Origin of the sequence: Metabacillus fastidiosus NBRC 101226, from assembly GCF_001591625.1 — a bacterium.
GTDB classification, from domain to species: domain Bacteria; phylum Bacillota; class Bacilli; order Bacillales; family Bacillaceae; genus Metabacillus; species Metabacillus fastidiosus.
Window position 1 is genome coordinate 1 of record NZ_BCVG01000022.1, and the last position, 45,885, is coordinate 45,885.

Here is a 45,885-nt window from a genome sequence, read left to right on the forward strand (position 1 = left end):
TTACTGCCCGTTAAGGCTGGGATAAATGTTCTTTTAATACATATTGACCTTTCATATTTAACTCATCCTACCTTGTGTTTCCTAAAAATTATTTTTAATATATTCACGTATGTATAATAGTTTTAATATTCTTGTTAGCATTACTACAGCTTCGTACGCATTTCCCACTTTAGTGATATATATTTATTTCTCCAAATCTTTTTCTAAACATATCGAGTAAAAAATAATCTCTTCCAGGTTTTCCATTCTTCCTTACCTTAGGTATAAAATCTTTACTGCATACTTTGTTATGATAAGTTTCAATACGTTCATATATCCCGTTTTTATTCGTGGCTTTATCTACATATAAAATATATCCTTCAGCGCTTCATATATATATAAACCTTTTTTAAATCCTAATTTTTCATGAATTAGACTATTTTCTATTTCTAATTCAGCACCTGATTTAAATTGATAATTTATTTTTAAAAGGGTCTATTTCTTACTATTTTGTATACATTACTATCATTTTGTTTGTTAACTTTTTTTGGAATTTTTGTAATTCTTAATTCACTTCAAATTTCGGATGACTTTCTCATCAAAAATATTTATAATTAAGTGCAATTTATAACTTACTTTAGGGAGAAAACATCATGAAAACTTCAACACCATGCCCTGGCTGTCATAAGCCGCTTACTATCCAGCATTTTGAGGACTTTCCAACACCTTTTAATATGAAATGTCCACACTGTCGAGCAAAACTTAAAGAGACTAAGATGACTCCCTTGTTACTTGTAGTAGCAATAATCATCATTCTTTTATTAATTTTGTTAGGTATTAAAGTGCAGAATTTCCTAGCTGGTTATTTTCCTATTGTAGAGAAAATCCCTACAGGAATTGTCTTTCTAGCTTTCTGTTATCCTATTTATGCTTTATATGAATCTTTCAATGCTACTGTTATATTTAATAAAGGTAATTTGCAATTAAAAAAACGTCAGTAATTTTCAAAGTGTGGATTATTCACGTTTTTTTATTTTTTTGATATAAAGAACAGTTTCTTTAACATAGAAGTACTACTGATAATTAAATACTTTTAATTTTGAAACCTTTTCCTCCAATAAACGTATAAATTACCATACACTTTTCGGAGGAGATCGTTTATGACACAGCAAGAATTAGTTTGTAAATCATGCGGAAGTGAATCCTTTACTAAAGGTGAAATGAGCGGATATGCAAACATCAGGCCAATTGATAAAATATTCACTAATGGTTCACCCGTTATTTTTACATTTTGTAAAAACTGTGGCGAGGTAGCTTCTATAAAAATTAAAAATACTAAGAAATTTTGAGCCATTAATAGTGGCTCTTTTTTAATAAACTGGCTGCTTAAAATGTTTCATTAGTAACAAATTCGGGTATGTTAACTACATGTGCAAGGATAAATAATCTTCTGCCTTTACTGAAACTGCCAATTTCTTGCACTCCTCCCAAATATACTTTTAAATTTTCTTACATAATCCCCATCACATTTGTTTAAACTATCCCTTATCAGATTCAATAAAAAGATGAGTTAATATTAATCGGAGTTGATTCAAAGTGCTAACAGCTTTACCATTTATCCTAATGTTTCTTCCTCTTTCCTTGTTAACTTTTAAAAAGGTTCATTATGGAATAGCTCTTGCAATCTTTTATATAAATATTTTTGTACAAATGTTTATACTTCAAGTCTTAGCTCAAATATAATAAACATCTTTACTTTTTTGTTTCCTTAATTAAATTCCTCTTTTAAGTCATCTTCTTCTACTTCACCTAATACCACTGCTATTGTCCATTCAATATCTTCAATATAATCATTATCTAAAACTTGTTTCTGAAATTTTGTAACCCGATCTCGTACTGCTTATTTTGCCATTTCAATCATCCATTTTCTGGACACTTACTAATGTTCAGTAATAAATAGCTGCTATGTACACTTTTAAAAATTGAACAATGAGATAGTTAACATAAAGCATATTTTAAGAAAGAAAAAAGGATCTCTTAATAGAAAATCCTTTTAATTGTTTATTCTTTTTACTAAAAAGAACATTTTGATCTTAAGCAGGTGGTCCCATGAAATATTTCACAAATATTAATATAAATAAAACTAAAAAACACAGACCTAAACTGATTATATTACCTACAATTGAAATTATAGGGAGATAAATCTTCTTTTTTCTAGAACGATATGTTCTCAATGACATAATCGAAAAAACTAATCCAACAGTAAAAAAGATTACCCAACAAATATACGAATAAATGGGAAATTCAAAAAAATTGAAACTAAAAATAGTATTTAATAATAAAATCACAATAAATATAAGATTATAAAGTTTCATTTTTCCCCCTTAATATGTCATATAGACCACCACTACAATATCATTCTGTTAGTTTACATAAATGACATTTTAAACATCTGAAAAAAAAGATCCTTTTAATTATTTATTAAATTAAAGTTTCTCTTTACTTTAAGTGTATTTATTCACAACTTTTGTAATTTTAAAGTGAGTGCCTGCTTATACACATATTCAAATTAATAATACCTAAGATATATATTCGACTTCAAAATCATGAGAAATTAAATCCATTTTGTCTAAATCCCAATCAAAAGTTAGAATGGCAGATTGTTTGGATTTATGTGAAAGAAGACATTTACCATTCTTAATAATCTGACTCTCCGCTTCCCAAAAAGTAACGGTTTCATCTTCCCCCGTACGATTACAAACAAATAAGCATAGTCCCGTATCTAGAGATCTTTGCTCCCACTCACCTTTTGGCCCACATACTCCTGGACCCCAAGCCGACGGGGCAACTAGAATCTCTGCTCCTTTAGAATATAATGTATCTGCAATATTTTTATTGTAAGCATCTGCACATATCAAAACACCGATTTTAACATTCTCTATATCTATTGGCTCAATAAAATCACCAGATGTAGACCAATCATCTATAATATTTGTGATCTTTCTTTGTTTTCCTATTAATTTCCCGTTCCTGTTTATCACAAATACCGAATTATAAAGTTCTCCATCTTCTGATCTTTCAGGACAACCAAGGAATACATTAGTATTTATAGACTTAACTAGAGAAAAAAAGTTAATCATCCATTCATCTGGTTGGTGATTAATCCATTTTGTCCCGATCTTTTGAGAAAATTGTAATCCACTAACAGCTAATTCAGGAGTTATAATCCAATCAACATGTTTATCAGCTGCTAGTTTGACTCCTTTTTCAATCAACTTTTGATTTCTATTAATATCACCCGCAATGGGTAATAAATGCAATAAAGCTATTCTTAATTTTTTCAATATTAATCTCCTCTTTGTTAAATATTTAAAGGATCTTTGATTGAAGATCCTTTAAATTGTTTATTGAGTTAAAGTACCTGTTCGTATCATAAAATGGTTTAGTTTTGTACATAAATTTTTTAAAATTAATTATTTGCTATATAAAGAATTATCGAAAGGAGTATAACAGGAATACCTACTATTGAAGATAAGATGGTAATGACTGTTTTAGTTTTATTTAAGCCTTTTAGTATTTTCAATAGTGCTTGAAAAATTAGTATCCCTATAAAACCACCAAAAGTATTAAGAATAATATCATCGATATCTGAAATACCCAATACAAATATATATTGACTAACTTCAATAAAAAGGCTAAATAATACTACTATTCCTAAATTTCTTAACATCAGCTTCTTTTTCGTAAAGAACATTATATAAATTCCTAAAGGTATAAACATTAATATATTAGCCCAAATATTCATATCCACTAATTTTATTCTTCCACTATTATCAATATTAATATATCGATGTATTGAATCAAATGGAACTAAATTCAAACTTCTAAAGTTGGAACCAAATCGAGAAAAAAAGACAGTATCTAATAGAATTAAAAGATACCCTATCAAGATTGTATAAAATAAAAAATTAATAATCTTTTTCATAACTGTTTCAGTCCTCTGTAGTAATCTCTTAAAATTCTACTTTACCTTTAAAGTCTTAAGAATAATCTTATTAATATATTAAAACTTTCTTAATATATGGTGTTAGGAGCGGATTTATAGTGCAACCAATCCCCAAAATACCAACAAAAAATTATTATCCTTATTTAATTAACCTGTTTCATTAGTTAAATAAGAGTTTCAATCAGCTAAATAAATACTTATATAAGTGACCTTTTCTCTGTCATAACAAGAGGTCTCACCTATATCATTTATAAATAAAATTCTTTCACTGATTTATCGATATCATCACAATATTCGTTCGTAATTTTATAAAATAAGTCTATAGTGAGTTCACAAGTTTGTTAAAATTCATTCTAATGTTCTTTTAAGTATTATAATATAATCTGTTAAAATAATTCCGATAACACTACTAGGAGGTTACTTATGATAAAAAAAGTTCTTTTATTTACATTTATTATTTTTGTAGCATTTGTTAATAATGCATTTGCTCACACTGGTTTAGAAAGCTCTTCGCCACAGAATGGAGAAGTCATTACGAAAGAGTTGCAGCAGATCACATTAACCTTTGAAACAAAGATAGAACAAAATAGTACATTTAATCTTCAAACTTCAAGTGGAGAGTCTATTCCTATTGAAAATATTCAATTGTCTGGTAATCAATTGGTAGGAAACTTTTCTAAACCATTGGAAAATGGAGATTATCAAGTTGGATGGAAAATTATAGGTGTTGATGGACATCCAATTGATGGAAAGTTTTCGTTCTCAGTCTCATTGCCTGTTGCTGAAGCACCTGTGGAAGAACAAGAAAAACCACAAACTCAACCTAATGTTGAAAAGAACACAGATCAGAATACAGGTACAGTTAATGAAACCGAAGAAAAGGATGCTCAACTAGATAACTCACAATCAAATATACTAATTCCTGTCATTATAGGAGTTCTAGTTGTTATTGTTATCGGAGGCTTCTTTTTAGTCTTGAGAAAGAAGAAATAGAAAATGCTTCTCATTGGAATCATTAGTCAAGCATTATTATATCTATGTTTCTCGCTGCTTATTGGAAGCTTTCTAATTTATCTTGTACCTAACACTCATCGACCAGATATTAACGTAAAAAAAGGAATCTTAATGATAGCTATAGGTGGGATAGCTATCTTTTCATCTTTTCCTGTTTTACAATTAATTTTATACCTAGCTCCATATGATGGATTTATTAAAACTTTACAGTCTGTCCTTTTTTCATTTGAAGTGGGAAAAGCATGGATTTTTACTTACATTGTTTCAAATCTATTATTTATCTTTGTAACTTGGGTTAATTATCGGAAAAAGAATTTATATGCATATATTGGAATTTTCTTTACATTCCTTTTAATTCTTGCTCTGGGTTGGTCCAGTCATGCAGCCTCTCTTGATGAGGTAAAAGGATTTATTACACATACAATTCATTTCACTGCTGTTAGCGTTTGGATAGGAGTCCTTATTGTAGTTAGCTGGTTTTCAAAAAACCATTCTAATTGGCTGAATTTCTTAAAATGGTTCACACCTGTTGCTCTTACATGCTTTGTAATTACTATTGTGACAGGTCTTATTCTCATGGCTTTTGTTGTTGAATTTAAAGATTATCCAAATTCTTGGATGATTCCTTATGGACAAGCTCTTTTGATTAAACATATTTTGATTGTTCCTTTACTATCTTACGCAGTAATCAACAGCCTTTTAATAAAAAGAAAATTGAAAAAGGACATAAGCTTTAATCCTAAACCTTGGGCAAAAGTGGAAAGTCTCGTAATCCTGCTTATTTTTTCAGCAACAGCAGCATTAGGAGAACAATCGCCCCCACACGCTACTATCCTAACAAAAGAAACAGTATCTAAAGTTTTTACATTGTTGTATCAAGGACAGTTTAAACCTGAAATGACTGTACAGCTAGTATTTAACTCCGCTAGTATTTCTCTTATGTTATTAGCTGTCCTATTTTTAGTTCTAGTGATTATTTCATTCTTAAAGAAACTACCGGCAGTAATGTCATTTATTATGAGTTTGCTATTCGTATTTTCCGTTTATTTATCTTTGATACTAAGCATTTAATAATCAATAGTTAACATAAATAACCTTTTAAATAGAAAAAGGCCTTTATTAAGGCCTCTCAGACTGTAGACAAACTCGATTTTATCGAGTTTGTCTACAGTCTGAAGCATCATAAAGGATGCTCTCAATATCATTATGAAATTCCAAAACTAGTGTTTAGGATTTGATCCATATTTATTACTATTTGGCTCACTATCTTGACACAAAAATACAATAAGAATAATGATACCAATTATAGGAATAAGACCAATTAAAAACCACCATCCACTCCTTCCTGTATCATGTAGTCTACGAGTTGCAACAGCAAAGTATGGTAATAAAGTAGCTAAATGATAAGATACACTTAATAATGGATCAAACTCTCCAACTGTCTCTATTCTTTCAAGTATTGTAGAAATAATAAGATCAATCAGAAAAAACATCCAGTATTCCTTACGCCTTGCTCTCCCTTTAAAAACGATGTAATTCTTTAATACTTTTAAATACCACTGCATTAATACTTCCTCCAAATAAAAAAGCACCTCAATTTTGAAGTGCTTTAACTTCTTTCATTATTTCCCCCAAAGTCTCTAGTAACAGATTCTTTAGATAATATTTTCAATTCGATTTAAATATTTTTAATTCTTTTTAGGTTTAAATAACTATTAGTTGAATTATCTTGTTATATTTTTTCTAGCAAAATAAAGGAAAACTAGTTGAAATAGTACAACCATTATAAATAAAATACCCAAAATAGCGAATGATACCATTCTTATTTCAGGAGTTTGAACTACCCCTGCACCGTCAACTTTTCTTACCCCAATAAATATTGCTCCGACAGCAAAAATGAATAGCCATACAATATTTATAACCCACCACATTTTCATTTTCATAATAAACATCTTCTTTCTCAGAAATCTTTCAAGCCCTATCTTATTAGCCTCATTAAAGGTTTGCGACCCCTTTTTGTTAGCCGTTCTACAGGGATAACGACTCCTTTACTCATTTCGACAAAAGGAGATATTTTCCTTCTTTTAAAGTCATCCATCAACTAGGGGATTCATGCTATTATAGTTGAAGCTCATCTAATCTGGAGGTGATACATATGGAAAACGAAGAACTGTTAAAGAAGTATATTTTTTGAACTTGTCATTCTCTTTTCCTTCTTTCTTTAATTATTATTTTTTAGATGTTTGGTTAATTTTTGTACAATATAACTTGCATCTCGTCCTACCCCTCTTAATGTAGCTGAAGAAAAAGATCTTTGGCCTTCTAAGCCTACATAATAAAGACCGGGAACCGATTTACTTTCACCAGCTAAGTGTAGTGGATTCCCATTGTCATCTAAAGCTCCTATATTAATTAGATATGGAAAATCATTTCGAAATCCAGTCGCAAAAATGATTGAATCTACACGTTCCTTTTCTCCATCTGACCAAACAACTCCATCGGAATAGAAGGACGTAAACATTTTTTTCTGATTTGGCTTCCCTTCTGATAGTGGAACTTCAAAACGATCAGAATTGATTACAGCATCAGATATAGGAACACTTTTACCAAACTTCCGAAATGGGAAGCTATCAAAACCGATAATTCTAAGCCAAAAGTGCAGATCTTTTCCAAATATTTTTTGATTGATGAGTTTTACTGGATGACGTACTGCTAATGTTGTTGAAGAAACGTTTGCCAATTCAACAGCAATTTGAACCGCAGAATTCCTACTTCCAACAACGATAACCCGTTCATTAATAAAAGAATCCGTATTACGGTACTCAGATGAATGAATTACTTTTCCATTAAAAGAGTCCATACCTTTGATTTCAGGAATATATGGAGTAAGGAAAGAACCTGTTGCATTTATGATTGATAAAGATTGATGAGTCTCTCCTAATGTAGTGATTATAGAAAATTTGTTTTCCTTTCGTTCTACAGATATTACTTTAGAGTTTGTTAATATCGGTAGCTTGAATTTTTTTTGATATATTTCTAAATATTGAATTACCTCTAATTTAGAAGGGTATTTATTTGGATCAACAGGGAATTTCAAACCCGGTAATGATGAAAAGCGAGCAGGTGAAAATAACTTGAGACTATCATAATATTGGGGCCAAGAACCCCCTGCTTTTTCTTTTGATTCCAGTATTAAAAAATTAAGACCTTTTTTCTGTAAATAATAACCTACGGCTAAGCCTGCCTGACCACCGCCAATAACAATAACATCCCATACCTTAGTCATTAAACTCTCCTTTTATATAACTTGTATATCACAAGTCTTTATTTCATGGAAATTATTTGCAAGATGCAAGTATTTACCCTGATGAAATTACTTGTGTTTTACAAGTATTAATTATGAGGCATCACCTCATAGGGGGTGTGCAACAATAACGCGTTTTCACCATCGCATCATTTAATAACTTAATAGATCTAACTACAGTCTCTCTTTCAAATTCATTCATATTAGCAAAAACCTCATTCAAGTACATATTCATTTGTTCATCAATTGTAGTTGCAATAAATTTCCCTTCAGTTGTTAACGACAACACAAATATTCTTTTGTCTTCTGGAAGAGGAGATTTTTTAACTAAATTCATTTTAACCAATGATTGTACTTGACGACTAAATGTAGTGATATCAGTTCCCAAGGTTTCAGCAACTTGCTGCATTGAGGGATTGTGCTGATTATCAATCTCATAAAGAATATGACTATGAATGAGAGAAATATCATAACCTCCAACAGTACAACAATTCTTATTTAAGAAACCAAAACGTCTAGTCATAACTTGAAATATTTCACGGAGATTTTCCATTATTTTCACCTCTCATATTATTTATAGAATAACAATTTGTAAAATAAAAATATTATTTTTTCATCTCTTACATTATTTATATAATATAAATTTGCAAAATGCAAATATTTTTACTCAGTAAGGATTATTTATTTCCTCACATGTAGCTTTGAAATAAATTTTAATTAAAATAATGTTATTAACCTTGATAAACGAACAAAAAAGAGCATGTTTTGAAAAAAAGATTAATCAAAACATACTCTTCTTATGTTAAATTGAATGATTCTTTTATAAAAAAGTTTGATCATCTTTTGTTCCTTCTTCAACAAAAGTACCCGTTAGTTCAATAAGCACCTTCCCTTAACTATATGCTTTTACTTCTATTTCTACATATTTTTGCTTTGCTGAAGAAGTTTAGATTCTCCTGTACGTTCCCATTCTTCTACTGTTTCATAGGCTCTTTCAGGAGAATATCCTTTCCCTACAAGTACGCCCATTAGAATAAATTCTTGAAGAATGTGTAAGGCGTTAATTCCCCTTTTAACATCCTCTAATCCTTCATTTACCAAAAATTCTGTGTACTGCACCCATTCGTCTGGAGTCCTACCAAATATTAGTTTTCCATTGCCCTGATTGCTGCCTTCTTCCGCAGCAATTGCGTCTGCTTTTGTTACATGAACGGTTCCACGTGGATGTTGCGGTGGTGCATATATGGAATAAAGTTTTAGTGGGCTATTACCTGTATTAATTACATTATGCCATGTTCCAGCGGGTATCATTATCGCAGAATCATCAGCGATTCTTCTTTCGAAATTAAGGTTATCTTTCCTGCTACCCATTCGAACAATTCCCTGACCTTGTTCAACGCGTAAGAATTGATCAACGTCAGGATGTATTTCCAAACCAATATCTTCGCCAGCTTTAAGATTCATCAATGTAACTTGTAAATGTGTTCCTGTCCATAAAGCGGTACGAAACGTATTGTTTTGTTTAGTTACCTCATTAATATTAATAACAAATGGTTTGGGTCCATAATCTGTTAACGAAGTATTTCTATTACTATTAGGTAATCTAAATGTATTAAATCTGTTTGCATATTTCTCTGCTGGATAATCCCAGTAATCAGACTGTCTTGTATAGTTATTCATCGGCATATTTACATAATAAGGATATTGATACGGATTGTTATAAGGAAAAAAGTACATTTTTCTCCATCCTCTCATATTTTACTAATCGGGTAATTAAATCACCTAATTCTTACCTTATAAATGATATGCAATATTAAATAGCATGAATAGGTATATACCCATTATTTTATTTCTTTATGTTGCTGAGTCATTTATCCTGTAAATTTCCTAATATAAAATGACGAAACATTTTCATTAATATTTATATACTATAAGAATAAAACATTTTGGAGTTAGGAGCATAGAGGACATGAATGAGGAACTTCAAAGGTTATTTAATAAGTTAATTCAAATTGAACATGTATCAACGACTTTATATCTTGCCATGTCTGCATATATGGGGAGATTAAACTTAACTGGTATAGCTCACTGGTTAAGATTGCAATCAGAAGAGGAAAGAACACACATGCTTACCTTAATTGATTTTGTTGTGGATCGGGATGGTACTGTCCAACTGAGCAGTCTCGCTGCTCAGCCAAGCGACTTTGGTACACCGCTAGAGACTTTTCAAAAAGTATTAGCTCATGAACAATTTGTTACAAATTCTTATCGTCAAGCCTATAACTATGTCAATCAAACAGACCCGCAGGCTGCTGTAATTATACAAGATTTTTTAAGAGAGCAAATAGATGAGGAAGCACAAGCGAAAACAATTATTGATCGACTTAGACTTGCTGGAGGTAACCCTTCTGCCCTTTTATTATTAGATCAGGAATTAGGAGCCAGAACAGCTACAACGACGGCTCCAGCAGCAAGATAAAAGTGAAATAGAATTAACAGACTTTACACAGGATATGCATAAACTTAAACATATCTTATAAAAATTTTTATCCCTTTTCCCTAACCATCCTTTTTAGGATGGTTTTGTATTATATCAGCCTCAACCTTAATAGCATGCTGCAAAAGCTCATTTAGTTCTTGAAAGATATTGCTGTAATAAATTGAAATCTGTCTGTTAGACTTTAGTTTTTTGTAATAGAATCCGACAATCAATGCTAGTGAATCATTAATAGTTCTTAAAACCTCGTAGAAATCTAATACTTTATCCATACCAAAATGAGTTATTCTATTTCGAGTAGCGCCCAAATCGGATAAGACCTTTACCTCGTTTTTGTTTAAATTAAATTTATCCCTTACAAGATCAATCGTTTTAGAGTAATCTATTGTCTTAAAATTATAGGATTCAGACATAAGAAATGCCTCAATTCTAAATGCACGTCCATTTTCTTCACTAGTCTTTAAAGCACTCTCATATTCTTCTAAAGACTTCTCGTCTACTATTAACTTTTGATCAATATCTATTAACAACTTCTTGTTAAATAACTCTATACTCTGATGAAAACAAACTATAACCATTTTCAAATAACCAGGAATTCCATCAGATAAATATTTGTCGTCGCCTAAATCAAAATAATTTTGATAAAAATCCTTTCCGAAAGTCAAAGATTACTTGTGCTTTTTGGCGTTCTGTGATTGCCTCTCCTTTTGAACTAAGGCATTCAACTTTTTTAAATAGGCATTCTCCATACGTAAACGCTCAATTTCAGCGAGTAATGCTTCTTGTGACCCTTCTGTTAGTTGTGTTTTCTTTGTTTCCTTTTTCATGGATGGATGCCCTCGTTTCTTTGATTGAAGGGCATCTACTCCTTGTTCCTCTAAAAGTTTCTTCCATCTTAGAATAGTGGAAGGTGCTGGAATATTAAATATCGCAGCTGTTTCTATAAGAGACGTACCCGTTTCAATCATAAAGTTTAGTATACCTAGTTTAAACTCTACGGTATAGTTTGTATAGACAGAAACAAAGCCTTCAACCCCTTGATTTTCGTATAAAGCAATCCACTTTTGTACGTCGCTACGAGAAACATTAAATATTCTAGCGAGGCTTTTTTTACTACATTTCGTTTGTAAATAATGTTCAACTATTTTTAATTTAAACTCAGTCGAGTATTTTGACATAAAGAAACACCCCAAAAGTTAAATTTTTTGTCTAACAATTGGGGTGCAGTTCAAGAAAAGATTCTTTTTATAAAATAAAATTAACTATTAATGTAAATATCACTTATGTCTTTTATAAAGTAGTATTAGAGCTATTATCAGCAAAATAAGTCCACATAATGTTGTAAATATAGGATAGAAAAGAGGAAAAAAATAGGTTACATAACCTTGAGTAATATCAGAATAATATCCTATATTCATTGGTGAAATAGTAGCAAAATTTATAAGTTGTACAGCTAAAGGATCATCACTTCTATGAGAGTAACTTAATATCTTTTCACTCACCTTTCCATCTTCCCTTATCGTTATTATTTTCCATTTCATACCTTCCATTGGCTCGTTGATACTCGTCATACCCTTCAGCCTCTGAATAATTTTTATTTGTTTCTCATCAGTCTTCAAATCATGTACATTGAATATATCCAGCCATGAAAAATATCTGCTTCCCTTATCTTCGTTAGACAGCCATATCTCATCAGGTGTAGAGATTTCTTTATCATTTATTAAAAAATGTATTTTTACTATGTCTTCAGGTTCCATGTTTTCAGTCTCTTCCCAATAAGGAAGAGGTGCTTTTCTGCCAGTCTGTTCTTCCCTTATCTTTATATTTTTATTATCAATTATTAGTTCCTGAACATCTAGATGACTGTCAGAACCGTACTCTTGATAAGCTTGATGTATTTCATAACGTTCCGTCACTTTTTTATCAATCCAAAATTCACGAATAATACTAAACATTGGACTAAAGGAAATACCCAATAATAGACATGAACTAATAAATAAAATGATTATTCTTCCCATTTTTACCCCCATTAACATTATCTAATTTTTCAATTGTATTATGATCAATATTTAAGGAGTGAAATTGGAATTCTTTATTGAATTATCAAAGATGTTAACTTAATAAAAAATCATTTATTGTCACAACAAAATCTTGACCAGAATTCATTACAAATTATCACTTTTTATCATAAATGATCAAAACTTTACTATAAACTATTAAAATTTACCAAAAATCCATATTTATAGGTAGATTTATAGCATCAGTAAACATAATGGACATTTTATCAAGCTAGAAAACGAGTCAATTCTGGGATTTTCATGTTGGGGAATATCATAAAAATAAGCTTAAGAAACCAAAAACATGATCTCTATTTCCCTTTTTTATATTAGTAAGCTAAAAAAATACATAAGAGTAAATTATTTTATATTGATAGAATTATATTTGTTTATTTATACTTATCTCTTGGTTAAAAATAATAATAATTGGAGGAAATGTTTTTGAAAAAAATTATTTCATTTGTTTTCATTGGTATTTTATGTTGTACACCAATCACTTTTTTCAATATTGAACACTCTGTTTCTGCTCAAAGTGTTTCAAATTATGATGTAGCAGTAAAACAAGGAGAAAAAGTAAAAGCAATTAATTCTTTATTAAATTCTGCAATTAAAGATGAAGATATGGATATGATTGATACTTACTATGATCATTTAGCTACAGGAATTAAAACGCTTGAACAAAACATTGGCAAAGTACCAGGAGCTACTAATCGTACAAAACTTACTAAAACATATGTAGTTCCTGCAAAAGTGACAATTGAACGTGTGATTTATGAAGTTTCACAATATCGTTTACTTTATCAAATCGCAGAGCTAGTAGGTAATGAAGAAGTATCAAAAGCTGAAAGTAATATGACAAAACTTGAAAGATTAAAGAAGAAAGCAATAACAATTAAACAAGCTGGCGGTTATGAAGAACTTCCAATTAGTATCAATTCAAATTTACGTGTATTTGAAGCTTTACTACAAGGAAATATTCTTGATCTACGAGTTTATCCATATGAAGAAGCTATTGATTCAGGGAAAATTGAGACTATGAATCAATTGTATGATCATGTTACAAAACAGTTGAAATTAACTCAACAAAGAATTGGTCAAGTTTCAGGTGCTAAAAATCGTGCCGAAATGAATGAGTACTATGTTACACCTGCAAAAATGACAATTGAACGCACAATCTATGAAATTTCACAATATCGTCTATTAAATGTGATCAGTAATGATCTAATAAAAAATGATATTGAGAGTGCAAAACAACGCTTTGAAACATTAAACCGTTTAAAAGATAGAGCAGCTAAAATTAAAGAAGCAGGTGGCTATGATTCATTACCTGTAGAAATTGAACAATTCTTAAGAAATAAAGAAAATACTCTATTAAATCAAATAGAATCTCAAAAATAGAAGAAAATCAATAATAGTTCCTAATTTATAAACAAAAAAGCAGGCTTGGGCCTGCTTTTTCATTTAATGTAATATTACTTTTCATATTTAACCCCAAGGAAATGTAAAGCTTGCTTTACAGTAGCCATTGTTTGCATCGAGAGAAGATCCACTCCAAGTTTAGTTACAGTTACTGCAAGGTCAGGGCGTATTCCAGTAATAATAGTGTTCACACCAAGTAGTTTCATAATAGAATTAACTTTAGATAAGTAATCAGCTACTACTTCATCGAAGTTATAAATACCTGAAAAGTCAATAATTAAACATTGAATATTTTGTTCCTGAATCTTTGATGGAAGGTCCTCTAACAAATGTATAGCTCTTTGATTATCTATAGAACCAACTAAAGGAAGAACCGCAATATCAGCTAACAAAGGAACTACAGGGGAAGATACTTCATTAATCTTTCTTTCTATTTCTTTTTTTTCTGTTATATCTCTCATCACAGAATGAATGGCTTTTTTATCACCAAATATAACCGGATAACAGTAAATTTCTACATCAACTAATGTACCATCTAATCTCAATATTGTTTGTTCAATACGTCCAGCAGGTTCATTTTCTGAAACCACCTTTTGTATTCTTTCTTCTATTACCTTTTTATATTCTTTCAAAATAATATCAAGTACACCTGCCCCAATTATGTCTTCCTTAGAAGCTCTTAAAAAATCTGCACCAGATTGGTTTATACATAATACTTTATAGTCAGAATGTATGATAATTATTTCTTTTGAGAATTCAATGATTTGACGATACATTTCTTCACTTTGTATAAGTGATTGATAAGTCTTTTCAGAGAAACTTTGATCCATACTTCTCCTCCTTCTCCAAAATCTTAAATTATATATGAAAATTCAGCAAGACAGGACCTTCTTCAACAATTCTCCTCCCTTAACTGATCCACAAAACCACCTAAATTTATGAATATGTAATAAATAAGAAGTCTTTCTTTAGAAGTTCAGTATACCAAATTTTCATCAGCCAGCAGTATTTTAAACTTGAAAATATTCCTTTGAGACAGCACAATCGTGACCGACCCTAGAATCTATAAATAAATAGTAACATTATATTTTCAGTGCTATTTTCACTTATTTGGGATCGATAACAGTCTTTTCACATTAAAAAGACCCTTTTTCCACTATTTTAAGGGCCAAAAATCGAATCTTAACGATTTCCCTTTCTTCCTCTAACTGAGTACATTTAAAGTAATTAATTATAGGAGATCATACAAGTGTGGGAAACTCAACTATCTAATGCAGAAATCGAATTACTTTTGAAATTGTATCATGAAAATAGGTTAACGATCTGTGAGATTGAATGAGTTGTTCCATTTGAAAGAAAAATTATAGAGGAGACAATAAGTGTTAATAAAACAAAAGAGCCCCCTACTCAAATGAGAGGGACTTTTATAAAAAACTTAGGGATTGATATAATTTTACCAATAAGAAACATTTAAGAGAATAGGTGTTAATTACCAACTTTTAACTTGCCATCTTTAATAGCCTTTACTAGTCCATTAAGCATAGAAATAAGAGTAATCCCATGGTCTTTTGTTACCCTACAATCTTTGCTCATGATTCCATATACCGCTAAATTATTGATTGCATTTTGAACAGAGTTAGAAACAATAACTTCTTGAACAGTTACTTTTACATTTGGATTCAATTTCTCTCAAACGTATTGCTTCAACTCGTTCATATCAAAGTTCTTCCCAGAGCAGACTTTCGCATCAAATTCTCTATGTGGAGTAACATCATTGATCTGTAACTCTTCTTGTCGCAGTAATTGAGCGATTAGTTTTGCCCCATCACGATACTGTGCTTCAGTTGGTATTTGTTTATCAAAATCACCTTGGAGCATAACGCAGCGACTGATTATTCATACCCATACCTTTACAACATGCTCCTACGTTCCGCCCACGTCTAAGCTGCACACCTCCGTTTTTCGGGACAAAGTAACTATATCCTATTCCATCCCAACCATTCGATTTTTTGTGATAGTCATGAATTTCTTTAATTCCCCATGTTGGATGTGCTAGATGATGCACAATGATTTTTTTAACTTATTTTAGCAGATCTTTAAAGCTTTTTTTCCCATCATTATTATATAGGATGAAGTTAAAGTTTATTTAAAGTTCTATTAAAAAAGATGTAAATAGCCCCGCTCGGTACGGAGCATTTCTAAGGTTATAATAAGTTTGTCTGAACCTCACGTCACCAGGTTAGTTATCCAAATAAAAAGGATATACCTAAAAGGTACGTCCCTATGCTGATTATTTATTTTTTAATTTAACTAAGGTAAGATCTGTTATTGTTTTACCTTTAGTATGTTTAGTTTTACTTGTTTCTAAAACCAACCCTACACCAGGAGCATAAAAGGATGTACGGTATCCTAATTTTTTCAAAGTCTCTCTTACTTCTATCACATTCTTAAAAGTACCTACAGGTGTTGTAATAGTCCAGTTTACAGCTCTAATTTCATAATTGGAATCTCCATCTTTCCAACTCTTCCCCTTTTTCACAGGATAGGCTAAGATCTTTATATCATTCGTGTATAGCCCGTCTTTTGTTTCATGTTCCCCAAATCCAAAACCTTCTATAATCGAATCTTCAGGAATAGTGCTCCAATGATTGTAGCCATTAGATTTCTTCCAAAATTCCAGAGTGTATGAGGTTGCTGACTTATCAGAAGCAGCACCCTGTTTATACGTGTATAACTTTTTAGTATTCATCAAATAACTAGTTTGCTTTGCCTCTGCTACTGGACTAGATAAAGGCAATATAACGCTAAGAGCTAGTACAAACACTAACAAAAATTTTACTAAGTCTTTCACAGTCCCTCTCTCCTTTAAAAATATTAACTATTATATTCCTAAAATGTATTTAATTATGGATAAAAGGACATAAAAAATACAGCCTTTAAGGTGTTACGTGCGGAAACGGCAGGCCATTGTTTCACCATACCTTGCATCAGATTTTCACCAATTGTATTCCCGTGACGATCGTGCACAATAATGCTAGGCTCAGGTTACTCCCCCTGTACAGCTAGTAACCTTCATTGCCATTCGCTCACTAGTATCTATAATCTGATTTAATAACTCCATACACTTCGACATCTTCATATACTTCTGCTTGAAGAATAGGCTGTTTCAATGTTCCTTCTATTTCCATTCCAACTTTTTTCATAACTTTTATGGAAGCAGGATTCTTAGATAGTGCCATAGCCCAGATTCGATTGAGGATGAGTTCCTTAAAACCAAAGTTCATAATTGCTCTAGCAGCTTCTGTCGCATAACCATTTCCCCAATAATTTTTACCGACCCAATAAGCTAATTCTCCTTTATTATGTTGCTTATCAACTCTTAATGTCATAGTTCCGACTACTAAACTGTTATCTCTTAAAACAATTGCTAATGGATAAACATCACCATTTTTTATTAACTGTGGATGGTTCTTAATCCAATTTTCTGCTGCCTCACTAGGATAAGGATGAGGTATACCTAGAGTAGTTTTAGCAACTTCTTTGTCTCCTGCTAATTCCTGAACTCTTGGGGCATCTTCGAGTTTAAATGGACGAAGAATTAGACGTTCTGTTTGTAAATTTAAAAACATAATGACACCTTCCTTTAATTTATCTTAAATTAGTTAAATAATAACATATTTTTACAGTTATTCTGATTTATTTAGAGTTTACTATGCAGAATCTACCTTTTGTTTTATTATATTTTGAAAATTTGACATAATTAAACTATTGCTTTAGTGTTGTTAATGTAAAAATTTGTATCATTAGTATCCGAAGGGAATGAACTATGCGCAGATATCAATATTTTCAACTCAATTAGCAATATAAAAAATGGAGGGAAAATTATTGAATACTGATTTATATACCAAAAGATTGCATTTAAGAAAAATGAATATAACTGATTCATCTGGCTTGTTTAAAATATGGTCTGACCCTGATGTTACCTCGTTTATGAACATCGATAATTTTACTGATGAGAGCCAAGTAGAAGATATGATCAATCTTTTTAATAAACTCTCTCAAGAAAATAGGGCTACTCGCTTTACCATTATCGAACAGGAATCGAATGAAATCATTGGTTCTTGTGGATACAACTCATTAGATTTTGAAAATGTAAAAGCAGAAGTTGGATACGATATTGGTAAAGGTTTTTGGGGCAAAGGATATGCACCAGAAGCTTTATCAGTTCTAATTGAATACGCATTTGAAACTTTAAATTTTAATAGGATAGAAGCCAAGGTTTCTCCAGAGAACTTCAATTCCATTAAAGTTTTACAAAAACTAAACTTTACATTTGAAGGAACCCTTAGAAAATCCGAAAAATTAAAAGGGGAATTTATTGACATTAACATGTATTCAAAGCTAAAAACTGATTAAGTTTTCTTGCCTATACTTCTCTGAGGTATAGGCTTTTTTATAAAATTAATAGTGTAATTATTAAACTCTCCTATCATTTTGTTTCATTAAATTTTCAAATTGTTCATTTCTAATATTGAAATCATAAATTAACAACTTTTGGACAAACTGAATGTTGGCAGTGCTAAAATCTTGATTTGTATATTAACAAAAGGAGGAGAAAATAATGTCTAGTATCAACGACCTTACTATTCAAAAGAAGATGGAAAATATATTTAATAACACTTGTGGAACATGGCAAAACTGTACCGAGTCAAATATCCAATCATTCCTAGAACATTGCCAGGAACAGAATATAGACTCACAATATTGCATGAGTTGGGTGGAACAACACAAAGCACACATACCTGATTGGTCTACCGTTTCAAAAGTATCTCTTGACTGGATTAATGAACATACTTCAACTGGTTCACCAATTTCATTTACTGAATAGTATTTTAGCTACGAAGTGGAGAGGATTTCTAACTCTCCACTTTAATTGTATTCTGTCTATTACGAAACAAAATGCTTATTTTGCTTCTTATTAATTTTAAAAATAGTATAAGCCTAAAATTGAATAAACAAAGTCCCAACTCCTTCATCTTGAATACAGTTATAAAGAGTATTATTTAGGAGGTAAGTTAAATGGAACAAAGTTATTCGCGCTCCCCTCAACATCTTGCATGGCATGAAACAATGGAAATCCATGAATTAGTCGCTTTTCAATCAATTGGGCTAATTAAATTAAAAAAAGCATATCGTAAGATTACCGATCCTGAATTAAAAGATTTATATAGACAATCTATTAATGGAATAAGTAAAAATATTAGGGAACTTCTTCATTTTTATCCTATGGCACCAAAACCTGAACGGAATGATGAAGAACGAAACGATAACTTACCATTTTATTCTGGAGATTTATTAGGTTTAGCAAAAACTTCTGTCAGAAACTATGCTATTGCAATTACTGAAACAGCAACACCTTCTCTAAGAAATGTACTAACCCAGCAACTACTACGAGCCATCGATACACATACGAAAATTTACAACTATATGTATAAAAGAGGCTACTATCCTTCGTATAATTTAAATAAATTGCTTAACAATGATGTAAACATCGCTAATAAAGCCCTTTCTACACCAATGTAAGATATAGTCTTTTTTTATGATATGAATAAGTTTGTGAAATTTAAACATAATAATTATTGGTACAAGGAAAAGCCAATTTCGATTTCCTCCTGGGAGACTAGCAGTCATTTCCTTGTACTGCCCTCGAACCATATGTTTATTTTGATTAATAAATCGATCTTCCTAATACTTAGATATTTTTATCAAACATCTTGGAACCTTCTTCAGCTAGCTACATACTATAAATCGGGCTCGCAAAACGTCTGAGACTTTGGCTACCTTCCAGTAGGTAGTCTTTTTTTATGAACGTATTAATTATCTCAATTTGGGCAGAATGACTATTGGTACAAGGTTAGACTAATTTTGATTCCCTTTAATTAGACTAGCGACCTTTACCTTGTACCCCCTTATAAAGTTGAATTTTCAACATGTTTCGTTAATAGCAAAGTTCGGGTATGTTAACTACATAGTGCAAGCAAAGCCAATTTCTTATATTGATGGTGGAACTAGCAATCCTTGCACTGTCCCCCGAAACATATTTACTCTTGTGTTTCCAACAGCTTTATTAAAGCCACTGGTATTGAATCAGATATTCCAGGATAGTATAGACTTTCAGCACTCGCATAAATTAAAGATCCTTTATCATCAAGTCTCCCTTTACCTTTACAAATTTGTCCCCAGTTATCCCACAAGATATTCTTAGTGACCTGAAATTTAATATCTTCCATTTATCGAACCTCCTAATAAAAATTAATGGTTATTTTTTGAAACTTTTTCCAAATCTTTCGTAAAATATAGACAAACTATGGACTTAATTTCCGAAAAAAGATAGGTTAGTTGTGAGCAGACTATTATTCTGCTCTTTTGTGATGAAGAAATAACTGGCATATTCATCGTGATGGATTTCAACTTTTATTAGCAACTGGTGGCGAAGGCTGGTACCAAGAGGAAGGGAAACCAGCTCAATTCTTAAAAGCTGGCGATTTTATTGTCACCCATGATGGTGTAAAACACTGGCATAGTACTGCAAAAGATAGTTGGTTTGAACACATTGCAATCACTGCAGGTACGCCGGAATGGGTGGAACCTGTCGACGATGAGAGGAAACAAATTGCCTAATTTGTTTAGAAATTGTAGAGATCAGATATTTATAATAAATTTACTTACTTAATTAAGTAAGTCGAAATTAGTCTAGTCTCTAAAAGGATCTTTAAGATGCTGCCCATGGTGTGCTCTTAAGGATTTTTTCCCTTTCACAAATTCTGTGCTCATTTTTTTTATTAACTAATGATCTTAAAATGGAATAGTATAATTAACCAAGATTTATATAAGGTGGTATTAATTTGGATAATGGTTATCCTCTAGTTGAACTAATAAAAACCATTTTTGTTGTTATTACATTTTTATTTGTTGTCTCTGCTTGTTTATTTTTTATTTATTTTCGAATTACAAAGAAACCTAAAGGCTCTAATAAATCCAAACAAAAACTTGACGAAATTATTGAATTACTAGAGAAAGATAAAACCGTTTAATCTGTTTATCTTTTTTATTTCTTTAGATTTAACAAGGAAATACTGCGCTTATCAAATTTCCTTACATGAATGCTTGGAACACTTTTAAAGACAAGTGAATAGATTAAATCAAGTCTCCTTTGAATATAAATATGTGAACTACCTTCCAGTAGGTAGTCTTTTTATGAAATGAATCAATTTAAAGAGTTTGGACATAATAAATCCAGGTACAAGGATAATTCAATTTCAATTGTCAGTGACTAGACTAGCATTCATTTCCTTGTACCGTCCCCCGAAACATATTTCTTACTCTGTAACTTATAAAATCACATTTGTTACACATATTTAACTAACGATTGGTTATAACTAAAATATCATTACATATAAAGGGAGCTACAAAATGGGTAAAAATCATAATGGAAAACTTCTCGCAATTATATGGATGCTTGTTGGCAGTACTCTTCTTGCCTCTATTTTCAATATTGTTCTCATTAACTACCTTGTAGAAATCAAGAGAAAAGTGAACGTTTATCTCAGCTGCTAGGAAAATAACTCCTAGTGGTTTTTATTTATTGAAAAGCTCCAAGCATACTTTGATTAACAACTAACTGTCTATCACTTAGATGTTTTATTCAAATCGTACTTGGGTATATGAGTTATTAGTGCAAGGATAAATAATTTTCTGCCTTTACCAAAACTGTCATGTCCTTGCACTCCTCCGAAATATACTTTTAAAATTTTCTTACATAATACCCATTACATTTGTTTAAACTATTCCTTATCAGATTCAATAAAAAGATGAGTTGATATTAATCGGAGTTGATTCAAAATGCTAACAGCTTTACCATTTATCCTCATGTTTCTTCCTCTTTCCTTGTTAATATTTAAAAAGGTTCATTATGGAATAGCTCTTGCCATCTTTTATATAAATATTTTTGTCCAAATGTTTATCCTTCAAATTTTATCTCAAATATAATAACCACCTTTACTCTTAAGTTTCCCAATAAAGAAAGACATACTCTGATTCATGTTCTTTTTTCAATTCATCAATACTTGCGGTTATATCATCCGAAGGTTTCTGTTTATTCATATGTAAAGCATTGTTAACGTTTTGTTTCCATTCTTTTTCATTCATAAAATAATCTCTCCTTTGAAGCATAGTTTGTGTCTTATCTCTCTTTTTTACTCTTTTGTTTCTCAAAATCATCTTTTGTCCAATTCAATTGAACATTAAGTACATATAATAAATAACCACCTTCTGTAGTACATCTTGCACCTTCTAATGGGCACTCATTTTGGGTGTCCATTTATTTTTAAAAACAGGAAAGTAATCTATTGCACATGTCCAAACCATTGAACCTACCATTACATATACTGTATTAACCTTAAGACAAGGAGGTGTAATATATGAGTGGATACACAGGTGGTGGCGGATCTAACTATGGTGCAGGTTTTGCACTAATCGTTGTTCTATTTATCCTTTTAATCATCGTTGGTGTTGCATACCTTGGCGGTGGTTACTAATCTTATTTTTTCAATTAGGGCAGACTACTTTATAAGTGGTCTGCTTTCTAAACTGAATAAAACAGCTTACTTATTAAGTTCTCCTCACCCTAATATGAAAATTATGTCGATTACTTTTTATTTTAACTAGGTATTTTTACACCTTTTATATTAATGTTAATTTGATACAATAAAACCACTTTCATCATATATTTTCCATTTATTCACTAATAAATTACTATTATTTAAGGAGGGAATCCCTATGAAACTTGAAGAAAAAGTATTAGATAAAGAGTGGCAAGAATTAATTCTAATAGCTATTAACACTAGTATAACTGCCGAAGAAATAAAAAAATTCTTTAGTCAATCTTCTAAATCTCCCTAGTTACCAGCTGTACCCCTAAAAATCTCTAATGGGAGTTTCTATGGATAAATTAGATAAATTAAAAGAAACAATATCAGACCAACAATGGAAAGAATTGGTCTGGATCACTTTAAGTACTGGTATGACTTTAGAAGAAATAAAGGAATTCTTCCCTAACTCTTTTAGACCTAAGTAGATCTTTTCTATTTGGCAAAACGTATTTACTTTTTTGTTTCATTAAATTATTCTGTGTTCTAAAATAGGGTTAATTATTCATCCCCATCACTACTTAGCAGATTTTCTACACTAACATTAAAAGGAAGAAATTTTATATGATAATTACTGATATAGAACTAATACAAATCACTTGGAAAGGTCCATATAGTTTAAATGAACTTGATTTATTACAAAATAATGTAACAGATTATGGAATCTATACTATATACGGCACTCACATGATTTATGGTAAAGACGTATTATTATACATAGGCAAAGCAGATCAACAAACTCTCGGCAAAAGAATCTCACAAGAAGGATGGGATAACACTAATGATTCAAACAATCATAAAATCTATGTGGGAAGATTACATGGTCCTATAAATCCCTCTAATCAAATATGGTCGAAACAAATAGCATTAGCCGAAAGTTTACTTATTTATGTCCACAAACCTGCATATAATCAAAAGAACATTTCTTCGATACCTGATACAGACTTACAAAACATTCATATTCTAAATTGGGGAGACCATCGAGCTTTACTACCAGAAGTTTCAGGGACTAGGTGGACTTCCAAATTAGATGACACAATATATGAAATGTATAAATATGAATGTTAAAACATATCAATATAAGCCATTAGAACTTTGCTTTTCTTTAGTAAAGTTCTATTTTATTTAACATGTAAAAGATCTGTAGGAAACTGGCTGCTTAATTTGTTACATTAAAAATTTTCATTTAGAGAAATGTTTACTTATCTTTCAAGTTGGTCAAACTATTAATTGGCTATTTTTGAAAGGATGATTACATGATATTTATTTATAATGATTATGGTGGTACTCATACTACATCTTTGGCTGCAGCTCTCCATTTACAAATCCTTAAACCACCATCCACTCCGTTAACAAAAGAAGAAATTCTAGCAGTTCCTTTTTTCAATAAATTGACCAAAAAAGATTTTGGTAAGCTTATTTTTCATGGAAAAGATAGAGACGGACACCTTGTTTATACGTTAGGTAGAAAATCACAAAAGCTTGTGGTTCCTTCTCTTATAGATTTTGGATTACTGCTTTTTGAGCATTTCCAAGTAGGAGAGCGCATTATATTTTCTAATACCTCACCCACTGTCCCTATACCTATGTCCTTAGGAGGTTTTTTTTCCAGAGGATTAAAAATAGATAGTATAGGTGTACCTTTTTTAGTAATGGGAGCAAAAAAATGTATTCATAACATTTATGAATTAGTGGAAAATACTAAACAAACAGCTCTTACGCCAACACAAGAAAAAATTATTGTTTTAGAAAACCGCCAATATCAAAAGTAATTAGAATTTTTATCAACCAGCTGCATATTATAAATAGAAATTTGAAACGTCTTTCTGAGTTTGACTACCTCCCCACGGATAGTCTTTTTTATTTGTTATGAAACATAATAATTCTTGTGTCCACTTAATTATCAAAATGTACATCAAGCTAATATCCAGTTGAAAAAATTTAGATTTTATAATATTTTCACTTTAAATCCTTTACCCCTTTTACATCTTTGAAAAAATAGGCTCAACCTTTGGATAGTATAAACATAGGCTAAAATGTATAAGTTTATTAAAAGGAGCTACTTTTATGCATAGTAATTCTTATCAATGGTATTCAAATCCCAATCATTGGAATCGAGTCCAAAATCCTTATCAACAACAACCTCATAACCTTCAGACCCAACAGTTAAAACAACACACACTTTCAACCGTGGAACCCATTGTTCAATATGGTCTTAAAGAAGCTCAAGTTACCTCTTATCTGCACGCAATGAGGGAGGCATCAGCAATAAGTTATTTAATTGGAAGAGGATATGATCCACAAACTGCTCATCAAATTGTCGAGTCTTGGGAAGTAAATGAAATGTTTTATCCCTAAGAAGAGACACAAAGATATTTGAATATCAAAAAACCTGAAAGACAGGGGGAAATCTTCTCTGTCTTTTATACTTTTAATAGACAAATTAAATTTGCTTTTATTACACATTTTGTTTCTTATATAAATTAGGAAACATAATACAAATTGTGTTTTATATACTGTCTTCCGTTACCCACATCTGATGTGGATTGCTGTTCAGCTCAATGATTCGATTCTCTGCTTTCTGAGCTTTTTCCAGCCATTCCGGATCACCAGTTGTACGGAAATTATTTAATCCTTCTTTCATGTGGTAAAGCAGTATTTTTAATGTCTTATCCGGCATTGCTTAGCCCCTCCTCAAATAAACTTAGTTGTTCAATTTCCCCTTGTTCACACGCTGGTAAACTATCAACTTCAGAAAAATCTGTGAACCATTCTAACGGAAAATATCCTCTATGCTGTTTTAACTCATAACCAAAATAAACATAGCAATGTGTTTTACGGGGAACGATAAAATATTCAATACGTTCAACATTTGAATATCCTATCTCTTCCACTGATTTGAAGAAATGAGCGATATATACCTTCTCCCGATCAAGCTCAAACATGATATACCTCTTGTCCAATTAACTCACGACCTTCCATCCATCACGTAACCGACTATTCAAATCATATCTTTGTAATGGCTCATACAAATGAACGCGATTGCCATCTTCAAAACGGAATCAAAGGTACCATTTACGACCATGATCTCGCTTAGCCCTAGCCATTTATTTCAGCTCGTTAATTACGATTTCCATACCGGGTACTTCACCATAACTTTTTACTGCTGTTACTTTTGCGACTTGATTATCATCCTGCCAAACTAGCTTATTAAGAGCATCAAAAACTCCTTTTACTAGATTATCTGTATCAGGCTTTTTCGTATGGTATTCACCAATCACTTACTGCTTCTTCACATTTGACCAACTTTTCGGAATCGACATATTGAAAAAATCTCTACCTCTAATGCACCATTTAACGAAAGAAGAAGTTGCTATTTTCATGGAACTGCGAAAAAACCACAAATTCATCATTATATTATCGCTCTACTCCTTCTCAGAACTGGGTTAAGGAAAGTTGAAATGCTTGCGCTTCATTGGGATGACATTGATCTAGAGAATAAAACTTTATCAGTAACTAAATCTAGAAACGAATTCGGCATAAAAAAACCGAAAACAAAATCAAGTATTCACACAATCAATATTGATAACACACTTATAGAAGAACTCAAAAAATATAAGACCTGACAAAAGAAAAACAAATTAAAATATGGATTAGCGTACCGAGACTCAAACTTTGTAATTACTTGCCATAATGGAGCTGAAATGGGTACTTTCGGAGTGAATAGAGTAATGGAAGCTATTTTAAAGAAAACAAATCTACACCGCATTTCCCCACATGGATTACGTCATACACACGCAATCATGCTTTTGGAAAGTGGTATAGATATAAAAACTGTTAGTGAGCGCCTTGGGCATCCAACTATCAATATGACAGCTGATGTTTATCTTCATATTACGAAGAAACATGAAGAAAGTATATTAAAATTAGAACGTTATTTAAATGATTAGTGGGCAAATCAAAAACAAAGCCTCACAACCCCCGCTACATCACGCGCTTAAACATCTTCTCCATCTCATACATCGAGTAATAGGTGACGAAAATAACGAAGAATAATGAGTAACAAACGTTATTATATCAAGCTTTTATCACTTCATCTAAAATTAAATAAAATGAGAATATGGATAAAGGTGGGCAAAAAGTGGGCAACACTATTCTGCCCACTTTCTTATTTTATCTCCTAATAATTGAATCTCTTCTACTTTGCTTCCATATTCCTCTAATTTAACAGTAACATCTGCATTATCAACTACAATTCTAAGTCCATTACATTCAATTACAAAAGGAATATTTCCAAGTCTATTATTATGGTTATTCTTATATCCCTGAAGGGTATTTCTAAGGGAGATCTCTAAATGAAAATGACTGTTACAAAAAAAGAGCTACTTTTAAAGTTGTATCACGAAAACAAGATGTCCTGTAATGATAGTAGAACTATGAATTAATAAAATTTTAGATAAATGGGTGTTTTCATACAAAAAAAACAATACCTTTCTCCATTTTGGAAAAGGTATTGTTTTTTATTAAATGGCTCCACTTACTTCTTTTAAATCAGCTAAGTAAATTTCAATGTACTAATTAATATAAATTTTAGGAAATCCAATTCAGGAGATTTCCTTTATTCTTGTTAAACTAAAGCACCCTTTAGTTTAACAATCTTTTTTACACCTCAAAAAACTCAATCCCTTAAATGTGTTGTCCATTCAAAAAGACGCTTTCTTATTAAAGGAAAGCACCCGACTGTGGTAGATACATTATCCTCAATTACTCTTTGAATTAAAAAAAGTTCATAATTAACCTCCTCGCATTATTTTTCTTTTGTAGCTTTCGAATAAAGTTCAATTAAAAGCATGTTGCAAACGTTGATTTTATAATAGAAGAAACCCACGCATTTTGATCAAAGATTGATCAAAATGCGTGAGTGTGGTTTTATAAAAAAAGATTGATTAAAATATCAATTTTTCACAAAAGACCTTAATATAGATTATTAAGGTCTTTTTAAATAACTTTGAATAAACAGGTATTATGTTTAGAAAATATATGATTGCTTAGTTCATTTTTATCAGTTTATTTTCACTGTCTTTAAAGTTACCAATGATGATAATAATAAGATCAATTAAAGACCAAATCCCAAAACCACCAAATGTGATTAGCATTAAAATGCCTGTCCCTATTTTACCAACAAAGAAGCGATGAGCTCCTATTCCTCCTAGGAAAAAACATAGTAATAATGTTACTAGCCAATTTTTTTCTGATAAAGTCATGTAGTATCCTCCTAACAAAAACTATATAAAATTATAGGTTTTTTAAAAGGAATTGACAAGAGATTTTTAAATTTATATTTTTTGAAACAAATATATACAATAAGGTGAAAAATATGGGTATTAATATATTAAATTTTTTATATTTTAGCAAATAGAAGTAATTAAGTGAATATTTATTAGATATTTATTCATATTGAATATTCATGAAAGTATCAACGTTACTTTAAAATAAAGTTTGATCAAAAATATCTTGTAAGCCTAGATTTTACGATAAATAATAAAAATCCATTTTGAAAAAAAGTTTGATCATTTTTTGTTCCTTCTTCAATAAAAGCACCCGTTAGTGGAACAGGATTAAGAATTTATAACCCTTTTAAAAACATTACTCTTTTGCAATTTCTATAAAAATTTGTTTCTCTTTGTTTGGGATTTCATCCATTTTTTTATATTTCTTGATTTCTCCCGTTTGATAATTGAGTATCGTATATCCACTTTCTCCGATAATATAAACCAAAGTTTTTATTTCTTTATATTTAAATATGATGAACTCAATATCTTCTTGGGTTTCATTATTATATAATCCATTTGAAGTAGGACCCGACATAATCTGAAATGTTCCGTCTCCGTAAATTTCCACTGTATCTCACCAGCTGGTCATGTTCTTTTCTAACAGTAAATCCCTCGATTTCTAAAGAAGCTTTTACTTGTCTTATTGCTTCTTTTGTAGATTTATTCTTCAGGAAACGTTGACCCTGTATGGTTATTAACGTACACTGGAACTATTATTACATAATTTAAAATCCCTAAACTCAACGCGGTCGGTGACATCCGTTTTAAGCTACATCAGTACCCGTTCGGTTACCTTTAAGTGAAGCTTTGGAAATCATCCTAAGCTTTTTTTGTATAGGATGTCTTTGTGAATCTAGTTATTAAAATTAAACTATATGCCTAAAGCAGCCAAGCTCCGAAGTATGTGGTACTGGCTGTTTGTAGATTTGGAAAGATAGTATTGAAGTAGTATCTAGCAACATTCCAGACAAAGCAATGCTACTTCTATAACCTGTTTACTAATTTAGTTGACTAACTAATAATAGTTTTATTATATTAAATTAGGAATTATTTACCAATTCTAGTGATAAAGAATTTCTTTTTAAAAAATTCCCAAAAAACAGTTGCGTTTCAAAAAAATATATAGTATTCTAAGTTTACAAATTAATAGAAAGCGCTTTCAAAATTGTATACAATTAAGTACGCTAAACGATATACAAAGTATAAATGAACTGTATATGATAGTGTACCAATAAGAGATACAATTTTTTTTAAGTTATATTGTATACAATAAAGTGTGCAAAGTGTTATACAATTTCTAAATCTATAGATTTCTTTTCTATATAAGCTTAAAAATTTTACAGTAAATTGTTTATAATATGGTATTCAAAAAATAGTTATTATTTTTTGTGATAGCACGCATACAGTAACGTACATAATTAAGTATTCTATATAGATGAGAGGTTGTTATAGTGAATAGAAAAGAGTTAGAAATTTATAAGAAAATTAAGCAAGCCATTATTTTGCAAAAGCTTAAACCTAATACACAGTTAGTTGAAAAAGAGCTTGCTGAGTCTTTCGATGTTAGTCGTACACCTATACGTAATGTTTTGCGAAGATTACAGTATGAAAGGCTTGTAAAGATTATTGAGCATAAAGGTGCTTTCGTAGCTGGTTCAACAATTGAAGAGGCAAAAGAAGTGTTTGAAATGCGAAGAATTTTAGAAGTTGCAGCCGTTCGAAAAGCTTGTCGTTTATCTACAGAAGAGCAAATACGTGAACTTGAGAAGATGGTTGAAGAGGAACAAAATACATACCAACATGTCGATTATATTGAAGCTACACAAATGGCAGGAGAATTCCATTTGAAAATAGCTGAAATGGCAGGTAATTCTTATTTTTATCAGTACTTAGAAGACTTAATTTCCGTAACATATATTATTATTTCAATTTATGGAAGAGGTCAGGCAGAAAAAGGTACATGCCGCCATCACCTTCATATCTTTGACGTTATTAAGAAAAGAGATGAAGATCTGGCTGAAAAGTTATGTATTGAACATTTAAGAGAAATTGAAGATAATCTTCATTTTAATGAGGGGCTCGAGATTTCCACTTCTTTGTCAGAAATCTTTCAATAGCAATTGATTATTGTATGATTTGTAATCGCTTTCTCCTTTGGTCTTAATCAAGTTTCTATTATGTATAAAAGCTTTACTTTCTAAACGATTTATTCTTCTCCTTCTTAATCCTACACACGTAATTCTTTATGAGGGAGAAGAATTTCATTAATCAACCTTGTAGGAGGTGATGCTAATCGAATAGGGTTCATATTAAATTTGTCTCTTTTTTACCGATTCCATACATCACAAACAAACGCTTTTGAAATTTCAGTTATTTTTTGACTGAGTATGATGTAAACGCTACCAAAATGAATTGAAACTTTTATATGGGGGAATTTGTATGAAGTATGGTCTTATTATCAAGGGTGGAAAAGTAGTTTTCAGGGATGAAGTAAAAAATGTAGACATTAAGGAGGAATTTTCGTGAGCTACCGTCCATATCGATCTTCTCAACTGAAGCTCTCAGCTGGTCGCCGAGTCCTGGCTGGGTTAACCGTGCTCGTGTTTTTGCTAGCCGGCTGCTCAGGTGCCGACGACAGTACACAGTCGAGCACTTCCGAAACAGCCAACACTTCCGAAACAGCCAACACCATCGTTCTCATCAATCCGAACTCCAATGAAGACTCGACCCGCTCGATGGTCGACCTCGCCGAGGCGGAGACCGACGGCGTCGTAAATGTTGTGGGAGTCAGTAATGAAGATGCTCCATCGCTGCTGACCACACTTCAGGATATGGAAGAAGCGGTGCCTGGCGTAGTGGCGCTCGGCGTAGAAGCCGCGAAAGATGAGAACGTTGTCGCCATCATCGTCTCAGCCTTCAACGATCCAGGACTTGAGGAATTGCGCGCGAAGGTCGATATCCCGGTGTTCGGCATCGGTGAAGAGGCATTTCATGCCGCCGCGCGGGACGACCGGAAGTTCGGCATCGTAACGGTCACGCCGGACGAGGACTTGATCGAGTCATTCCAGGAGAAAGCCGAGTCGCTTGGTTATTCGCATCTGTATCAGGGTGTCAGGGTCACGCCCGGGGACCCCAAGGAACTGGTCGAGTCACCGGAAAAGCTTGACGCGGCGCTAACTGAAGCGGTACAGGAGTCCGTCAGGTCGGACGGCGCCGAAGCGATCATCATGGGTGGCGGACCGCTGTCGGCGCCTGCTCTCAGAATAGAGGAGCAATTCGAGGAGCCTTTGGTGGTCGCTGTCATCGCGGCAATTAATGCAGCGCTCGGTGTCATCAACGAGACAGAGTAGGTATATGGTATGATTTTTATTTTGAAACAAAAAAGAGCAAGTTGGATTAATGGGTGAAAATATCATCCAACTTGCTCTTTATCTTTTTTAACTGATTTTTTATGGTCTGCCCCCTGTTTCCTTTGTTTTCACGATGTATAAAAGACGAATATTTATAGTAACAAAACTGGAAATTAATTGCGGAGTTTCTTTAATGCTTCTTCCAGTTCCTTAATGTATTTATTGAATTCGTATAGTTTTCCAGTGATGAACTATTCATTATGTTCGAACCCTCCAAAATAAAAATTGCTTATAACAGTTTATCACATTTGTTGTTCAACTAACCTGCCCCTATAGTTGAAGAAGGCTTTAAAGTATCTAAATAAGTACTTTATACAACTCTAGTTAACATAATTGACATTTCACAAAGCAAAAAAGGCCTTTAAGGCCTCTTTTTTATCTACATAATTGATCTCTTATTGGTAACAAAATTTAAAGTTAGTAAGTTCATTAATCTTTTCATAACCGCTAAATCACTTTTTTCTTGGAATAAGAAAAGCATTTTCAGATTTTTCAAATCCAATATAAGGATAATAGTCCATTACTGTTGGTGAAGCTAATCATAGTGCTACTTCGTCTCCAATCATATCCTATAAACAAGCAATGTTTTTTCTCCATTGCTTGTACCTTCTCAAAATTAATTCAGACATTAAGCCAAAGCTAATTAAACTTTAAATTCCTTCAACAGTTTTCCGATAAGAATTACTAAACACTCACGCAAATACTTCTATTGAATTTTATAATTCCGATAGAAGATCCCTCTGCTAATCCTAAGATATTTTTCTTGAAGTACCAAATGGATTTCTTTAGCTAGATGTAAATTTTCTTCACAATTCTCAGGTTCTTTAGCTACAACAAAAAATAATCTATTGCATTATTTACTATTTATTGTATTTTATAAAAAGTTCGATCATTTTTATAACCATTATTATTCAAAATCATCTAACAAATATATCCATAAGATATGTTACTATATTAAAATAACTTAGATGAATTGATACTACAGGAATAAAACTATTCTTTTACTCCCAGTAAAGATAATTTTTCCCCTTTCACACCCCGCTACATCACACGTTTAAACATCTTCTCCATCTCATACGTCGAATAATAGGTAAAGAAAATAGCGAAAAACAAAAGGTAACAAACATTGATCTATCAAGCTTTTATCAATCAGTCTAAAATTAAGCAAAATGAGAATATGAACAGAAGTGGGCAAGAAGTGGGCAAAAAGTGGGCAACAGTGTTTTGCCCACTTTCTCATTTCCTAATAATTCAATCTCTTCTATTTTGGAAAAAGGTATTGTTTTTTAGTAAATGGCTCTCCCCTACTTCTTTTAAATTAGCCTAATTAAATCTCAATATACTAATTAAGATAAATTTTAGGAAATTCAATTCATGAGATTTCCTTTATTCTTATTAAACTAAAGCACCCGTTACTTTAAGTACAATACTTCACAATCTTTTTTATTTACTTCCTATTTACCTCTCCCAAATCAACGTCATTTGTTGTAAAAGTTCTTCCCATGTTTGCTCTTTTTCTTTGGTTACTTTATCAAGATCAAAGTCCCCATAGTAAACTGCATCAACAGTTTCACTATCTATTAACTCTAATCGTTCAGGTCCAATTCTTTTATCCTCTCGTAAAAAGTTACTAGTAGGCGAATGGGCGATTGTTTTAACACAATAAATTAAGCTGATTTTTTTTACTTCCCCATCTATTTCAACTTCTAAAGGATGTGTCGAATGCGTTCCTGCATGACTTTCTCCAAAATAATTTAAAACAAGCTTTCCATCTGCCGTTTCTTCAAGCTTAAATAATTCTGCTGTATAAGGAATTGGCTTTGCGTAATAAAATATGAATGAAAATAGTGCAAACCCTATTAATGTGGTCGTTAAAACAGATCCAAAAATAAGAAGCCATTTTTTGCGATTCCATTGTTTCTTAAGCTGACTGAACAAAGTAGCTTTATTTTCAATTGGTACATAAAGCGTTCCTTTCATTTTCTCATATTCATCTCTACAATTCTCACATGTAAGTAAATGCTCATTAACTAACAATTTCGTATCATCACTTACTACCTCATCTACATAAAGTGGCAGCAAATCTTGAATGACTGTACATTTAATATCCTTCATCTTGTTTCGCCTCCATATATGCTGTTATTTTCTTCTTTGCACGGTAATACGTTACTCTAGCCCAGCCATCACTTTTTCCAAATAAATACCCAATTGTCTCAAAAGAAAGCTCACCAAATATTCGAAGGGAGAAAACTTCTTTATATGGCTCTTTCATTGCGTGTAAAAATCGATGAATCATCAGCGCTCGCTCTTCATTCATTAAATAATCTACAAGTTGGACATCTTTTTGCGCTGAATTTTCTTCAATATTTATCTCGCGTTGCTCCTTTTTGTATTGTGTAAAATATGTATTTTTAGCGATTGTGAAAAGCCATGCCTTTACATCTTTTTTGCCATCAAATTGATGAAATGATTTCAGTGCCTTAAAAAATGTCTCTTGTGTAACTTCTTCTGCTATATCCTTGTCAGCTACTAAAGACTTTGTATATAAGTAAACATCATGAAAATACGCTTGATAAATTTCCTCAAAGTTCACTTTCTCCCCTCCTTCACTTAAATAACTAACGAAATAATAAAACGTTACAAGATTTTCAAAAAATAAATAGACATATTCATTTTATCTGAATATGCCTAAGTATTAACTAAATATTTATGGTATTAGGATTTAAGCCATCAACAGCTGCTTTTGTTTTTCATTCATATGTAATTTCCCCTCATTAAAAATCGGTATAACCCATAATAATTACTACTTCTTTGTTCAACTAACCTGCCCCTTTAGTTGAATAAGATATTAAATTGACTAAATAAAGAATTTACACAACTACAATTCACATAATTCACATTATAGGTACTAAAAAAGATCTTCCATCAGAAGATCCTTTTAGTTGTTTATTAAACTAAACATTCTTTAATTTAATTTTTTCCCTCTTGCTTTTACAAGGCCCCACCATAACAACCAAGTAACACCCATAAAGATTATATCTATAATCACATTTTAGATACAAAAAGGATCTACAATTGAGAAGCTCCTTTTAGTGTTCTATTAAATTAATATATTCATAGCTAAATTACCTTATCAATTCCTTTCCTGTAATTTTGCCATCTTCAAACGTCCAAATACGATACTTTTTTTCATCTATTTCAACTATAAAGGTATATTCAGAAAACCATTCTCCCCAATGCCCAATGCTATTTACCGACTCTATCTTTGTTATTTCAGGATAGTTTTCATTCACTTTCTCTCTTATAGTATCCAACTTGGATTTAGTATATAAGTGAATTGATATGTACACCACAACTACAATAATAACAATTGAAAACAATGTTTTTTTCAATAAACCGCCTCCAAATTCAAACAATTATACTGTTTAAAAGTAGGTACTCCATATATATCGGCACATTTTTTCTGAAAATAATAATAAGTAAATGAATAGTAAAATTATATTTTTAATGCTATTTTCACTTATTTGGGATCGATAACAGCCTTTTTACATTAAAAAGAGCCTTTTTATACTATTTTAAGAGCCGAAAATCAAATTTTAACGATTTCCCTTTCTTTCTATAATTGAGTACATTTAAAGTAATTAATTATAGGAGGCCATACAAGTGTGGGAAACTCAACTATCTAATGTAGAAATCGAATTACTTTTGAAATTGTATTATGAAAATAGGTTAACGATCTGTGAGATTGAGCGAGTTGTTCCATTTAAAAGAAAAGTTATAGAGGACACAATAAGAGTTAATAAGAAAAACTAAGTCCCTCTCAAGCAAGAAGGGCTTTTATCTTATTCATAAGAGTGGGAGTGTTATTTATATACCTACATTTCACACTAACTTAAACAAAAAGTAGCCCCTTATTCAATCATAAGGAGCTCAAAGATAGAGGGGAAACTCTATCTTCATCCTTGCCAGTTTTATAAGAGTTAATACTTAAGATTTAAAACTTTTTATTCTTCCCTAGCATCACCAGCACTGAACATAAAGCCAATTTGTTCGGATCCCATTAGGTGATACTTTACATTATTTCTGACTGTTTCCTTGTCAATATTTAAAATGTCGACATTTTCATCCATCAATCCTAGATCCTCTAAAACTTTCCCTCTCTCGTCAGCTGATAAATCAAGATTGGTTGACGTTATTAACATCCCTATAGTGAGTAATATATCAGTTCCACTCTCTCTCGTTCCATCGCCTCCTGCTAACATTGATACATCTCTGACACTTCCATCAGCTTTATTAACAGTTATATTAAGCACAATATTTTCAGTTAACTTGACTTGTGCTACATCTTGAACCTCTCCCTTTTCGACTTTTAATTCATTAATACGAAAAGAGTCCATTTTGAATTCATCAGTAATTGCGTTAAATCGATCTTTAAGATCATTTGGTTTAAAACCTAGAGTTCCAGGAATCTTTTGTTTCTCTTCCTCTACTTTGGCTTCAGTTTCCTTCTCTTGTTTTTCTTGCACCTTTTGATCTATAGCTATTTTTTCAGCTTTCTCTTTTTCTAACTCTGCTTGTTTCTTAACCTCTTCCTTTTTATCTTGTTCCTCTACAATACTTTCTTTTTCATTTTCCTTCGTAGTTGTAGTACCACTAGTCGGTGTTAATATAGCACCAATAATTGTCACTATAAGTAAGGCGCCAGCAGTAGCTAGATGCTTTTTAACTTTACCATTCTCTCGAACAGCACTAACAATCGAAAGAATTATGAATACCAAAAAACCAATAAACCCCAAAAATATTAAAAACAATCCCACGAAAAATCCTCCCTACTACTTTATAAAGTATATATTATTAAAAATAAAAAGTTCCATAATTATCAGAATAACACTAAAAAGTATAATTTTACTATATAAATTCTAATCTATTAGGTTTAAATAAAATAAGCCCCTCTCAATCGAGAAGGGCTTTTAAAATAATCAATAAGGGAGAGAGTTAGTTAGTCAGTTATTATCTACCCGTTTTATAAAAGATCAAACAATAATTTATTGCTTAACCTTTAACTTTCCATTTTCAATTGCATTAACTAATCCATTCATCATTGAAATTAAAGTAATTTCAAAGTCTTTTGTAACTTTATAATCTTTTTGGATAATTCCATAGCTTGCTAAGTGATCAATCGCATTTTGAGTAGCAATAGACACTTTTACTTGTTCACTCATAGTTTGAACAACTCCCTTCACATTTGGATTCATTTCTTCTAATATATATTGTTTCAACTTGTTCATATTAAAGTTCTTCCCAGGACATGCTGTTGCATCAAAGTCTCTATGTGGAGCAACATCGTTGATTTGTAACCCTTCTTGTCGTAGTAATTGAGCAACTAGTTTTGCACCGTCCCGATACTGTGCTTCAGTTGGTACTTGCTTGTCAAAATCACCTTGGAAGCATATACCTAGCGACTGATTATTCATACCCATACCTTTACAATGTGCTCCTAAATTCCCGCCACGCCCAAGCTGCACACCTCCGTGTTTCGGGATAAAGTAGCTATATCCTATTCCATTCCAACCATTTGATTTTTGATGGTAATTATGAATCTTTTTAATCCCCCATGTTGGATGTGCTGGATGGTGAATAATGATTTTTGTAACTCGTTTCAAAGGTGTTAATGCTTTGGAAAATTTTAATCCTACATTTTCAATTTGCATTTTTATCATCCTTTCAAAATAAAAAGCCACCGATCGGCAGCTTCTTATCTATCCTCTACAATAATTTGTTTGATCTCAGAAACATCCTTTGATAAAGAAGAGAATGCTTTAGCTTGTTCTTCAATAACTGATTGGTTCTTATCAATAACTTCTTGATATTTGGTTTCGCGCTCTTTGTTATTTTTCATTGTGGAATAGAGCATCCACACGAAAAGAAGTGCATAACCGCCTTCTTTTAAAAATAAATTTAGAATTTGTTCATCCATTCGGATCACCATGCTTTCAATTAAAATAGCCCCGATTGGAATCGGGGCAAACTAATATTATTGAGCATTCTTACTTGTCATACTGAATATAATAATCAAAGTTGATATAGTATCCTCCACCAATTAGATACTTTCCATCCTCAAAACCATAAACTCTTATTGTGTTGCCAATAGGAACTTTTTTATACAGTTTCCCTTTAGTGGAATAAATATTCATTTGCTTATCTACATTATAAATAGATCCTGTATAAAATAATGTATTTTTACTTTTCTTTACATAGTAGCCTCCACCAACATCAAATGAATCATTATTTTCTTTAAAGACTTTAAGGCCTTCTCCCTTTTTCAACGTTCTGTGAACCTTACCCTTAGGATTATATAATTTGATATCTTTTTGTTTAATAAGAACTCTTCCAATATGTGAGTCTTCTATTTTTACTAATTCAGTTATGCCTCCAGCCTTTCCTACAAATAATACTTCACCAGCATTTGGTGCATAATAAGAAACCCCTCCTGGTTCAGCAATTTCTACACAATTATAAAAAGTACCAGCAGAAGTCTTAACTGTTTTATTTAAAGAGATTATTTGCTGCATCTGTCCATGTCCGAAATCCCAAGTATTCTTCTCTACTAATGGCAAACCTAATTGCTTATACCAATACCATTTCCCTTCATAAAAACTTCCCATTTTCAAACCATCTTTATCTTGAAAGAAGATACTCTTAATTGACACTATCTCCCCTTCATCTTTAAAAGCCCATATATCTTTTTTATCTGTCTTACCTATAAAACTAGCAGTTGAATAAAATCTCTTGTTATCATCTCTAGAATAAGAAACATACGTATAAATTTTATTGGTATTCATTAAAAAACTAGGTGGAGATGCACTAGAAGCATAACTCGGTGAGACCGGTATAATAACGCTAAGTATCAGAGTAAATAATAGTGCAACCTTCAATATTTTTTTAGTTTTCAAGACATATTCTCCTTTTAGTAATTTTATATCATTCACCCTTATATATTAGCAAAATATCCCTTAATTGTAATTATATCCAGAGAAGATATTAGAAAAATAGCCCCGATCGGTTCGGAGCAAAACTGAGGTCATGATGTAAAAAGGACATACCAAAAGGTATGTCCCTGTGCAGGTCATTTATTTTTTAGTTTTACTAATTCTTGAATATAGCCACTTTTCGTTTCAATGTATACCAATCCAATTCCTTTAGCATAATAAAATGTTGCATAACCACCTCCATCTACAGCAATACAATTTTTGAAAGTTCCTGCTTTAGTTTTAATTGTTTTACTTGTAGAAGTTATCTTAATGGTCACCCCATCAGCATCTTTCCATTTGTTACCTTTCTTAACTGGGTAAGGTATGTAATCATACCATAGAACATCATCATAATCGCTGTCTTTAGTTCCAATTCTCAACCCATTTTTATCCTCTTCCCATACTTCATAGGTCTCACCAATCAACCATAGATCTCCTTTTTTATACTTCTTTACATATTTCGCAGTATAAGTTTCATCAGTCCCCTCAGGACCAGAATAGTGATAAGTATAGACTTTTTTCGGATTTAATTTATAACTGGTGTAACTTGCTGCTTCTGTCGTTGATGTTGAAAAGGATGTAAATACGCTTAAGATAAGTGCAAATGCAAGAACAAACTTAAATAAATTTTTCAAATCTCTCTCCCTTTAGATAATATTAACTAAATAAGTATATCAAAATATCCCTTAATTGTAATTATTATAGAGAAAAAGACATAAAAATAACACTCTTGGTATGGGACATTACTAAGTTCATAAATGCATAAAAAAGGATATACCTAAAAGGTACATCCTCATGTAGATTATTTATCTTTTAATTCCATTAGTGTAAGACCAGTTATTGTTTTACCTTTAGTATCCTTATTTTTACGTGTTTGTAAAATCAACCCTACATTAGGAGCATAAAAGGATGTATAGTATCCATACCCTTTTACAGTATCTCTCATTTCTATTACATTCTTAAAAGTTCCAGCCGGTGTTTTAAGAGTCCAATTTACAGCCCTAATTTCAGTAGTTATATTCCCGTCTTTCCAACTCTTTCCCTTTTTCACGGGATAAGCTAAGATTTTTTCATCATTAACATATAATCCTTCTTTTGTTTCATGTTCCCCAAAACCAAAACCTTCTAGAACTGAATCTTCAGGAATAGTGCTCCAGTAATTGTAGCCATCTTCCTTCTTCCAGAATTCCAGAGTGTACGAAGTTGCTGTCTTATCAGAAGCAGCACCTTGTTTGTACGTGTACATCTTCTTAGTATTCTTTAAGTAACTAGTTTGTTTTGCCGCTTCTGTTGAATTAGATAAAGGCAATGTAACACTAAGAGCTAGTACAAATACTAAAAATAATTTCACAAAGTTTTTCAAAGTTCCTCTCTCCTTTTGAAATATTAACCATTATATTTTAACAGAATATTCATGAAATGTATTTATTTATGAATAAAAGGACATAAAAATAACCATCTCAGTACAGGGCATTTCTAAAGTCATGAAGGCATTAAAAAATACATGTGCTTAAAGTAGTGCATGTGTCATGTTTCTATTTATATGTGCTGTAAATCATCTTCCTGATACGAAATAAAAGTGTAAGAAAAAAACCCACCTAGGAAGGTGAGATTTAACTAAAATTCAGTTAGAAGCAGAAATAATACTGATATTGTTAGCGCGATAATATCCAACAGGATTCATATCTGTATCTAAAAACACTACTACGATATCATAATTACCTGGTGGCTTAGTAGCTCCTAGTTGACGATAATACACCTGATCATTAATTGTAGATCCACTAGAAATATTTTTCATAAACTTATAGATTACTTCATTCGAAACATTTGTACTACTCAAGTAAGAATTTGTTGTTAATTTCGATGCTGTTGCAGGAATGTTGGAATCGATAGAAGTTCTATTGATAGTAATATTGTAGGCTGGGTATTCATCACCTAATACTGTTACTCCTCCAGTTACTTCCATCAGCATAGTATTAACATTCTTAACCATATCAGCAATTTCTATAGCAGAATCTAAATCACCATCAATTGCATCGACAATAGCAACACGATATGCTCCTAGATTATTAGTATCTACTATAACTCCATTAATTCCAGTAATCGCTATAGCAATATCCGATACATCAATATCACTTGCATCACCAGTAGTTTGTACAATATTTTCTATTTTGTTTATAGCCTCTTGCTGTGGTGTTAAGCTATTCTCGTCTTATACCTTCTCTATCTCTCAGATTTATAACGAGCCTTCACCATGCAGGCGACTTTCATCGCACACGGCGATCCGTCAGCAGTAGTTCTCTAAAACTTATTTCCTCAAAAGAATTATAGTTCATAAGTCCTAATGATTACAATATATTTTTAAAGACTAAAATAAAAAAACCTCACTAATCGAACAGTGAGGTCAAAAAATGATTGATTAAAACACTTCATCATTTTTAAAATTTTCAGAGTGCTAGTTTATACAGCCTTAACTCTTTAAAATCAACTATATAATCTGCAGTTTTTTTATGAAGTATTTTAAGCAAAGGTGTATTGTCTCCATGTACTGTAAATGTAATATATCTAATGTCTGATTCTTCACATTGCATTCTCAAAGACGTTCCAAAAAGAGAGATACTTCGTGCCATATTCCAAAATTGTTCTTTTACAAATAAATTATCATACATCAGTATATTTTCACTTGCTAATTCCGTTATACACCAACCAATGACCTGTCCTTTATACCTGAGTACAAGACTGTTTCTTCCTATTGTCTGGTATTGAAACGGATCAAAACGATCTGGATACCATATATTTTTACCCTGTTTTATTTCCTCTTTTTCCTGACTCGTTAACGTTGTCAAATTGTCAATTGAAAAATCAGTATTTAAATGGTTTGTTCTAATCCATTGATCCGTATCCATTTTTACTCCGTCAAATAGGAAAATCTGTTGACTGGTTTTCAGGTTCCAATTTAGCGTCGAGATTGCTTGTTCAATAGTACTTATCTTTCCTAAGTTACCCATCGTTTTATGGGAAATAGTTAAGTAGATAGTATTCAGCCGCTTTTCAATAGCTATTTGTTCCATGTTTTTAAAAAATAAGTTGCATAATAAAAAATTATCTGGTTCATAAATATCTAAATCGTTGATTTCTCCCTCTGAATCAACAATTAACAGCGTACATTTTCCTTTTACCTCACCCTCTATTTGCAACTCTAGCTGGGAAGCTTCTCCGCTATCTTGGGTTAGCAACGGGGTTGATATCAACATCACATTACGTTGGACAAAATCCATATCATTTTATCTCCATTATTCTGCAGGTATCACATTTTGATTCGCAAGTTTATTTCCAACGAGATCAGTTACATCTTTACTTCCACCTTGAGCATAACTTAAATTACTGACACTTACTTTTTGGTTATACTGTAATGTGATGTATTCGTCATCAACATCAGTGTCAATAACCCCATCTACTCTCTGAGTAGAAAAAGACGTAGCTCCTACGGTACCAGAGAAGCCACCAGTATCTATTGCCGTAATAGTAAAGCTGCTTGCATTTACTGTATTATCTTTGATTTTTTCTGAAAATTTGAGCTGCACCTTATCAAAGTTTCCAGAACCATTTCTGATTAGTTTCGCTTCAACAATTGTTGGTGGTGTTATATCTGCTACGCTATTCCTGTCTTATACCAGTTATCTGTAAACTATGGCTTTCAATCAGGCCTTCACCGTACAGGCGACTTTCATCGCATACGGCGATCCGTCAGTGTTAGTACTTTTTTCTTATTTCCCCATTCGGTAGAATAATTGAAAAATTCCGAAATGTAAACATTAATTTCTATAAATGGATATAAAAATAATCCCCACTATTCAACAGTATCTTCTTTTATCTTCTAACCTCTCCACTTATTTGAGAAAGCTCCTGTTTAATTTTCTGAATCAAAGTCGGTCTATTGTTCCCGAAAACAGCTTCAATCCTAAATCCGGTTTGTTCATAAATTTCCTTAATTTCAGTAATACGAGTATCAAGTGTTACTCCCCAATCTTTACTTTGCACCGTGACGATATCGCCTAGCTTATAATCTCTTTCATATATAAACGGACTATTTGTAAGAACCTGCCCTTCCAAGTACTCCTCTTGTAAAAATTCCTGCAACTTCTGCTGCCCTCGATCTGTTAAATCTTGAATAATGTCAGCTTCTGAACGAGGAACTTTTTCAGTCACTTTATTACCTTCTAAATCTGTTGTTTCTACATCTATTTCTTCTTCAATATCACGAGCATCAATAAATAATTCATGACGGCTAAGCCCTGATTGATTTCCTAACTCAATGACTCTACGATCAACCCCTTCACCCTGGCCGGCTACATATGCGATATTTTTATAATTCATTTCACTCTCTGTATAATGAAGTGATTTAAGTGACTCAAACTGTGGACTAAAAATAACTGGGGGATTAGTAGATTGATTGACTGTTAAATTTCTACCTTCAGACACATCCAAACCCCATTTTTTCTGGTGAATATCTAAATAAACATCCCAACCTAATCCGGTAGCAAGTGATATTTCTACCATTTCTTCCGCAAGGTTTTTATAACGTGATTGCCATAAAATACTCGTCCCTCGGTTCTGGTTAATAGCTAAAATTAATTCTGGAATTTTCCGTTTTAGATCAACTGGGTTAATAATATTCCTATCCATATAATGTTTCATAACCGTTTCAGCATTACCCTGCTTGTTATCATAAGCAGGGTGATTAGGTGGTATAGTAATTCTTTGAGCAACTACTGCTTTTAAAGCAAATCCTTTGATGAGCCAATTCTCCGTAATTTTTCCGTTTTCATCTAACTCAATTTCCCGATGTTTTATTTGAAAAACTTTATTTAGCTGTGAACCGACTAATATAATATTTCCTTTTAATAGTTTTTCTGCGTGTTTCTTATAGCGATTGATACGAAGCTCAATCTCCCCAACTCCATGCCAGCGACGAATAAAAAACATAGATTCATAATTGTCGATTTCAGCAAGAATATCTATTGTTGCAGATAGAATTCGAATAGGTTTTTTCATGATATATCCCCTATTTTAGACATAAAAAAAGTGCTCTTACTCAGCGATGTATACTTAGTCTATAATTTTTCCCTCCTGACTATTATCAACCAAGCGTTGTAATAGTACGATTAGCAATTTCAATTTCAACTTCACTACGAATCGGTAAGTCTACACCACCGATTTTTTTATTTCTGGCACATCATTGATTTCTGTACGCTCTGCCATGACTAAAACCGCATACGACTCTACTAATTTTTTTTGGATAATATTCATATTAATTCAACCTCCATTAGTATAGTTAGTATTTTAATTTCAAATTCGGCATTCTCAATTTCAGTAATGCTCGGGATAAGCAATTCTAAAAGAGCTTCTTCATCAAATTCTGCTTGCGTTTTATCTTCAATCCATTCAGTTCCAGTCCACTTCGGTCGATAAAAGTTCGGTTGTGGAAGTTGGGCTGTAATAAGATGCTCTAACTCTTCCTCTATTGGGGTTCCCTCATCGTCAACTTCAATGAGGTAATATTCAACAATCAATCCACTTTCATCTACATCATATGCATGCACCTTCATGATTTCTTTCCTCCTTAATCGGCAGTTCTAAAAGATAGTTCTACTGATATTCCACCCGTGGCTGGAGTATAGATAGTAACTGCACCTGTAGTGGATATTGTCATTTCATTTATTACATAATTAGGGCTTACCCAAGTAATAAAATATCTAGTCTCAATATTCTTGGGTCTATAACCTACAGGTAGGGTACACAAAACCGCAGATCCCATTGTTGTTATTTTATTAAATTTTCCACCTATATGGACGACCCCAAAGGAATCTTTGTAGTAAAAACACCCATTTCCAGAGGAAGCAAACCCTGCTTGATAAGGAAGTGATATACCATTTTCTTGTGTTTTGTCAGCCTTCAAATTATTCATCTGTTCAACCTTGTTAACTAATGCCTCTAACCCTGTATCATCGAAGTTAGGCAGAATCTTACTTCCTGCATACGGACAAATAATATCTTTCCCTCTCTCATTTGTAACATTATTTATAGAAATAAAAGTTTGACCACCTATCACCTTCACTTGTGCTAATGATATTTCATAAAGATTAGGCGTTTGTGTCAAAGTAGGAGCAACAGGGCTAGCGCTTGATATTCCCTTTTTAATGAAAGCTTTTACATACCGAGCTTCTGTACTTAAGTCCATTCTTACCACAATACGATCAATACGACTATTACCTAACGTCTCAGTATCATGCGTTAGAAGTAGTAATGAATCATTTTCATAAAAACGTCCTAATAAAAAGGCGATATCCGTATCAATTGTAGTCACCATGTTACTTCCTGTTGCTGTAACTTTTAATTCATTTCCTGAACCTTTCATTAAACCTGTCGTCACCAGTGCAGCAAAATAATTCGTAAACTCTTGAGCATTATACTCCCTGTCATACTGTCCATTTTGATCTTGAACAGGATCAAAAAAACTAAATTTTTCAGCCAATAATCACACCCCCAAATATTTATTTCGATACTCTATATAGACCTCTGGTTGCCCTCCATCAGTAATAAAAGAAAAACGATTTTCTCCAACATTAAGCATAAAAAAAGACGACTCAAGATCGATGTAACTGAAAGCATTTTGTTCCACACCGTCTGGAGCGACTATTTTCACTTCTTTATTACCGAACTCTGTATTGATGACTAAACTATAGTTCAGTGGAATGGATCGATTTACTTTGATAAATTCTCCGGTTGTTAAGTTAGTGATTTTAGGATTAATAGATTCGCCACAGAATGTAACTTTTATCGGAGTAGGCACATCACCTTTATTCACTAGCTCGCGAGAATCTCCCCGGCTGGCAAATCTAACTGGAAATTTAAAAGGAAATCTAAAGTTTCCTACGAAGTCCTCTAATTTATAGTTTTCAGGAGTTATGTCTTCCCAAAAAGGAGAAGGACAAATTAAATTAATTAATCCCTTTTGAATCGTTTCTGTTCTTGGACCGTCAGGATAGATAGGAACCGACTCTGCAATAGCTTTATTTTCTCTTACTAAATGATCATTTTCATAACGCAGTGTGCCTAACCCTAGC

Annotated in this window: 60 protein-coding genes and 3 pseudogenes; 21 read left to right on the top strand and 42 right to left on the bottom strand. The window is 32.0% G+C overall.

Annotated elements, in window-relative coordinates; all coding sequences use genetic code 11:
* Positions 1-632 precede the first annotated feature (632 nt).
* Together BFA01S_RS22770 and BFA01S_RS08040 are read left to right on the top strand one after the other, a co-directional pair.
* Positions 633-980: a hypothetical protein gene (locus BFA01S_RS22770; protein ID WP_066228132.1), complete on the top strand. Its 348-nt coding sequence runs from the start codon at positions 633-635 to the stop codon at positions 978-980.
* A gap of 159 nt (positions 981-1,139) precedes the next feature.
* On the top strand, positions 1,140-1,328 hold the full coding sequence (locus BFA01S_RS08040) for a hypothetical protein (protein WP_066228138.1): 189 nt from the start codon (positions 1,140-1,142) through the stop codon (positions 1,326-1,328).
* Positions 1,329-2,558: 1,230 nt separating this feature from the next.
* On the opposite strand, the gene BFA01S_RS08050 is transcribed toward BFA01S_RS08040, so the two are convergent.
* Together BFA01S_RS08050 and BFA01S_RS08055 are read right to left on the bottom strand one after the other, a co-directional pair.
* Entirely contained in the window at positions 2,559-3,323 is a 765-nt protein-coding gene (locus BFA01S_RS08050; RefSeq protein ID WP_066228143.1) for a carbon-nitrogen hydrolase family protein, read from the bottom strand.
* Positions 3,324-3,448: 125 nt separating this feature from the next.
* Positions 3,449-3,964, bottom strand: a complete 516-nt coding sequence (locus BFA01S_RS08055) for a VanZ family protein (RefSeq protein WP_066228146.1) — start codon at positions 3,962-3,964, stop codon at positions 3,449-3,451.
* A 444-nt stretch (positions 3,965-4,408) separates the two neighbouring features.
* Here BFA01S_RS08055 and BFA01S_RS08060 point away from each other — a divergent pair, with 444 nt between their 5' ends.
* Positions 4,409-4,978, top strand: coding sequence for a copper resistance CopC family protein (locus tag BFA01S_RS08060; RefSeq protein WP_066228148.1), 570 nt, complete (start codon positions 4,409-4,411; stop codon positions 4,976-4,978).
* A 3-nt stretch (positions 4,979-4,981) separates the two neighbouring features.
* Positions 4,982-6,070 carry a copper resistance D family protein gene (locus tag BFA01S_RS08065; protein WP_066228149.1) on the top strand — a complete coding sequence of 363 codons (1,089 nt, stop codon included), beginning with the start codon at positions 4,982-4,984 and terminating at the stop codon, positions 6,068-6,070.
* A gap of 149 nt (positions 6,071-6,219) precedes the next feature.
* Here BFA01S_RS08065 and BFA01S_RS08070 read toward each other — a convergent pair whose 3' ends face one another.
* The 5 genes from BFA01S_RS08070 to BFA01S_RS08090 all read right to left on the bottom strand — a co-directional run bounded on the left by BFA01S_RS08070 (position 6,220) and on the right by BFA01S_RS08090 (position 10,058).
* Positions 6,220-6,564: a DUF805 domain-containing protein gene (locus BFA01S_RS08070; RefSeq protein WP_066228151.1), complete on the bottom strand. Its 345-nt coding sequence runs from the start codon at positions 6,562-6,564 to the stop codon at positions 6,220-6,222.
* A 159-nt stretch (positions 6,565-6,723) separates the two neighbouring features.
* A complete protein-coding gene (locus tag BFA01S_RS08075) occupies positions 6,724-6,942 on the bottom strand; it encodes a DUF3923 family protein (protein ID WP_066228153.1) in 219 nt (72 codons plus the stop codon).
* 278 nt (positions 6,943-7,220) lie between these two features.
* Entirely contained in the window at positions 7,221-8,285 is a 1,065-nt protein-coding gene (locus BFA01S_RS08080) for a flavin-containing monooxygenase (protein ID WP_066228156.1), read from the bottom strand.
* A gap of 121 nt (positions 8,286-8,406) precedes the next feature.
* Positions 8,407-8,856 (bottom strand): MarR family winged helix-turn-helix transcriptional regulator, encoded by a 450-nt coding sequence (locus tag BFA01S_RS08085; protein WP_066228158.1) that lies wholly within the window; start codon positions 8,854-8,856, stop codon positions 8,407-8,409.
* 365 nt (positions 8,857-9,221) lie between these two features.
* Positions 9,222-10,058, bottom strand: a complete 837-nt coding sequence (locus tag BFA01S_RS08090; RefSeq protein ID WP_412758796.1) for a cupin domain-containing protein — start codon at positions 10,056-10,058, stop codon at positions 9,222-9,224.
* 214 nt (positions 10,059-10,272) lie between these two features.
* Between BFA01S_RS08090 and BFA01S_RS08095 the strand changes: the two genes are divergently transcribed.
* Entirely contained in the window at positions 10,273-10,782 is a 510-nt protein-coding gene (locus BFA01S_RS08095; protein ID WP_066228163.1) for a ferritin, read from the top strand.
* Positions 10,783-10,862: 80 nt separating this feature from the next.
* On the opposite strand, the gene BFA01S_RS08100 is transcribed toward BFA01S_RS08095, so the two are convergent.
* From BFA01S_RS08100 to BFA01S_RS08110, 3 genes are all read right to left on the bottom strand, one after another.
* Entirely contained in the window at positions 10,863-11,465 is a 603-nt protein-coding gene (locus BFA01S_RS08100) for a hypothetical protein (protein WP_066228166.1), read from the bottom strand.
* Positions 11,466-11,468: 3 nt separating this feature from the next.
* Positions 11,469-11,978: an IS3 family transposase gene (locus tag BFA01S_RS08105; protein WP_066228169.1), complete on the bottom strand. Its 510-nt coding sequence runs from the start codon at positions 11,976-11,978 to the stop codon at positions 11,469-11,471.
* Positions 11,979-12,077: 99 nt separating this feature from the next.
* On the bottom strand, positions 12,078-12,818 hold the full coding sequence (locus BFA01S_RS08110) for a hypothetical protein (RefSeq protein WP_066228172.1): 741 nt from the start codon (positions 12,816-12,818) through the stop codon (positions 12,078-12,080).
* Between the two features lie 480 nt (positions 12,819-13,298).
* Here BFA01S_RS08110 and BFA01S_RS08115 point away from each other — a divergent pair, with 480 nt between their 5' ends.
* Positions 13,299-14,255: a hypothetical protein gene (locus tag BFA01S_RS08115; protein WP_066228174.1), complete on the top strand. Its 957-nt coding sequence runs from the start codon at positions 13,299-13,301 to the stop codon at positions 14,253-14,255.
* 74 nt (positions 14,256-14,329) lie between these two features.
* Here BFA01S_RS08115 and BFA01S_RS08120 read toward each other — a convergent pair whose 3' ends face one another.
* From BFA01S_RS08120 to BFA01S_RS08140, 6 genes are all read right to left on the bottom strand, one after another.
* Positions 14,330-15,106: a PAS domain S-box protein gene (locus BFA01S_RS08120; protein WP_174521587.1), complete on the bottom strand. Its 777-nt coding sequence runs from the start codon at positions 15,104-15,106 to the stop codon at positions 14,330-14,332.
* 655 nt (positions 15,107-15,761) lie between these two features.
* Entirely contained in the window at positions 15,762-15,959 is a 198-nt protein-coding gene (locus BFA01S_RS08125) for a hypothetical protein (RefSeq protein WP_066228177.1), read from the bottom strand.
* Between the two features lie 6 nt (positions 15,960-15,965).
* On the bottom strand, positions 15,966-16,154 hold the full coding sequence (locus tag BFA01S_RS08130) for a peptidoglycan recognition protein family protein (RefSeq protein WP_066228179.1): 189 nt from the start codon (positions 16,152-16,154) through the stop codon (positions 15,966-15,968).
* On the bottom strand, positions 16,141-16,341 hold the full coding sequence (locus tag BFA01S_RS22775) for a peptidoglycan recognition protein family protein (RefSeq protein WP_169800446.1): 201 nt from the start codon (positions 16,339-16,341) through the stop codon (positions 16,141-16,143). The genes BFA01S_RS08130 and BFA01S_RS22775 overlap by 14 nt, the downstream gene beginning before the upstream one ends.
* A 225-nt stretch (positions 16,342-16,566) precedes the next feature.
* Positions 16,567-17,127, bottom strand: a complete 561-nt coding sequence (locus BFA01S_RS08135; protein WP_066228182.1) for a hypothetical protein — start codon at positions 17,125-17,127, stop codon at positions 16,567-16,569.
* Between the two features lie 238 nt (positions 17,128-17,365).
* Positions 17,366-17,905, bottom strand: coding sequence for a GNAT family N-acetyltransferase (locus tag BFA01S_RS08140; protein ID WP_066228185.1), 540 nt, complete (start codon positions 17,903-17,905; stop codon positions 17,366-17,368).
* 256 nt (positions 17,906-18,161) lie between these two features.
* Here BFA01S_RS08140 and BFA01S_RS08145 point away from each other — a divergent pair, with 256 nt between their 5' ends.
* Together BFA01S_RS08145 and BFA01S_RS08155 are read left to right on the top strand one after the other, a co-directional pair.
* Positions 18,162-18,692: a GNAT family N-acetyltransferase gene (locus tag BFA01S_RS08145; protein WP_066228188.1), complete on the top strand. Its 531-nt coding sequence runs from the start codon at positions 18,162-18,164 to the stop codon at positions 18,690-18,692.
* 663 nt (positions 18,693-19,355) lie between these two features.
* Positions 19,356-19,859: a spore coat protein gene (locus BFA01S_RS08155; protein ID WP_066228194.1), complete on the top strand. Its 504-nt coding sequence runs from the start codon at positions 19,356-19,358 to the stop codon at positions 19,857-19,859.
* 518 nt (positions 19,860-20,377) lie between these two features.
* Here the strand turns inward: BFA01S_RS08155 and BFA01S_RS08160 are convergent.
* The gene (locus BFA01S_RS08160) at positions 20,378-20,566 is read right to left on the bottom strand and encodes a hypothetical protein (RefSeq protein WP_066228201.1); all 189 of its coding nucleotides are present in this window, start codon (positions 20,564-20,566) and stop codon (positions 20,378-20,380) included.
* Positions 20,567-20,711: 145 nt separating this feature from the next.
* Between BFA01S_RS08160 and BFA01S_RS23210 the strand changes: the two are divergent.
* From BFA01S_RS23210 to BFA01S_RS22350, 3 genes and pseudogenes are all read left to right on the top strand, one after another.
* A pseudogene (locus BFA01S_RS23210) lies at positions 20,712-20,957 on the top strand (cupin domain-containing protein); the annotation flags it as partial.
* 224 nt (positions 20,958-21,181) lie between these two features.
* On the top strand, positions 21,182-21,370 hold the full coding sequence (locus BFA01S_RS08165) for a DUF4083 family protein (RefSeq protein WP_066228205.1): 189 nt from the start codon (positions 21,182-21,184) through the stop codon (positions 21,368-21,370).
* Positions 21,371-21,749: 379 nt separating this feature from the next.
* On the top strand, positions 21,750-21,893 hold the full coding sequence (locus BFA01S_RS22350) for a hypothetical protein (RefSeq protein ID WP_156483567.1): 144 nt from the start codon (positions 21,750-21,752) through the stop codon (positions 21,891-21,893).
* A gap of 447 nt (positions 21,894-22,340) precedes the next feature.
* Here the strand turns inward: BFA01S_RS22350 and BFA01S_RS22355 are convergent, their stop codons facing one another.
* Both BFA01S_RS22355 and BFA01S_RS22780 read right to left on the bottom strand, forming a co-directional pair.
* Positions 22,341-22,484, bottom strand: coding sequence for a hypothetical protein (locus tag BFA01S_RS22355; RefSeq protein ID WP_156483568.1), 144 nt, complete (start codon positions 22,482-22,484; stop codon positions 22,341-22,343).
* Between the two features lie 34 nt (positions 22,485-22,518).
* A complete protein-coding gene (locus tag BFA01S_RS22780) occupies positions 22,519-22,656 on the bottom strand; it encodes a hypothetical protein (protein WP_169800447.1) in 138 nt (45 codons plus the stop codon).
* 100 nt (positions 22,657-22,756) lie between these two features.
* Here BFA01S_RS22780 and BFA01S_RS08170 point away from each other — a divergent pair, with 100 nt between their 5' ends.
* The 6 genes from BFA01S_RS08170 to BFA01S_RS08185 all read left to right on the top strand — a co-directional run bounded on the left by BFA01S_RS08170 (position 22,757) and on the right by BFA01S_RS08185 (position 25,342).
* Entirely contained in the window at positions 22,757-22,873 is a 117-nt protein-coding gene (locus BFA01S_RS08170) for a YjcZ family sporulation protein (protein WP_066228208.1), read from the top strand.
* A gap of 241 nt (positions 22,874-23,114) precedes the next feature.
* Positions 23,115-23,237, top strand: coding sequence for an anti-repressor SinI family protein (locus tag BFA01S_RS23085; protein ID WP_218011635.1), 123 nt, complete (start codon positions 23,115-23,117; stop codon positions 23,235-23,237).
* A 40-nt stretch (positions 23,238-23,277) separates the two neighbouring features.
* Complete coding sequence (locus BFA01S_RS23415; RefSeq protein ID WP_268874834.1) at positions 23,278-23,412, top strand: hypothetical protein; 135 nt, start codon at positions 23,278-23,280, stop codon at positions 23,410-23,412.
* A 136-nt stretch (positions 23,413-23,548) separates the two neighbouring features.
* Positions 23,549-24,052 (top strand): hypothetical protein, encoded by a 504-nt coding sequence (locus BFA01S_RS08175; protein WP_066228210.1) that lies wholly within the window; start codon positions 23,549-23,551, stop codon positions 24,050-24,052.
* Between the two features lie 188 nt (positions 24,053-24,240).
* Positions 24,241-24,756 (top strand): DUF3189 family protein, encoded by a 516-nt coding sequence (locus tag BFA01S_RS08180; RefSeq protein WP_066228212.1) that lies wholly within the window; start codon positions 24,241-24,243, stop codon positions 24,754-24,756.
* 295 nt (positions 24,757-25,051) lie between these two features.
* Entirely contained in the window at positions 25,052-25,342 is a 291-nt protein-coding gene (locus tag BFA01S_RS08185) for a hypothetical protein (RefSeq protein WP_066228215.1), read from the top strand.
* Positions 25,343-25,493: 151 nt separating this feature from the next.
* Here the strand turns inward: BFA01S_RS08185 and BFA01S_RS22360 are convergent, their stop codons facing one another.
* The 3 genes from BFA01S_RS22360 to BFA01S_RS23215 form a co-directional block, all read right to left on the bottom strand.
* Positions 25,494-25,664, bottom strand: a complete 171-nt coding sequence (locus BFA01S_RS22360; RefSeq protein ID WP_156483569.1) for a hypothetical protein — start codon at positions 25,662-25,664, stop codon at positions 25,494-25,496.
* Positions 25,654-25,929 carry a hypothetical protein gene (locus BFA01S_RS08190; RefSeq protein ID WP_066228218.1) on the bottom strand — a complete coding sequence of 92 codons (276 nt, stop codon included), beginning with the start codon at positions 25,927-25,929 and terminating at the stop codon, positions 25,654-25,656. Before BFA01S_RS08190 ends, BFA01S_RS22360 begins: the two co-directional genes overlap by 11 nt.
* Positions 25,930-26,091: 162 nt before the next feature.
* Positions 26,092-26,265: a RusA family crossover junction endodeoxyribonuclease gene (locus BFA01S_RS23215; protein ID WP_235842994.1), complete on the bottom strand. Its 174-nt coding sequence runs from the start codon at positions 26,263-26,265 to the stop codon at positions 26,092-26,094.
* Between the two features lie 123 nt (positions 26,266-26,388).
* On the opposite strand from BFA01S_RS23215, the pseudogene BFA01S_RS23220 reads away from it, so the two are divergent.
* Positions 26,389-26,934, top strand: a pseudogene (locus tag BFA01S_RS23220) (site-specific integrase).
* Positions 26,935-28,032: 1,098 nt separating this feature from the next.
* On the opposite strand, the gene BFA01S_RS08200 reads toward BFA01S_RS23220, so the two are convergent.
* Together BFA01S_RS08200 and BFA01S_RS08205 are read right to left on the bottom strand one after the other, a co-directional pair.
* On the bottom strand, positions 28,033-28,248 hold the full coding sequence (locus BFA01S_RS08200) for a TM2 domain-containing protein (RefSeq protein ID WP_066228224.1): 216 nt from the start codon (positions 28,246-28,248) through the stop codon (positions 28,033-28,035).
* Between the two features lie 382 nt (positions 28,249-28,630).
* Positions 28,631-28,885, bottom strand: a complete 255-nt coding sequence (locus tag BFA01S_RS08205; RefSeq protein WP_066228225.1) for a hypothetical protein — start codon at positions 28,883-28,885, stop codon at positions 28,631-28,633.
* 883 nt (positions 28,886-29,768) lie between these two features.
* On the opposite strand from BFA01S_RS08205, the gene BFA01S_RS08210 reads away from it, so the two are divergent.
* Together BFA01S_RS08210 and BFA01S_RS08215 are read left to right on the top strand one after the other, a co-directional pair.
* The gene (locus BFA01S_RS08210; RefSeq protein ID WP_235842995.1) at positions 29,769-30,434 is read left to right on the top strand and encodes a GntR family transcriptional regulator; all 666 of its coding nucleotides are present in this window, start codon (positions 29,769-29,771) and stop codon (positions 30,432-30,434) included.
* Positions 30,435-30,839: 405 nt separating this feature from the next.
* The gene (locus tag BFA01S_RS08215) at positions 30,840-31,667 is read left to right on the top strand and encodes an aspartate/glutamate racemase family protein (RefSeq protein WP_218011636.1); all 828 of its coding nucleotides are present in this window, start codon (positions 30,840-30,842) and stop codon (positions 31,665-31,667) included.
* Positions 31,668-32,433: 766 nt separating this feature from the next.
* Here the strand turns inward: BFA01S_RS08215 and BFA01S_RS23735 are convergent.
* From BFA01S_RS23735 to BFA01S_RS08235, 4 genes and pseudogenes are all read right to left on the bottom strand, one after another.
* Positions 32,434-32,562: pseudogene (locus tag BFA01S_RS23735) on the bottom strand (stage II sporulation protein P); the annotation flags it as partial.
* 623 nt (positions 32,563-33,185) lie between these two features.
* Complete coding sequence (locus BFA01S_RS08225; RefSeq protein WP_066228236.1) at positions 33,186-33,842, bottom strand: zf-HC2 domain-containing protein; 657 nt, start codon at positions 33,840-33,842, stop codon at positions 33,186-33,188.
* Positions 33,829-34,320, bottom strand: a complete 492-nt coding sequence (locus tag BFA01S_RS08230; protein ID WP_066228240.1) for an RNA polymerase sigma factor — start codon at positions 34,318-34,320, stop codon at positions 33,829-33,831. The genes BFA01S_RS08225 and BFA01S_RS08230 overlap by 14 nt, the downstream gene beginning before the upstream one ends.
* 532 nt (positions 34,321-34,852) lie before the next feature.
* Positions 34,853-35,119: a hypothetical protein gene (locus BFA01S_RS08235; RefSeq protein WP_066228243.1), complete on the bottom strand. Its 267-nt coding sequence runs from the start codon at positions 35,117-35,119 to the stop codon at positions 34,853-34,855.
* A 271-nt stretch (positions 35,120-35,390) separates the two neighbouring features.
* Between BFA01S_RS08235 and BFA01S_RS22785 the strand changes: the two genes are divergently transcribed.
* A complete protein-coding gene (locus BFA01S_RS22785; protein WP_169800448.1) occupies positions 35,391-35,540 on the top strand; it encodes a hypothetical protein in 150 nt (49 codons plus the stop codon).
* 191 nt (positions 35,541-35,731) lie between these two features.
* On the opposite strand, the gene BFA01S_RS08240 is transcribed toward BFA01S_RS22785, so the two are convergent.
* The 14 genes from BFA01S_RS08240 to BFA01S_RS08300 form a co-directional block, all read right to left on the bottom strand.
* Entirely contained in the window at positions 35,732-36,544 is an 813-nt protein-coding gene (locus BFA01S_RS08240) for a hypothetical protein (protein WP_066228246.1), read from the bottom strand.
* A gap of 228 nt (positions 36,545-36,772) precedes the next feature.
* The gene (locus BFA01S_RS08245; protein WP_066228248.1) at positions 36,773-37,438 is read right to left on the bottom strand and encodes a peptidoglycan recognition protein family protein; all 666 of its coding nucleotides are present in this window, start codon (positions 37,436-37,438) and stop codon (positions 36,773-36,775) included.
* Positions 37,439-37,482: 44 nt separating this feature from the next.
* Entirely contained in the window at positions 37,483-37,704 is a 222-nt protein-coding gene (locus tag BFA01S_RS08250) for a BhlA/UviB family holin-like peptide (RefSeq protein WP_066228254.1), read from the bottom strand.
* Between the two features lie 70 nt (positions 37,705-37,774).
* Positions 37,775-38,680: a hypothetical protein gene (locus BFA01S_RS08255; RefSeq protein WP_066228259.1), complete on the bottom strand. Its 906-nt coding sequence runs from the start codon at positions 38,678-38,680 to the stop codon at positions 37,775-37,777.
* 173 nt (positions 38,681-38,853) lie between these two features.
* Positions 38,854-39,393 (bottom strand): hypothetical protein, encoded by a 540-nt coding sequence (locus BFA01S_RS08260; RefSeq protein WP_066228262.1) that lies wholly within the window; start codon positions 39,391-39,393, stop codon positions 38,854-38,856.
* A 167-nt stretch (positions 39,394-39,560) separates the two neighbouring features.
* Positions 39,561-40,121, bottom strand: a complete 561-nt coding sequence (locus BFA01S_RS08265; RefSeq protein WP_066228264.1) for a hypothetical protein — start codon at positions 40,119-40,121, stop codon at positions 39,561-39,563.
* Between the two features lie 261 nt (positions 40,122-40,382).
* A complete protein-coding gene (locus BFA01S_RS08270; protein WP_169800449.1) occupies positions 40,383-40,724 on the bottom strand; it encodes a hypothetical protein in 342 nt (113 codons plus the stop codon).
* A gap of 481 nt (positions 40,725-41,205) precedes the next feature.
* Positions 41,206-42,036 carry a hypothetical protein gene (locus BFA01S_RS08275; protein WP_066228269.1) on the bottom strand — a complete coding sequence of 277 codons (831 nt, stop codon included), beginning with the start codon at positions 42,034-42,036 and terminating at the stop codon, positions 41,206-41,208.
* A 15-nt stretch (positions 42,037-42,051) separates the two neighbouring features.
* Positions 42,052-42,405: an Ig-like domain-containing protein gene (locus tag BFA01S_RS08280; protein ID WP_328014430.1), complete on the bottom strand. Its 354-nt coding sequence runs from the start codon at positions 42,403-42,405 to the stop codon at positions 42,052-42,054.
* A gap of 223 nt (positions 42,406-42,628) precedes the next feature.
* The gene (locus BFA01S_RS08285) at positions 42,629-43,813 is read right to left on the bottom strand and encodes a siphovirus ReqiPepy6 Gp37-like family protein (protein ID WP_066228273.1); all 1,185 of its coding nucleotides are present in this window, start codon (positions 43,811-43,813) and stop codon (positions 42,629-42,631) included.
* A gap of 150 nt (positions 43,814-43,963) precedes the next feature.
* Positions 43,964-44,068, bottom strand: coding sequence for a CD1375 family protein (locus BFA01S_RS23420; protein WP_268874836.1), 105 nt, complete (start codon positions 44,066-44,068; stop codon positions 43,964-43,966).
* On the bottom strand, positions 44,065-44,367 hold the full coding sequence (locus tag BFA01S_RS08290) for a hypothetical protein (protein WP_066228275.1): 303 nt from the start codon (positions 44,365-44,367) through the stop codon (positions 44,065-44,067). Before BFA01S_RS08290 ends, BFA01S_RS23420 begins: the two co-directional genes overlap by 4 nt.
* A gap of 14 nt (positions 44,368-44,381) precedes the next feature.
* On the bottom strand, positions 44,382-45,293 hold the full coding sequence (locus BFA01S_RS08295; RefSeq protein WP_066228277.1) for a hypothetical protein: 912 nt from the start codon (positions 45,291-45,293) through the stop codon (positions 44,382-44,384).
* 3 nt (positions 45,294-45,296) lie between these two features.
* The coding region (locus BFA01S_RS08300; protein ID WP_066228280.1) for a phage distal tail protein at positions 45,297-45,885 on the bottom strand (589 nt) is incomplete at its 5' end.

Bases quoted from the DNA above. Each gene is read 5' to 3' on its own strand.
- BFA01S_RS22770 (WP_066228132.1), top strand. From the start codon at position 633: ATGAAAACTTCAACACCATGCCCTGGCTGTCATAAGCCGCTTACTATC.
- BFA01S_RS08040 (WP_066228138.1), top strand. From the start codon at position 1,140: ATGACACAGCAAGAATTAGTTTGTAAATCATGCGGAAGTGAATCCTTT.
- BFA01S_RS08055 (WP_066228146.1), bottom strand. From the start codon at position 3,964: ATGAAAAAGATTATTAATTTTTTATTTTATACAATCTTGATAGGGTAT.
- BFA01S_RS08060 (WP_066228148.1), top strand. From the start codon at position 4,409: ATGATAAAAAAAGTTCTTTTATTTACATTTATTATTTTTGTAGCATTT.
- BFA01S_RS08065 (WP_066228149.1), top strand. From the start codon at position 4,982: ATGCTTCTCATTGGAATCATTAGTCAAGCATTATTATATCTATGTTTC.
- BFA01S_RS08070 (WP_066228151.1), bottom strand. From the start codon at position 6,564: ATGCAGTGGTATTTAAAAGTATTAAAGAATTACATCGTTTTTAAAGGG.
- BFA01S_RS08075 (WP_066228153.1), bottom strand. From the start codon at position 6,942: ATGAAAATGAAAATGTGGTGGGTTATAAATATTGTATGGCTATTCATT.
- BFA01S_RS08080 (WP_066228156.1), bottom strand. From the start codon at position 8,285: ATGACTAAGGTATGGGATGTTATTGTTATTGGCGGTGGTCAGGCAGGC.
- BFA01S_RS08085 (WP_066228158.1), bottom strand. From the start codon at position 8,856: ATGGAAAATCTCCGTGAAATATTTCAAGTTATGACTAGACGTTTTGGT.
- BFA01S_RS08090 (WP_412758796.1), bottom strand. From the start codon at position 10,058: ATGAGAGGATGGAGAAAAATGTACTTTTTTCCTTATAACAATCCGTAT.
- BFA01S_RS08095 (WP_066228163.1), top strand. From the start codon at position 10,273: ATGAATGAGGAACTTCAAAGGTTATTTAATAAGTTAATTCAAATTGAA.
- BFA01S_RS08105 (WP_066228169.1), bottom strand. From the start codon at position 11,978: ATGTCAAAATACTCGACTGAGTTTAAATTAAAAATAGTTGAACATTAT.
- BFA01S_RS08110 (WP_066228172.1), bottom strand. From the start codon at position 12,818: ATGGGAAGAATAATCATTTTATTTATTAGTTCATGTCTATTATTGGGT.
- BFA01S_RS08120 (WP_174521587.1), bottom strand. From the start codon at position 15,106: ATGGATCAAAGTTTCTCTGAAAAGACTTATCAATCACTTATACAAAGT.
- BFA01S_RS08130 (WP_066228179.1), bottom strand. From the start codon at position 16,154: ATGCTCCAAGGTGATTTTGATAAACAAATACCAACTGAAGCACAGTAT.
- BFA01S_RS08140 (WP_066228185.1), bottom strand. From the start codon at position 17,905: ATGTTTTTAAATTTACAAACAGAACGTCTAATTCTTCGTCCATTTAAA.
- BFA01S_RS08155 (WP_066228194.1), top strand. From the start codon at position 19,356: ATGGAACAAAGTTATTCGCGCTCCCCTCAACATCTTGCATGGCATGAA.
- BFA01S_RS08160 (WP_066228201.1), bottom strand. From the start codon at position 20,566: ATGGAAGATATTAAATTTCAGGTCACTAAGAATATCTTGTGGGATAAC.
- BFA01S_RS22350 (WP_156483567.1), top strand. From the start codon at position 21,750: ATGGGTAAAAATCATAATGGAAAACTTCTCGCAATTATATGGATGCTT.
- BFA01S_RS22355 (WP_156483568.1), bottom strand. From the start codon at position 22,484: ATGAATGAAAAAGAATGGAAACAAAACGTTAACAATGCTTTACATATG.
- BFA01S_RS22780 (WP_169800447.1), bottom strand. From the start codon at position 22,656: ATGGACACCCAAAATGAGTGCCCATTAGAAGGTGCAAGATGTACTACA.
- BFA01S_RS08170 (WP_066228208.1), top strand. From the start codon at position 22,757: ATGAGTGGATACACAGGTGGTGGCGGATCTAACTATGGTGCAGGTTTT.
- BFA01S_RS23085 (WP_218011635.1), top strand. From the start codon at position 23,115: ATGAAACTTGAAGAAAAAGTATTAGATAAAGAGTGGCAAGAATTAATT.
- BFA01S_RS23415 (WP_268874834.1), top strand. From the start codon at position 23,278: ATGGATAAATTAGATAAATTAAAAGAAACAATATCAGACCAACAATGG.
- BFA01S_RS08175 (WP_066228210.1), top strand. From the start codon at position 23,549: ATGATAATTACTGATATAGAACTAATACAAATCACTTGGAAAGGTCCA.
- BFA01S_RS08180 (WP_066228212.1), top strand. From the start codon at position 24,241: ATGATATTTATTTATAATGATTATGGTGGTACTCATACTACATCTTTG.
- BFA01S_RS08185 (WP_066228215.1), top strand. From the start codon at position 25,052: ATGCATAGTAATTCTTATCAATGGTATTCAAATCCCAATCATTGGAAT.
- BFA01S_RS22360 (WP_156483569.1), bottom strand. From the start codon at position 25,664: ATGCCGGATAAGACATTAAAAATACTGCTTTACCACATGAAAGAAGGA.
- BFA01S_RS08190 (WP_066228218.1), bottom strand. From the start codon at position 25,929: ATGTTTGAGCTTGATCGGGAGAAGGTATATATCGCTCATTTCTTCAAA.
- BFA01S_RS08200 (WP_066228224.1), bottom strand. From the start codon at position 28,248: ATGACTTTATCAGAAAAAAATTGGCTAGTAACATTATTACTATGTTTT.
- BFA01S_RS08225 (WP_066228236.1), bottom strand. From the start codon at position 33,842: ATGAAGGATATTAAATGTACAGTCATTCAAGATTTGCTGCCACTTTAT.
- BFA01S_RS08245 (WP_066228248.1), bottom strand. From the start codon at position 37,438: ATGCAAATTGAAAATGTAGGATTAAAATTTTCCAAAGCATTAACACCT.
- BFA01S_RS08250 (WP_066228254.1), bottom strand. From the start codon at position 37,704: ATGGATGAACAAATTCTAAATTTATTTTTAAAAGAAGGCGGTTATGCA.
- BFA01S_RS08270 (WP_169800449.1), bottom strand. From the start codon at position 40,724: ATGGAAGTAACTGGAGGAGTAACAGTATTAGGTGATGAATACCCAGCC.
- BFA01S_RS08275 (WP_066228269.1), bottom strand. From the start codon at position 42,036: ATGGATTTTGTCCAACGTAATGTGATGTTGATATCAACCCCGTTGCTA.
- BFA01S_RS08285 (WP_066228273.1), bottom strand. From the start codon at position 43,813: ATGAAAAAACCTATTCGAATTCTATCTGCAACAATAGATATTCTTGCT.
- BFA01S_RS23420 (WP_268874836.1), bottom strand. From the start codon at position 44,068: ATGAATATTATCCAAAAAAAATTAGTAGAGTCGTATGCGGTTTTAGTC.
- BFA01S_RS08290 (WP_066228275.1), bottom strand. From the start codon at position 44,367: ATGAAGGTGCATGCATATGATGTAGATGAAAGTGGATTGATTGTTGAA.